Genomic DNA, 57,671 nt, shown 5'->3' with positions numbered 1-57,671 from the left:
AGTAATGCTAAAGGCAATGGAATGGGACGAAATTCGGGTCGCGGTAAAGCACGTGGTTTTAAGTGGTTTAATTCGGGTAAGGACTAACACTCTGTCTTTTACTTTGTCTGAGTATGATAGCGGAGCGTTTGTAAAGTGGCAGGCTCTCCGCTATTTAACTATCTCCATTAATAATTAATAAATGCCTGTAAAGATTGCAATAGCCAGCGGAAAAGGTGGCACTGGAAAGACAACAGTTACCGTCAATTTGTATCATTTTATGAGTAAAATTCTCAATTCAAAAGTACAAATTGCAGATTGTGACGTGGAAGAGCCCAATGCTTCCATTTTTTTTGAAGAACTGGAATCTGCCAAATCAAAGCAGGTAACTCAATTAATTCCATTCATCAATACTGACACCTGCACATTTTGCAGGAAATGTGTTGATTATTGTGAATTCAACGCAATTATTGTTATTCCACCTGCCCAGTTTGCTGAGGTCAGTCCATCCCTATGTCATTCATGCGGTGCTTGTCTTTATGCTTGTCCGGAGAAAGCAATTATTGAACAGCCAAACGAAATCGGACAGATTAACACTTTTAATCATGGTGTTGACGAGTCATTTCTGATTGAGGGAAGACTAAAAATTGGTTCATCCATGCAAACCATGGTTATCAAAGACTTGGTAAAAGACGATTGGATAAACAAAGAAGTAATTCTTTATGATGCCCCACCTGGAACAAGTTGCTCGGTGGTCGCAACAATTACCCAGGCTAACTATATTATATTAGTTACAGAACCAACTCCTTTTGGTTTACACGACCTGAAGTTAATGATTGATTTGGTTCGGAAGCTGAATAAACCTTTTGGTGTTATCATTAATAAAGCTGACGAATATAGCGACACTTATACTTATTTAAAGGAAGAAGGAATTGAGATCCTGGCAGAGATACCTTTTAATATCGACTATGTCAAATCATATGCCCAAGGCTCTATTTTAAAGAACATACCATCAGATATTGAATCTGTTTACACAGGTATAACTCAAAAATTAAAAAATAAACTGATCCACCATGCTTGAAATTACTGTATTAAGTGGCAAAGGAGGCACTGGTAAAACAACCATTACAGCAGCATTAGCAAGTATGGTTTCACCTGCAATAATTTGCGACAATGATGTTGATGCAGCCGATTTATTTCTGATCCTAAATCCGGAGATCAAGCAAGAAGGTACTTTTCTCAGTGGTCAGACAGCGACAATAAATACTGACTTGTGCTCCAACTGTGGAATATGTCACTCGCTATGCCAATTTGACGCAATAGAATTAACTAATAATGAATACCAAATAAATCCGTTCAATTGCGAAGGCTGTCGTCTTTGCGAAAGAGCATGTCCGGAAAGTGCGATAGAAACTAAACCTGACAATGGACATAAATGGTACGAATCGGTAACACGATTCGGATCATTTGTCCATGCTCAAATGGAACCTGGCGAAGAGAATTCGGGCAAGCTGGTTACATTTATCAGAAAGAAAGCGAAAGCACTGGCTCAAGCTCAAAATATTAAAATCATTCTTAATGATGGACCTCCCGGAATAGGATGTCCGGTAATTGCATCTCTCACCGGAACAAATATTGTATTGCTGGTAATTGAACCTACTTTAACTGGCAGACACGACAGTCTGCGTGTAATTGATTTAATAAAGAACTTTGGTATCCCGGCCTATGCAATATTAAACAAGTCAGGCATTAATAATGATATGGAAAAAATTATAATGTCTGATTTAAAAGATCAAGGGATTCCATTACTTGGTAAAGTGCCCTATTCAATATTATTCAGGGATGCTATGAAAGAACAGCTTAATATTCTCGAGCATGCTCCTGAATCAGAATCTGCAAAAGCCATTCAACTAATATGGAATCGTTTGAATAAAATTAAATCTGAAAGTCAGTTATTAACTCATCAATAAAGAAATCATGACTGAATATAAAATGCTAACACCTCTCGATAAAAAGCCAGAACTCCTGAATACAGTAAAAAATATAATTCTGATAGCCTCAGGGAAAGGTGGTGTAGGTAAATCAACGGTTGCAGCTAATCTGGCTATAAGTCTATCCAGAGAAGGTTATAAAACAGGATTATTAGATGCTGATGTATATGGCCCATCAGTTCCGATTTTATTTGATATCAAAAACGAACATCCTGTCATTGAAAGAGAAAATGACAAAGCAAAAATAATACCCATTGAAAAGTACGGTGTCAGAATAATGTCAATTGGGTTATTGGTCAAAGATGAGGATGCTATGATTTGGCGCGGTCCCATGGCATCAAAAACACTCAAACAGGTAATTGAAGACACAAAATGGGGTGAACTTGATTTCCTGTTGATTGATATGCCTCCCGGAACGGGTGATATTGCTATTACAATGGCACAGGACTTTAAAAAAGCGAAAGCATTAATTGTTATTACACCTCAACAGTTAGCTGTGGCTGATGGCAGAAAAGCAGGCTATATGTTCAATAACCAACATGTACAAACACCCATATTGGGCATCATAGAAAATATGGCGTGGTTTACTCCTGCTAATCATCCTGATGAACGTTATTACATCTTTGGTAAAGGAGGAGGTCAACAGTTGGCAGATGAATTCAATGCCCCTCTTATTGGTCAGATACCTCTGGTAATGGAAATTGAAGAATCATCAGACCAAGGAAAAAATATTTTCCTAACAGATAATCCATCTGTCCATAAGGCATTTCAGGATCTGACCAATAAAATACTCGATAAAGTCAATTGAAAACAAACTAAATCCATGTCAAAATGAAAAATAAACGCATTGTTATTATTGGCGGATCTGCTGCAGGACCCAAAGCAGCGGCCCGGGCACGAAGATTAGATGAATCTGCTGAGATTACAATCTTTCAGAAAGCACCTGATTTATCAATGGCATCCTGTGGTTATCCATATTATGTAGGTGGCTTTTTTGACGACAGAAACAAACTACTTTGCACGCCAACAGGAGTTGTTCGGGACCCAAAGTATTACATCAACGCCAAAGGAATAGAAGCTAAAGTTAATACCGAGGTTACTCGTATCGACAGAAAAAAGATGCAGATAGAATTTAAAGATCTGATATCAGGTGAAACAGGAACTCATCAATATGATAAGCTAATTATTGCAACCGGTACAACTCCTAAAATGCCTCCTATACCCGGAATTGATCTGGATGGAATAACACCTCTTCAATCAATGCAAAATGCTGATTATTTGCGTAAAATTCGTGATGATAAAAGCATTAAAAAAGCCGTTGTTATTGGTGGAGGGCTAATTGGAATTGAAACAACCGAAGCTCTAAATCTGGCAGGTATTGAATTAACACTTATTGAGTTATTACCTCAATTACTAACCTTCCTCGACTGGAAAATGGCAAAGCTGGTTGAGAATTATCTTAAATCGAAAGCCAATGTTATTACCAAAAATGGAGTTGCTGAGTTTATTGGAGAAAATGGCAAATTGAAAGCTGTAAAACTGGCTAATGGAACAGAAATTCCATGCGAGCTGGCTGTTGTTGCTATTGGTGTAACACCTCGAGTTGATTTAGCAAGAGATGCCGGACTGAAAATTGGTGAATTGGGAGGAATAACGGTTAATGATTTCATGCAAACTTCAGACAAAGATATTTACGCTGTTGGAGACTGTATAGAGGTTACAAATAAGATAACGGGCAATAAGGTTCTGGCTCCTTACGGAGACCTTGCTAATCTGGAAGGTCGTGTGGCTGGTGAAAATGTAATATTAAATGATACAGCCACCTTTAAAGGAACAATCCAAACGGGTATTTGCAAAATATTTGATTATGGTGTAGGTATTACAGGGTTATCAGAGGCTGCAGCTGAAAAAGAAGGGCTGGATTTCATTAAAGTTGTCAATGCTAGTCCTGACAAACCAGGCTTCATGAATGGAAAGTTATTGATAACCAAATTAGTTGCTGAACAAAAAACGGGACGCATCCTTGGAGCCCAATGCATAGGACCGGGTGATGTTAGTAAACAGATAGCTATTTGGGCTACAGCCATTATGGGAAAACTAACAGTTGATGACCTAGTGAATAATGACTTACCATACGCTCCACCTTTCTCATTGGCTATCGACCATAGTATTGCAACAGCACATATCATGCAAAATAAAATGCGTGGTTTATTCGACGGAATATCTGCTTTAGAAGTAAAAGAAAAAGTTGATAAAGGTGAATTTCTTTATTTGCTTGATACAAGAGGTCCGGATGAATACGAACAGACAAGACTCGGCTTAGGCGAAACATTGATACCAATAGGTCAATTACGCACTCGTATACAGGAATTACCTAAAGATAAAGACACACCAATAGTTACCTATTGTAAAATATCACTACGTGGTTATGAGGCTTCCCGTGTACTAAAAGCTAACGGATATACTAATGTTAAAGTAATGGAAGGAGGTATAATGGGCTGGCCTTTCGAAAAAGAAAAATAATAAAGAACTGGTTTTTTCCTATGTCCCGGTATCATGCTCCTGCTTATAATGATACCGGGATTTTTGTTTTCAAATTGCTTTCTGCACATCAAATTCTCAAACATTATTATCTTTAACCAATCGCAGACTATTGTAATCTTTGATTTTCAATATTGATCAAGGTTAATGACAATCCAATATGAAAAGAACCTTTTTATACATTCTTATTTGTGTGAGCATTAATATTAGTGCACAAGACAATACTATTGACTCACTTTTTAAGGTTCTGGATCAGTCAATCAGCAATAAAAATCTTTTTATTGAAAACAAGCTCAATATTATTGACAGCTTAAAAGCAAAGGTTTCGAATGCAGATAATAAGCATCAACAATTCTCTCTCTTCAAAGAATTATACGACGAGTATAAAACCTTTCAATATGATTCTGCTTATCATTACGCCATTTCGAATTACAACGATTCAAAAAATACAAATAACATTTATTGGTTCAACCAAAGCAGCCTTGATTTATCCTTTATCATGACCTCATCAGGGTTATACAGCGATTCGTTTCGTTTTATCGAAAATATAGTTAATGACTCTTTAACCAATCAACAGAAACTTGAATATTACAATCATTATGGTCGATTGTATCACGATCTTACTTTATTTAATGGACGAAATTTATATTCCGATGAATATTGGTACAAAGCACGTGGTTACTGGGATTCATTAATTATTCTTTCGGATCAGTTACAGGTTCCCAACCATATATCCAAAGGTTTACTCGAGCTGATTGATGGCAATATTGAAAGGGCAAAAAATATTTATCTTGGTTACCTTCAGAGCCAGGATTCTTATAGTCAGGATTATTCCATTACAGCCTCTACCCTTTCATTTATCTACAGCATCTCGGATAATAAAAAAATGCAGAAGCAATATGCAATTCTGGCAGCTATTTCTGATATTAATTGTGCTATAACTGAAAATGCCTCGTTTCATCAACTGGCTTTGATCTTATATGATGAAGGTGATACTGAAAGGGCATACCAATTGATCAAGCTTTCACTCAACGATGCCAATTATTACAATGCACGGTTACGTAGAGTAGAGATTGCCAAATCGTTACCTATAATCGAGAAAGCCTTTCATGATAAACTTAACAAAGAAAAAAGACGACTTTCGATAGCACTAACTGCAATAAGCTTACTGGCTCTTATTATTTTATTTGCCACCTTCTACATTCTTAAGCAATTAAAAGAGCTACGACAAAACCGAAAAGTAATCCAATTGACCAATGATCAGTTGAATCAATTAAATCTTGATTTACTTGAATCAAATAAAATTAAAGAGGAATACATCGGACACTTCCTAAACCTTTGTTCTCAATACATCGATAAAATTGAACAGTTTCACCAACTGGTTCAACGTAAAATAACTGTTGGTCAAATTGATTCGTTGCTGGCAATGACCAAATCAAAAAAGTTGATTGATGAAGAAATGCAGGAGCTTTTAATGAGCTTCGACCGTATCTTTCTGAAATTATTCCCTGATTTTAAAGACGAATTCAATGCGCTTTTCGAACCCGAAAATCAATTCTCATTAAAAAAAGATGAACTACTGAATACCGAACTTAGGATTTTTGCTTTGATTCGTTTAGGTGTTAGCGACAGTTCAAAGATAGCTCAGTTTTTACGCTACTCAGTTAACACGGTTTATACGTATCGTACCAAAGTTAAAAACCGGGCAAAAATTGACAGAGATAAGTTCGAAGATGAAATAATGAAAATCGACAGTTTCACATCGTAACTAAACCTTTATTAAGAGCTCAAAAAGATCATTTTTCCCTCTATATTCTTCTAAAAAAGATTTAACTAATCTATATTTTTTGAATCCTAAAAATATCACATTCGTTTGTATTACTGAATATTAGCAAATACATAATTCAATAAAAGTCTATATTTCATTTTATATACTCCAAGAGCCATGGCAATTCACAAATAGTTTTGTATTCGGAATAATCCGAGTTCAAAATTAAACGATTTGTTATGAAAAAAATCCATTCGAACTCAAAGGCTTCGAAAACACGTTCGTGGTTTTTAAAAGTCTTTGCTCTTCTGTTATTATTAACTTCTACAATTCCCGGGTTCGCTCAGGAATCAACTTCAGTCTCCGGTATTGTTAAAGATCAATCTGGCGAGACATTAATTGGGGTAAACGTTATTGTTAAAAATAAAACTATTGGAACGGTAACTGATACCAACGGGCAGTTCTCATTTAATCAAATTTCTGCCAGCGATACTTTAGTCTTCTCATTTATTGGATTTGATGATCAGGAAGTTGCCATTGTAGGGCGTCAATCTATCAATGTGGTGATGACTTCATCGGAGGAATTGGTTGGTGAAGTTGTGATCATTGGTTATGGATCGGTAAAGAAAGATGACCTGACTGGTTCGGTTGCAGTGCTAAAACCTGATTTGGAAAACCGAGGTTCTGCACCTAATCCACAAGATATGCTTATTGGTAAAATACCCGGTGTACAAATTACTACAGCCGGTGGTTCTCCAAGTGCAGGGGCAACCATTCGAATTCGTGGAGGCTCTTCACTTTCGGCTAATAACGATCCTTTAATTGTTGTGGACGGGATACCATTAGGTGGCGGTCCGGGTGGTGTTGGTAATATGCTTAGTACGATCAACCCAACCGATATTGAGACATTTACCGTATTAAAAGATGCATCAGCAACAGCCATTTACGGTTCAAGAGCTTCCAACGGAGTAATTCTGATCACTACTAAAAAAGGAAAAACAGGTAAGCTTCGCATCAGTTATGATGGAAATGTATCGGTTAGTCAGCGCAAAGAAGGAATTGATGTTCTTAACGGAGATGAATTCCGCACATTTATACAAGACACCTTCACTGGTTTATCAAACGAAGCAGAAGTACTTGGAAAACTGGGTAGTGAAAACACTGACTGGCAGGATGCTATTTTCCGCACATCATTAAGTACGGAGCACAACTTAAGTGCATACGGATCTTATAAGGATATTATGCCATACCGGGCTTCGGTTGGTTATACTAATCAGAACGGTATTCTGAAAACTTCCAACATGGAACGTTTTACCGGTAGTTTCTCTGTTACTCCGCAAATGTTAGATAAACATCTGTCAGTGAACCTGAATGGACGAGGTATGTATATTAAAAACCGTTTTGCCGATCAGGGTGCCATAGGTTCTGCTATTTCAATGGATCCAACACAGCCTATTTACGACGAAAACAGCCCATATGGAGGTTATTGGTCATGGACAGGTAATGATGGAAACATATTAAACGTTGCTACAAAAAACCCTGTTTCATTGCTTGAAATGCGTGATGATACGTCAGAAGGTTACCAGTTTATTGGAAATGCACAGGCTGATTATAAACTGCACTTTTTCCCTAAAATTAATTTCAACTTAAATATGGGAATTGATTATTCCGAAACAACCGGACATAATGCAACTCCACACACAGCTCCTGCACAAGCTAATGCAGGTGGTTATCAGAATGATTGGAAAAATACACGTAACAATTCATTACTCGATTTCTATGGTCAGTACAAGACTGATATGAACTTTATGCAAAGTAATTTCGATGTTATGGCAGGTTATTCATGGCAGCACTTCTGGTGGGAAAACAGTAATCTTGCTATTCGCACGGCCCCAGATCGTTATGGCGAAGTGATCGAAGATAATGTACCTTACGCTGAAGAATATTATCTGGTATCCTTTTTCGGAAGAATGAATTGGAACATGTATAACAAATACCTGCTTACCTTTACGGTTCGTCAGGATGGATCTTCAAGATTTAACAGCGACAATCGCTGGGGTGTATTTCCGGCAGCTGCATTTGCCTGGCGTATCAACGAGGAGAATTTTCTGAAAGGTTCTGATATTCTATCCAATCTTAAACTTCGTTTAGGCTGGGGGCTAACAGGCCAGCAGGATATTGGCTACACCTACCCTTCCGTTAGAGTTTACCAGAACAGCGTGGGAGAAGCAGCCAACTATTATCGCAATGGAGTTTGGGAAACACTCATTAAGCCCCTTTCATACAATGCCAATCTAAAGTGGGAAACTACTCGTACCTGGAACGTTGGAGTTGATTATGGTTTCTTCAACAATCGCTTAAACGGAACCATCGACTTTTATAACCGCGAAACCAGTGATCTGCTGAATCAGGAGGTAAAAGTTGCAGCAGGTAGTAACTTCAGCGAATATGTAGTAGCCAATATTGGTACACTTGAAAACATCGGTACTGAATTTTCGGTAAATGTGGTACCAATCGTTAAAAACGACTGGGAATGGGAATTTGGATTCAACTTTGCCTATAATAAAAATGAAATTACTGCACTTACCTTCAATAACGATGCAGCGATGAACCGTTTTGGAAATACAGGTGGTGATGGTGGTTTTAACCTTCTTGCCCACTCTGTAGGCCATCCACATTCGATGTACTATGTGTACGAACAAATTTACGACGAAGCGGGAAATCCGATTGAAGGAATGTATGTGGATAGAAATAACGACGGAACGATAAACGAAGAAGATCTTTATCTATATCACAAATTTACTCCCGACTGGAACCTTGGTTTTAATACTAAACTAAGTTACAAAAACTGGGATTTATCAATTGCTTCACACGGTAGCCTGGGTAATTATAACTATAATGCAATTGCTGCTAATAATGCAGAACTTGCACCTGCACGTGTTTATGCCAATGAGTTTTTAAGCAACCGTCATGCTACTGCATTCGAAACAAATTTCCAGTACAAAAGGGTTTTATCTGATTACTACGTTCAAGACGCTTCTTTCTTTAGAATCGACAACATCACACTGGGATATTCGATTGACAAAATACTGGGATTTGATACTAAAACAAGATTATCACTTGCAGTTCAGAATCCAGTAGTATTTACTAACTACAAAGGACTTGATCCGGAAGTTTTCGGAGGAGTGGATAGTAATTTTTATCCTCGCCCGATCATATATGTATTTGGTGTGAGTGTAAACTTTTAAAAGAAATTGGAAATGAAAATATATAATAAAATCACAATACTCTTTGCAATAGCATTGACACTTAACTTAGTTTCCTGTACCGACGATTTAAATACGGTTCCTCCCGGAGGAAAAGAAACTACAGCTGAAGAGGCATGGAATGACGAATCAACTTATAATAAATTCGTTGCAAAAATATATGCCAGTTTTGCACTTTCGGGCAACCAGGGACCTAATGGCTACGATGATATTGTAGGCGCTGATCAGGGAGAAGCAACGTTTCTTCGCTCATACTGGAACTTACAGGAATTGACCACCGACGAAGCTGTTTGTGCATGGTCAGACGATGGTTTGAACGGACTTACTTTTTGCAACTGGACCTCCAGTAACCGATTCTGTGAACTTACTTATAACCGTATATTGGTTACCATCGCTTTCTGTAATGAATTTCTGCGTGAAACAGAAGAAAGTTTATTAAATGAGCGAAATGTAGATGAGGCACTTAAGGCTCAAATACAGGAATACAGAACGGAAGTAAAAGCCATCAGAGCTATTAAGTACTATTTACTGATGGATCTATATGCCAATGTTCCTTTCTTAGAAGAAGAAAGCGGTGTTGGTGCCTATATGCCGGAACAAAAAGGACGCGATTTCTTATTTCCATGGATTGAAAGTGAATTACTTGCCTGTGAAGACAATCTTCCTGCAAAAAGTGAACTAAACTACGGTAAAGTAACCAATGGTGTTATCTGGATGGTTTTGGCAAAAATGTACCTCAACGCCGAAGTTTATATTGGTGAAAGCAAATACACCGAAAGTTTAACTTATCTCAATAAAATAATGAACGAAGGCTATTTATTGGACACCAGGTACAGCTATATGTTTGGTGCCGATAATGACCTTTCTCCGGAGATCATTTTCCCTATTATTTTTGATGGAAAAAAAGCAACTACTTATGGAGGAACAACCTACCTGATGGCGGCTTCATGGGGATCGGATATGGAACCAGGGAGTAACTTCGGATTGGGTCAGTCATGGTCAGGTCTTCGAGCTAAAGAAACGCTTAGCAATTTATTTGATGATAATGATGCAAGAGCAATGTTCTGGACTGATAAGAGAACGCTGGAAACCTCAGTTTTAAATGATTTTAATTTTGGATATTCAGTAATAAAATATACAAACATCAAACGAAGCGATCCGTTGAATGTATCGGTTGAAAATCGTGAATTTGGTTCCGATAACCAGTTCCCTGATACCGACTTCCCAATGTATCGATTGGCTGATGCTTACCTGATGTATGCCGAAGCTGTTTTACGAGGTGGAACAGGTGGTGAAAGAAGCACTGCGCTGGGTTATATCAACGAAATACGTTCCCGAGCTAATGCTTCAACCATTTCGGATAGCGACCTGACACTCGATTTTATTTTACAGGAACGCTCAAGAGAACTCTATTGGGAAGGACACCGCCGTACCGACCTGATTCGTTTTAACCAATTTACAGCAAATTATGCCTGGCCTTGGAAGAATGGAGTATACAGCGGAACTGCAAATATCAACGAGATTTATAAAGTTTTTCCGATTCCGGCAGCAGAGTTAGTGGCTAACTCAAACATCGAACAAAATCCGGGTTACTAATTGGTGAAACATAAATCAAAAAACTGAATTAACATGAAAAAACAAATAATATATCTGAGTTTGTTACTCTTATCTGTTACACTTTTTAGTTGTAACGATGACGAAAACAATCCGATACTGACTCATATAGAAGCCAGTCAATTAAACTATCTGCCTTCAAATATGATTGTTCTTGAAACAGTAGAAACAGGAACTAACCCTTTACTATTTACTATCACATGGACCGAGACATTCTTTTATCTTGATGGTTCGGATAAATCAATGCCGGCTGGTCCTGTTAGCTACCAGTTGCAAATCGATCTGGAAGGAAATAATTTTGCCAATGCCAAAACACTTGCTTCCACAATGCAATTATATACTGATGTATTTGTTGCCGATTTGAATACATTCTTACTAAACGAATTTGAAGTTCAACCGGCAGAAGCCGTAAATTACGAAATGAGAGTAGTTGCAACCTATGGCGAAGGAAATACCAACAATGTTGTTAATTCAGCCAACACACTACCTGTAACCATCACTACCTACATTCCTCCAACGGATATCGAACCAATTTATATTATTGGTGATATGCAAGGTTGGAATAATACAAGTACTGAGTTTATGATGTATCGTAATAGTAGTTCCTCTGATGATTATACATATACCTACACAGGTTTTATAGCCGGCAACACTTACTTTAAGCTTTGTGCCGAAAGTAATCTGGGCACCTGGGATAAGATGTATTGCGCAGGTGCTGGTGGTGTTTTGGAATTTGGTGATTTTGGTGCATTCTTCATAGAGACAGATGGCTACTATACAATTACTATTGATTTAGGTGCCATGACATGGTTAATTGAAACATATGATGCAAGTGGAGCAACCGAATGGCCGGTAATGAATTTTGTTGGAGCCTTCTCAGAGTGGGGAGCTACCAATGAACCCAACATGGTTGTTTCAAGTTACGACCCTCATCAATGGAGTTTGGATATTACGCTTGACAACATTGAGTATGGTGTTAAATTCCGAGCAAACAATAGCTGGGATAATCGCTGGTGTCCAAAAGTAACAACAGATACTCCGTGGGGTGTTGCAGAATTAAACCCAACTACTCACGACAATAACATCAGTCTGGATGAATACGGTTTGGGTACTTACAATATCCGTTTCAACGACCTTACAGGACATTATGTGGTAATGTTTCAGGAATAAAACTTAAAAAAGAAATTATCATGAGTACAATAAAATATATCATTGGTTTCATATTTCTTGCAGTTATTATGTATTCCTGCGAGGAAAACTACGAACGTTCTGCAGGAGGAGATATTGTAATAACAAATCCGGTTTTGAATGCATTAACTGAAAATGAATTTATATTGGATGCACCGGAAGAAGGTGACGATGGTGACTTTTTGTTCCGTACAACCTGGTCTCGTCCGCGTATCTCTTACGAAAATGGTTTGCCAGTTGACACTAAAAACATGAGCTATGCAGTGGAAGCCGGAATTCTAAGCCAGAATTTCGAATCAAAAGTTATAGTGGATGAAACTGACGGGCTTTTCTCTGATATTTATTCTGCAACACTTTATAAAATAGCTGAAAGTCTGGCAGGTGAAGATTTTGAAGGCACACAAAACATTGAATTAAGGATAGTGGCTACCTATGAAGGAAGTTCCGATTCTATTATTTCCAATTCGATACCTGTGGTTGTTTCAAAAGTAGCTCAATGGGAACCAGAAGAGCTAACCATCAGATTTAAACAAGCTGCAGGTAGCTGGAGTGAGTTTGCAGTTTATGCCTGGGGCGAATCAGAAGTTTATGGTGGCTGGCCGGGTCAGGTATTAACTGCTAATGCCGAAGGATGGTACTCATTTACAGTACCAACAAATCGCCCTGTTAATTTGATTATAAATAATAATGGAGCCGGTCAGCAATTCGATTTCTTAAACGATCCGATGGAAAGTGCATGTTACGAATTTGATACTGACAATAACACTTTTACAGCTGTTGATTGTCCTTCATTACCTATTACCATACGTTGGAAATATGTAGGCTCAGACTGGACATCATTTGGAATTTACGCCTGGGGAGGAGATCCTGTAGGTGAAACTTTTGGTGCATGGCCAGGTCAAATGCCAACACCCGATGCTGAAGGCTGGTGCACTGTAACCGTTCCAGCAGGTCAATCAGCCGGTAATGTAATCTTTAATAACGGAGTTGGTGGTGATGGAGGTCAATTTGATCTTTCCATGTCAATTACTGAAGATATATGTTTTGAAATAACTTCAGATTCCTATACAGTAGTGGATTGTAACTAAAAGTACCCCAGACACACTATGTGATATTTTGCAAGTGTGTCCGGATTCAAATTAACTTGGGAAAATAACAGTGATTTTATGAAGAAGATATTTTTTTTAACAGGCTTATTTATGACCTTGTCATTGTTCGCGGCTTGCAACGACAATGACATACCTACACCTGTAGAACAAACAGAGACCGAACAATTTTATGGCGAACCTTTTGATAAAGTACCTTCCATTGAAAACATCGTCATGTACGAAGCTAACCAGCGAGTATTTGCACAGAACAATTCTTTCAATGCTATTACTGAACGATTAGATGAGATAAAATCATTAGGAGTAAATGTACTTTGGTTAATGCCTGTTAACGAACAAGGTGTTGAAAATGCCATTGGATCGCCCTATTGTATTAAAAACTATACAGCAACAGAACCTGAATACGGAACACTGGACGATTTAAGAGAACTGGTTAAACAAGCCCATGACAGAGAAATGGCTGTTATTATTGATTGGGTGGGTAATCATACTTCATGGGATAACGAGTGGGTTAAAAATCATAAAGATTGGTATACTCAAGATGCAAACGGCAATATAATTCCTCCGGTTGGAACCAATTGGTCTGATGTGGCTGATCTTAATTTCAATAACCATGAGATGAGAGCCGAAATGATATCATCCATGAAGTTTTGGGTGCGCGAAGCCAATGTGGATGGTTTTCGTTGTGATGCTGCAGACTGGATTCCTGCCGGCTTCTGGCGCGATGCAGTTTACCAGCTAAAAAACATGCAAGAGGGACGTACTGTTTTAATGCTTGCCGAAGGAACAGATCCTATTAATCTTCAGGCTGGTTTTGATTTGGATTACGGATGGAATTTCTGTGATGTTCTGGAAGGTATTTACAATGGAACAAAACAAACTTCTGAATTGTATACATCTCACCAAAACGAGTATAACCAGATACCGGTTGGAAAACAGAAACTGCGTTTCACCACCAATCACGACCGTGCCTCTGAAAACAGCCCTATCACGAAGTACAAGAGTCAGCAAGGTGCTCTGTCGGCTTATGTTATTTCAACAACTTTAGGAGGTGTGCCGCTAATGTATAGTTCTCAAGAAGTTGGCTATAGTTCAACCATTAACTTCTTCAATTTTGTAAATGTTAACTGGGACAACAATCAGGATATTAATTTGTCCTATCAAAAAATAATGGCCATATACAATTCTTCGGATGTCTTTAAAACAGGCTCACTGGAAACATTTGCTGATGAAAATGTGATTTGTTTCAACCGCTTTCTTGATGATGAAAGTGTATTAGTAATTGCAAATGTTAGAAACACTAACACTACATTAACAATACCTGATATTTTCATATCTGATATCAGATCAAACCTGATGGATAACACATCCATTACACTAGATGAAACAATTAGTCTGTCGCCTTATGAATTCTTAATCCTAAAAAAATAATAAATTATAGAAATTAAGTGCGAAAGACATATATTATTATATAATTGAGATAAATAATAGTCTCAATGAAAACTTTTCAAAATGAAACAATACTTTATAAATATACTAATGGTTAGTCTTGTTTTACTGACTTCCTGTAAGGATGACAGTAAAAATACGATCCATTCACCTGATCAGAATATTCAGGTGAATGTGGAAGTCAACAAGGCAGGACAACCTATTTACTCAGTAATCTTTAATGGTGAAAAATTAATTACCAATGCAGCTCTTGGGCTGAAAATAAACGGAATTGACTTAAGTTCCGGAGTACAAATGAAAAAGGTGTCAATCAGTACTGTTAAAGACAAATGGGAACCTGTATGGGGGCAATATGCTGAGATTAACAACTATTACAATCAGGGAATTATAAGTCTGGAAAAAGATAATCTACAAATTGATGTTACTTTTAGAGTTTATAATGATGGTTTGGGGTTCAGATACACCATTCAGGGCGAGGGTGAAGCAATTGTGAACAGTGAAGCTACTCAGTTTAATATGGCTTCAGACAATAAAACATGGTGGATTGCTCCTTGCTGGGAAAATGATGAATACATCTATCAGACTACTTTATTAAGTGAGATAACTGAAGAACTGCGCAATCAGTCAGCGCCTGAGGGACATGCTCAATACTTCCCATGCGCAACAGGTTTTAACACTCCGGTAACCATGAAAACACCGGCTGGTAATTACCTGAGCATCCATGAAGCGGCATTGGTAAACTATCCGGGCTCATCATTATGCCTTAATCCTGAAAATCTGGAAATTAATATGGCAGCAGCCGGAAAACCTGGTGAGATAGCAAAAGTGAATCTGCCTTTCAGTACTCCATGGCGAACCATTACTGTTGGTAAAAAAGCAGGCGACCTGATTGAATCATCTCTGATACTTAACCTGAATGAACCCAATAAGCTGGAAGATGTAAGCTTTATCAAACCAATGAAATATGTGGGTATCTGGTGGGAGATGCACGTAAAAAAATCGACATGGGAACTCGAAGGAAGTAAAAATCATGGTGCCAATACTGCTAACGTTAAACGGTATATTGATTTTGCTGCAGAAAACGGTTTTGGTGGAGTTTTGGTTGAAGGATGGAACAAAGGCTGGAATGGCTGGGTTAATTTTGATTATACCCAACCTTACGCCGACTTCGATATGGATGAATTAAGTGCTTATGCTCAATCAAAAGGCATTGAAATAATTGGTCATCACGAAACAGGTGGTCAGGTAGAGAACTACGAACGTCAACTGGAAGATGCCTATCAATATTATCAGGATCACGGTGTACATGCGGTTAAAACAGGATACGTAGGTAAAATAGAAAATCACTATCACTACGATCAATGGATGGTGAATCATTACAACCATACGGTAAAACTGGCTGCCCAACATCAAATAGCTGTTAACACTCATGAGCCAATTAAACCAAGCGGACTTAGTCGTACGTACCCTAACCTGTTAAGTGGTGAAGGTATGCGAGGACAGGAATTTAACGCATGGAGCGATGGAACAACACTGAACCATCATACCATTTTACCTTTTACCCGTAATTTGGCCGGACCCATGGATTATACTCCGGGTATATTTGATTTGCAACTGGTTAACTCAGTAAACAAAGATTATAAGAAGCTGAAGACTGATGAAGAACGCAAAAACTACCCGTTCAAACATCGTGTAAAAAGTACGCTGGCTCATCAATTGGGTCTATATGTGGTGTTCTACAGTCCTATTCAGATGGCTGCTGACTTACCAGAAAACTATGCTGGTATAGATGCCTTACAATTCATTAAAGATGTGCCGGTTGATTGGTCAGACACAAAGGTGCTTGATGCTGAAATAGGTGAATTCTGTACCATTGCACGTAAAGACAAACAATCTGATAATTGGTTTGTAGGCGGAATAACCAATCAGGATGCACGTGAAGAAACCATATCATTTGATTTTCTTGATGATGATGCTTCATATGAATGCACTCTTTACTCTGATGATGCCAAGGCAGACTGGGATTTGAACCCAACATTATATAACATTACTAAAAAAGAAATAAAAAAAGGAGATAGCATTCAAATTAAATTGGCTCCGGGAGGAGGTTTTGCTATCTCACTAATAAAAAAATAGCTGTAAAGTTATTTAAACATAGATTTTCTTGATAGTCGGCCAACGGGCCGACTTTTTTTATGCATTTAAAGTTAAAATATCAGAAAGATCAACAAAAAGGAAACATGTGTAATTATCTTAACTGGGTTAAACGACTTAAAGCCAACTTCCTGATTTCACTGTCTTCATCATTTATTGAAACATGTGTTAAAGTGGATCGGGATGTTAATTTTCGAATAGCCAAAACTCTTAATTCTTTCTCACTTTCATTTAAAGCAATATGTGATAGTGTTGATTGAGAGTATAACTTTTCAATGGCTAATCGTCTTACATTAGTGTCGCTATCATTTAAGGCTACATGGGATAAGGTAGACTGAGAATTTAATTTCTCAATTGCCAACATTCGCAATTCCCTATCGTTATCATTCAACGCAATGTGCGACAAAGTTGACTGAGAGTTTAACTTTTCAATGGCTAATCGCCTTACTTTACTGTCGCTATCATTTAAGGCAACATGGGATAAGGTAGACTGGGATTCTAGTTTTTCGATTGCCAACATTCGCAATTCCCTATCGTTATCATTCAATGCAATGTGCGACAGAGTTGATTGAGAATATAACTTTTCAATGGCTAATCGCCTTACTTTACTGTCGCTATCATTTAAAGCCACATGTGATAAAGTTGATTGAGAATTTACCTTCTCAATGGCCATCATTCTTAATTCTTTGTCACTTTCATTTAAAGCAATATTTGAAAGCGTAGATTGGGAAAAAAGATGTTGGATAGCCATTCTCCTCATTTCCTTGTCGGAATCATTTAAAGCTATGTGTGAAAGAGTTGACTGACTTACACTTGACAAGGATTCCAATGTTATTTCTTCATCAGGATAAGTAGTTACAGTAATAACCTGACGTTCGTGATAACACGACACAAAAACAACAAGAACGGATAATAGAATTAGGATCTTTTTCATTAGGTTTGATTAAGTAGATTTAAACGCGTGAATAAATATATAAATAATATATACCTTATCATAATATCTAGCTAAACTACATTATTATGATAGCTTATTCGTTCTTTATAAAAGATTATTAAGCAATTAAATAATAATTTAATCATACAAACAAATATCAAACAAGCAGTTGAAGTATATCGATGTGTAATCTACCCTCCTAACCCATCTTGCATTTGATCCCTATCAAGATTTACATTTAAAGGCAACAAAATGCTGAATTGAACCCCATCATCAAGATTACAAACTGTAATTTCTCCATTATGTTCTTCAATAATGGAATAACAAATTGATAAACCCAATCCTTTCCCCTTATCCGGATCCTTAGTGGTAAAAAACGGATCAAAAATTTGATTGATATATATCTCAGGAATGGCAGGACCGGAATTAAAAATTTCTATCACTGCAGTATTACCTTTCTCAAATGTTCTGATTACTATCCTTTTTTCTTTAAGCTCTTCTGTATTTAGAATAAAAATTGCGTTATTTAAAATATTAATCATCACCTGATGCATCTTGTCGGCATAAACAGGCACCAAGGTATGTAACTCATATTTTTTTTCTACTAAGGTCTCTCCGGGCATTTTGGTCCTAAGAAAAAGCAATGTATTATCTATTATTGTATGGATATCATTCTTTTCCAATCTGGATTGAGGATTTTTAGAAAAAGCCATTAGAGCTTTCACTACATCTACGGAGCGATTAAAACCCTCATTAATAAAATTAGTAGCTAAATTAAAAGATTCATTTACCTCCGGAGTTACACTTTTTTCTATTTCAGGTTTCAAACTTTTTATGATCTCAATTCCTCCGGAAATAAAATTCAGCGGATTATTTATTTCATGAGCCACACCAGATGTAAGTGTACCTAAAGAGGCCATTTTTTCTGATTGAACTAAATAGTTTTGAGTGGTTTTAATTTCTTCAATTGCCTCGTGTAAATGGTAGGTACGATCTTCCACTGTTTTTTCGAGTTGCAATTGATGATGTTGAAGCTCAAGTCTTAATTTATATTGCACATAATAGAACATGATAGCTATTGCTGTATAGGTCATTTCAAAGCTGGCACCATCAAATAGTTTTGCGTAGCCAGATAAAAAGTTCTCAAACCCAAAATGACTTATATCGTTCGGAAGCACAAAAGCCAATGTAAATGACATCATATAATAGACGATAACAAGAAATAAACTGGCTATGGCATTCTTAATATTATTGAATTTTTGTTTTTCCAGAGAATGAAATAAATACCAAAGGATAAACAACGGAATAACATGTCCTCCAAAAGTATACAAGTTAATCGTTATGATATTTTTAAAATAAATAGAAGATATTGCACTCAGACCAATTGAAAAATAAGGTTTAGACAGATGTATGATAGCTATAATCAGTGGTAATTCCCGCAGATCGCTTTGTATATTCTCAATTCCCGGAATAGCAAAATTTATATATCGAAAAGCAATGGAAAGCACACCAAAAAGCAAGGTAATTGAGACATCCTTATTCAGATATTTGCGAACTATTTTCAAAATCTGATGTAAATTCATAAGTCTCAATTAAGAAGTAAAAGCTAACTTAAAATACAAAAGATTTATGATACAAACAGACGAATCGATATTAAATCTCTTCCAGTCAAGAATTTTGGATTAGTAAACTATCAAAAATTCAAGGAATTATTACTTCAGGAATTCTAATTAGCAGATAACCTAATCTAGTACTATTAAAGACTTTCAAGTATCAATTTTTCAAATTTTACCCAATTTTCATAACCATCCTCGTTCAAATGAACACCATCTTTTGTGAGCTCTTTCATCATATCTCCATTATCATCGACAAACTGATGATAGAGATCAATAAGTGTATAATATCCTCTCGACTCATTTTTTCGAATCAGTTCATTGAGGGATACAATATCATCTTTTAAAAAGTCTCTTCGGGTTGGTAATACCGTACGTACAAAAATTTTTGTATTTGGTGATTTACGTTGTATGATTCTGGCAATTTTAACGATGTTATTAGCAACATACTTGGTTGACGGAACCAACTTTTTGTAACTAAAACGTTTGTCACCATCCTCATAATGCAAACTAAACAGATCATTGATTCCAATAAGAATAAAAACAGCTTTGGGTTGGAAAAATACAACCTCATCAAGACGCATCAAAACACCATCGGTAACATCTCCGGCAATTCCACGGTTACGAATATGGGCAATTCCAAATTTTTCACTCCAGTCAGCTCCTTGCTGAGTTATGCTGTTACCAATAAAAACAATATCACCTTTCTCCAGTGGATTATCTCGGAATAAATCAATCCGTTTAGGATAATTATTTTGAGTCCAGTCGTTATGAAAAGGTGAAACTTTTTCTTTGTCGGGATATAACTTTAACTTTTCCTTATCGGTTAATTCGTTTGATTGCCCGTAGGATAACACACTAAATAGAAGAGAAATAAATAGAGTAAGAGTCTTTTTCATTCTGTCTTTTGTTTGATGTATCATTCCTACAAGCATCAGATAAAAAGCAGGCTAATCTATTCTTCAAATATTAATATCTGGTCTATTACTACTCCTTCATCCACAGCTTTTATCGTCACTGTTTGTATTCCTTTACCTTTCAATGAATGAACAGTCTGTCTAATGGCTTGATTGCGGAGAACATTTAATTTCCATTCCTCACTGCGACCTTTCGTACGATAGTCGATAATTTGCTCTTCTTCATCGTTAACTGATATAGAATATCTTAGTTTCTCACCTTCTACCGGATGATACGGAGCCAATGTAACCTGAATTTTAATCGTATCCAAGTCAGTTGCCTCAAAATTAAACATCACTGAACTGGCTTTTGCCAAACTTATTGCACCATTTTCATAGCCCAAACCAACTTCAACAGGCTTATCGCCTTTAAATGAGTCAAAGTCAATACCATTAAATTTAGCGAGTACAGATTTTTCTTCAACCATCGGTTTGGTTGCTTCGCTACGTGGAACTTTATTAAACACTGGTAAATTACGAGGATTATATGTCATCATCCTGTTCCATTTACCGTTATTCAGGCTGTTATACTCCTGAGTTAATGATACAATTTCTTCAAATGCATTATCGCTCAATTGCCAATCTGCTTTACCATGACGGGCTAATTGACCGTAAAGCTGTTTTTTGTTCATTTCAGCTGCACCTGATACCGGATACTTAACCAGTTGAAACCAGGAGAATGTTTTTTCGGCAGGTATCTTTGCGCCCAAATCATTTACCTTTTCTTCAATGGTTTCATATTGATCAATTCGGGTTCGGATATATGATTCACTCCATAGCAGATCAGAAATAACCTGATATTTAAGATCCCGTTCTTCCACACGTGTATTTCCCATATATTCTGGTTTTCGAATATATGCCAGGCGGTAATATTCAGCAATTACAGGAACCAATTCCCGGGCTACTTCATCACCAAATTCACGTGAGTAAAAATTATACAAATGCTTTTTAATACCTTCTACATTATTTTCTATATTGTCGATATTCCAGGCCATATCAAGGAAAAACTCAATTAGATACTCAGCGGGTTTGATATCGCCTACATTCACCACCCACATTTCTCTAACTCCCTTATCATAGGCAAGTTTCATCTGGTTATATATTTGAGCAGGATGGTTGGTTGAAATCCATAAATAATCGTGCGGACGCCCCCAGTATGAAACATGGTAATAGATTCCATTACCACCTGAACGAGCTCTTTCAATACTATCCGGGAAATGCTTTATGTAGCCATAATTATCATCTGTCCACATCAATGTCACATCATCTGGTATCTTAAGTCCTAATTTATAGGCTTCCAGTACTTCTTTATAAGGAATGAAGACCTGTGATATCTTCGTCATGTCCTGGTTAACAATACGAGCCAGCATATCTCGTTGGTCTTTAATCACATGAACCAGTGCTTCTTTTTGTTCTTCAGCTGTTTTAGCTCCTTCCATTGGTCCATCATGAACACCCCTCATACCTAGGGTATAAATATTATCAGAACCGGCTAACTCAGTAACGCGTTCCTCCCAAAAGCTCAGAACCTTCTCTTTATTGGTTAGGTAATTATATCTTCCTTCACCTCGTTCATGCCATTCGGCATTGGCATTACAAACCATTGGTTCACAGTGAGAAGTACCTACAAATATTCCATATTTATCCGCTACTTCTTTATTTCCGGGAGTTAAATAAAACGCCTCAGAACAGCTGTGCATAGCAGGCCAATAAGTATTGGCACGAAGGCGCAATAATAATTCAAATATACGGGAGTGGGTTTCCGGACCTATTCTTCCTTTTACATCTGAAGGTTCATAGGTCTGATTAGCCCATGGAGTAAGTCCCCAGTCTTCGTCGTTGATGAAGATTCCTCTTCGTGCAACAGAAGGAAATTGGAAATCACGAAATCCATCCGGCAAAGTAAATTGATCTTTTTTCTCAATTGGAGAATCGGCCCACCACACCCAAGGTGAAACACCCATCATTCTTGACAGTTCAAGAATGCCATATGCAGTACCTCTTTTATCACTACCTGCAATAATCAGTTTATTTTTCTCAACCTTTAACAAAAACGCCTCTTCGTGACCAGATAATTGCTTTACATCTTCATCTGACAAATATTTATTGAGTAAGGTATTAACCCCGTATGTACCCAAAATAACACTACCTTTTTTTGTCGACAGTTCAATATCAGAACCAAAGACTTGTGCATAATCATGTTGAAACATCTCCACGGCAGAATGAACCACCTTTTCTTCACTACAATTAAATACAATTCCTGCCCGTTTCCCTTGTTCAAAAGTGATATCTGCCCATGAATTTAATGGCAGCATCAACATAACCAGATATGCAACTATCTTCTTCATCTTATTTTTGCTTTTTGGGGGATTCAATAAAAACTTGTGAATAAACCAACATAAAGGTAAGTATGTAATAACACTTTATCAAAAACATCCTATTGGCCGACATGACAAACATCAAAAATCAATGCATCATGTAACTAGATATTAAAATTCATTATAACCTTTTTAAAACCTCAATTGGAAAGTTCTTATCAAAGATAAAATCAGATAAAAAGGGACTCACTCTGCTTTCAAATTTATGTTAATATTTGTTTATTTATTATTTGAGCAAAAATATAATTCATTTCCTATATCCAAAATTCATATGTAATTATATCGTACATACTAGTTAAAATGAATTATTATTGATATATCTATATCTACAATATAATGAAATATAATATTCCATTCTTATATCAAAAATTCCATATTTGAATAGGCCATAATCATTTATATTGCTGTCGCTAAATCCAGTAATAAAAACTTCTACTTTATGAAAAAACAGGCTATCCTATTTATTCTAATAATAACTGTATTTTTCAGCTGTCATCGCAACCTGCTAACTACTATTGATCTATCTGGTGAATGGAAATACAGATTAGACGAACAGGAGATTGGCAAAGATAATCGTTGGTTTAGTGATGAATTTACGGAAACGATAATGCTACCTGGAGCACTTCGCGATTACGGTATAGGTCATGAACCTGATTTACATACCAACTGGACAGGAAGTATTTATGACAGCTCGTGGTATTTCAATCCGGCAATGGAGAAATACCGACAAGCCGGTAATGTAAAGTTTCCGTTCTGGTTAACACCCAATAAACATTATGTAGGAATGGTATGGTATCAGAAAGAAGTAGATATACCTTCAATCTGGAAAGGCAAAGATGTGGTTGTTTATCTCGAACGCCCTCACTGGCAAACAACAGTCTGGTTTGAAGATGAAATGATTGGGACAAATAACAGTTTATCAGTACCTCATCAGTTTGTAATTCCTGCAGAGATTATTACGGAAGGAAAGCATCGTATTACTGTGTTGGTTGATAATGCCATTCGGGATATTGATCCGGGTATAAATTCTCACAGTATCTCTGATCATACTCAGGGCAACTGGAACGGAATGGTCGGAGACATGAAAATGTTTCCAAAATCAGATGTTCGAATTCAGCAATTGAAGATCACTCCCGATCTAAAAGGAAAATCAGTAAAAGCAGAGGTAATCCTATCCTCTACTCTACCAGATGGCAAACTTACCTTTGAGGTGAAAGGATTGAATCACAATCATAACTTACCTGCAATAATTAAAGATTTTAAGGATTCAAAAGATACGTTGATTTACAACATTCCAATGGGTGATGATTTCAAAACATGGAGCGAATTCTCTCCAAATATCTATGAACTAACTGTACAATTATCAGATGCATCCAGATTGGTTGATTCATATAACTCATCATTCGGAATGAGGGAATTCAATGTAAATGATAAGCATTTTGAGATAAATGGTATTCCACTGTTTTTAAGAGGAACCACTGAGTGCTGCGTGTTTCCGCTAACAGGTTATCCACCAACAGATGAAGCTGAATGGGATCGAATCTTCGAAATCTGTCTGTCGTTTGGTTTGAATCATATGCGTTTCCATTCCTATTGCCCACCCGAAGCAGCTTTTAAGTCGGCTGACAGAGCCGGCTTTTACTTGCAAGTGGAAGGTCCGAGCTGGGCAAAATATTCCACTTCGCTGGGCTATGGCAAACCCGTTGATCAATACCTGATGGACGAAACTAAACGCATCATCGACACTTACGGTAACCATCCGTCATTTTGTATGATGGCATACGGCAACGAGCCATCGGGTAAATATGTGCCTTATCTCGAAAACTGGGTTGATCATTTTCGCAAATACGATCCTCAAAGGGTATTTACAGGAGCTTCAACCGGTCGAAGCTGGGCAATTATAGATAACAGTGATTTTATTGTTCGTTCTCCTCCACGAGGTTTGGAGTGGACAACCAAGCAACCCGAATCGGAATTTGATTACCGCGATAAAACCGAAAATCAGGAACGCCCCTATGTTACATTTGAAATGGGACAATGGTGTGTATTCCCCAATTTTAGTGAGATTGAAAAATACACTGGTTCACTGAAAGCCAAAAACTTTGAGCTGTTTCAGGAAGATCTGGCCGATCATCATATGGCTGATTTAGCTGACGATTTTCTGATGGCATCGGGTAAGATGCAGGCATCGTGCTACAAACAGGAGATTGAAGCAACCATGCGAACACCCAATCTGGCAGGTTTCCAGTTATTATCATTAAACGATTTCAGCGGACAGGGAACAGCGTTGGTAGGTGTTTTGGATGCTTTCTGGGATGAGAAGGGTTATATCACAGACAAAGAGTTTTCGGCCTTCTGTAACAAGGTGGTTCCACTGGCCCGACTACCGAAATTCACTTTCGAATCAAACGAAAACCTGAAAGCAGCTATCGAGATTGCAAATTTCAGTGGTAATATCATCAAGAATGAGTCTGTAAAATGGAAATTACTAAGAGATTCAGTTACTGTAGTAAAAGAAGGAAGCTTTAATACCTCAACTATAGCAATTGGTCATAACAATCCGGTTGGTAACATTGAAGTTCCTCTAACTTTTGCTAAAAAAGCCGAACAGCTGACGCTGGCTGTATCTGTCGGCGAATATGAAAACCAATGGAATATATGGGTTTATCCGGAATCTCAACCTGAAATTAAAACGGATGGTCTGATTATTACAGATCAGATTAACGCAATAACAAAACAGGCTTTGGATGAAGGCAAATCGGTGCTTCTTCTGGTTGCAGGTAAAGTTGAAAACGGTAAAGATGTGGTTCAGCATCACACTCCTGTTTTCTGGAATACATCGTGGTTTCGGATGCGTCCGCCACATACAACAGGAATATTAATTCAAAATGAACATCCTGTGTTTAACGATTTCCCGACGGATTATTACAGCGATATGCAGTGGTGGGAAATTGATAACCTGCAACAGACCATAAATCTGGAATATTTCCCTGAAGATTTTCGTCCGTTGATTCAACCCATCGATACATGGTTTATGAATCGCAGATTGGCCATGCTTTTTGAAGCGAAAGTCAGCAAAGGAAAGTTGATGGTTTGCAGCATTGATCTGTCAGATAATATGGATGAAAGACCTGTGGCTCGTCAGTTGAAGCAAAGCATACTCTACTATATGACATCCGATCAGTTTTCTCCTGCTTCTGATATTAAATATGAAGTTGTGGAAGAGCTTTTTGAGAAGAAAGAACGGGAAGGGTGGAAATCATATGTACGGGAAGATCCATAATTAATCTTTATGAAGATAAATTGGATATGTGTTATGAAATTGCATAAGTTAATTTATCTCAAGCCGATGGGCTTTTCATTTGTTCATCCATTGTTTGTTTTTCAATGGAATTCACGATTTTCAATTCTTACCTTGATGCAAGAAACGAAACAAAGAAAATCAAGGCTGCAAAAAGAATGATTCCTGATTATTGTAGAACTTAAATGCGGCCGGGTGATCTTCGAACAAGTTCTCAGCTTCCCGGTCTTATTAAAGTTATACGGCATCTCAATAATCATTTTTTTTGAGGCCGGGAGACACGAGCATATCAACACCAAGAACTATAAAATATGAAAAAGATAACAACATTTATACTGGGAGTTTTTCTGATATCAGGCATAGAAGCTCAAACCACTTATACCATCAATATTGATCAGCCAGAGCAGGAAATTATCCGAGACCATCTCGATCTGGGTGGTTCTAATCCTGCCGGAGAAGAAATTACTGTTAACAGTTATTATATCGAGAAAAACGGTAAACCTTTCTTCCCGATTATTGGAGAGTTTCACTATGCCCGTTTTGATGAGAAATACTGGGAAGATGAAATACTAAAGATGAAAGCCGGAGGCATTAACACCATAGCCACTTATGTATTCTGGAATCTTCACGAACGTGAAGAAGGCATTTTTGACTGGAGCGGTGACCTGAACCTGAAAAAGTTTCTTGAGCTTATTGAAAAACATCAGCTGTATGCCATTGTTCGTGTGGGTCCGTTCTGTCACGGTGAAATGCGTAACGGAGGATTGCCCGACTGGCTCTACGGAAGAACATTTGAAGTAAGAAGCAACGCTCCTGAGTATCTGGGATACGTAGACCGTTTGTATGGAGAGATTGGCAATCAAACAGCCGGTCTTTTGTATAAAGACGGCGGTCCGGTAATTGGCATTCAGCTCGAAAACGAATATCAGCACTCATCGGCACCGTGGGAATTTATGTATCCGGGAAGCAAAAAAGACGGTACGGTTCCTGATCGTGAAGCTGCTTTTTCGCACACTCAAATCACCGTTACCGATGGCGTTAATCCATGGTCGGAATGCGGTAAACAACATATGGCGAAACTGAAAGAACTGGCTAAGAAAAATGGGCTGGATACACCTATTTATACTGCAACAGGCTGGGGCAATGCCACCATTGTTGAAAAAGGTAGCTTACCGGTTACGGCAGGTTATGCCTATCCTTTCTGGTCTGATCCTCGTCCGTCAGGCTTTTATCTTTTTAAAGACATCAGAAAAAATCCGGATTACAGCCCGGTAAGCTACGATACCGACCTCTACCCTTCCATCTCAGCTGAGATAGGTCCTGGTATTCAGGTTAAATATTCTCGCCGCCCTGTGGTTGATTACCGAAGTGTGAATCCATTGATGACCCGCATTATTGGAAGCGGCTCCAACGGTATTGGATATTACATGTATCACGGTGGGTCGACTCCGGTGTTTGATGGCAAATATTATAATGAAGAAGCAAACGGAATACCCCGGATCAACTACGATTTTCAGGCTCCTATCGGGCAATACGGACAACTGCGCTACCATTTTAAACATCTACGCATGCTGCATATGTTTCTAGATGCTTACAGCGATGTTCTGGCTCCGATGAAAACGGTTTTACCCGAAACAAACGCTAGTATCAAGGCTGATAACACAGAAACATTACGATATGCAGTTCGCTCATACGGTAATTCAGGATTCCTGTTTATCATCAATTTCCAGGATCACATCGATATGCAGAATATTGAAGATGTACACATCAATATTCAAGCTAAAAATGAGACCATCTCGTTCCCTTCGAAAGGAACCTTTGACGTTGCAGAAACAACCAGTGCCATATTACCTTTTAATCTACAGATTGAAAAAACACTGATTAAATCAGCCACTGTTCAGCCGCTTACAATCCTGAAAAAACAGAAGATGAATTATTATATTTTTCATAGTATTACCGGAATAGATGCTGAGATTAATTTCCCGGCCGAAACTAAAATATCGAAACTGAATAATGCAAGTGTTGCTCAAGTTAGTGGAATGAAAAAAGTGTATACGAAAAATTCGGCTCCTTTTTCATTTACTGCCAATGAAACTAGCATTCTGGTTCTTCCTGAAGATATGGCTGTAAACGCAACCAAAATAAAAGAGAGCTTATATATTTCAGAGGCTTTAATTCTGGAAGATACAGATGAATTTCAATTCATTACACGAGAAACGGAAAATGAAATTCACATCTTCCCTAATCAAAAGAGTGATTTAGCATCTTCATCAGCAAACATTAAAAAAGGTAAAACTATTTATAAAGGATTTGACTCATACACCATTAAATTTATTGAAGTTAAGCCCAAAGTAGTTATTGAAAAAGCAACTTCGCGAAAATATACATTACAACTACAATCCGACATCTCTAACCTTAATGATGTTTTTGTTGATATAGATTATATTGGTGACCGAGGTCTTGCTTTTATCAACGGCAAGATGATAACCGATCATTTCTACCACAACCGTACATGGGAACTCAGCTTAAAAAGCTTTGCTTCGGAATTGAAAGATGATCAGATGGTATTTGTCTTTCATCCTATGTACTCCGATTACAGCTACCTGAAAGATCTGAATAAGGTACCGGAGTTTACAAAAGGAAAATATTTAGAAATAAAGGAATTTAAAATTATACCAGAGTATAAGACGATATTAAAATTGTGATCCGAATCTTACATTAAAACATTTCATTAATTAATTATTATAGATTATAACTGAATTTTTCATCTTCAATGCTTTATGAATCAAATCTTCTTTTCTAAACCTGTCAAATAAGAGCCTTGCCATTTCTTTACTTCCCTCCGGGTTGGGATGAAGTTTATCTGTAAAGTATTGTGATTTGCCAATAAAAGTAGTGTAAAAATCAACAACCAAAAGATCATTTGTTACAGCAATTGAATCGATTAATGGGATGGTATACTTTACTAACAATGTATCGTTATGAGGATCTTTTGGAGAATACGGATGACCTTCCCAGATCGGTGGTGGTAAGCAAACAATAAATACAATGTCTGGATTAACACTCTTGAAAGTATCAATCATATTCTGGTAATCGTTATAAAACTCTTTCTGAACCATATCAAAAAGCGAAGGCTTAGAATCGTTTGTACCCAGAGCAATCAAACAAATATCTGGTTGATATTTCAAAGCCTTTTCAAATACATCTTCATTCCAGATGGGAGCTGGTCCGTGTTTTGTTAGTGTCCGGCCTGAAACTCCGGCATTAAAGGTCTCTAAAGTATCACCATAAACCTCCTGCATTAACTTAGCAAACTTAGTAGCATAGGATTCGTTTATATCTGATTTTTTGTAATCATAAACCCCGGCAGTAATGCTATTGCCAATAAAAGCCATCTTGACTTTATTCGTTTGAGAACTAACTGAGTTAAGAGCAGTAATGAAGATTGTAGCAGCAATAACAAATTTCATTCGAACAGATATCATAGATTTTAATTTTTAGATCAAAGAAAAACCTAAAGGTAGAATTTATTCAGCTTAAAAAACGTAAATCTCATTCGTACTGCCTTAATAACCAAGTATCATATTGATTCTGCAACTCTTTTACAATTTCCGGATGTGTTTGAACTAGATTATTTGTTTCACCAGGATCAACTCTTAGATTTACGAGAAACAAAGAATCAGATTCCGCAATTTTAACTCCTTGCTCAAACGGATAACCAAGTAATTTCCAGTCTCCTTTTCTAGCTGCCCAACTTCTGCCTGATTTCCAGCAAAAGGTTTGATGTTTTGTAGAATCATCAATATTTTGGATAAGCGAAACTAAGCTCTTTCCATCTAACCCTGATCTATCAAGCTCTATATTACAAAGATCAGCAAGTGTTGGCATCCAATCAGCATTTACAGCCAACTGATTTCTGGTTTCTCCACTTTTAATATTCTTAGGCCAACTTATAGCAGCCGGAACACGAATACCTCCTTCAAACAAACTAAACTTTGATCCTCTGTAAACACCCGCATTTCCTCCTCCACGATGAGCTCTTTCTTCTCTTGAAAATCCGTTATCGGCCTGCAACACAACAATGGTATTTTCTTTTAAACCTAACTCTTCCAGTTTATTCATTAACTTACCTATTTCGTCGTCCTGGGTTGATAAAAAGGCAGCATATAAATCTCTTGGATAAGCAACACCTTTCTCCTGATAATACTTCAACCATTCTGGTGATCCCTGATAGGGATAATGAGGCATATTAATGGCAAAATACATAAAGAATGGCTTTGATTTATTATCTTCCATAAAAGAGGAAGCTTCCTCTACCATTAAATCGGGAAAATACTCACCAGCATAGAATACTTCTTCCCCATTTCTATACAAATCGTGACGATTAGGTCCTGACCAATAAAAGAAATGAGAATAATTGTCAATACATCCAACCAAATGACCAAAAGAATAATCAAATCCCTGAGCATTGGGCTGTTTATCTTTCCCTTGACCTAAATGCCATTTACCAATATGAGCTGTTTTATAACCGGCATCTTTAAACATTTCCGCTATAGTATATTGTTCTGTGGGTATTCCGGCCTCATCACTTAAATCGCTCACATTACCGGGAACTCCTGCTCGCTGAGGTGTTTTGCCGGTTAGCAGTCCAGCCCGGGAAGGCGAACAAATAGGAGCACCATAAAACTGGGTAAATTTAACTCCACTATTAACCAGCTTATCCATATTCGGCGTTACCAGGTCATGCGCTCCAAAACTGTTTAAGTCAATCGCCCCCTGGTCATCAGTGTAAATGATAATAACATTGGGTTTTACATTCTTTGTTTTTTCTGCATTGCAACCCCAAAGAGTAACTAAGGCAAATAGAAAATAAAAGTATCTTCTTAAACAGTTCATAGCTATTGAATTAAATAAAAAGAGACCTGCTATCATAAACAGGTCTCTAAAAGAGTTAAATTTTATGATTCTTCTGTATTTTGACTGTCAACTTTTAATAATTACATTATTCCTGTTTAAACAGCTTTAATCGTTACTAAAGTTTTCTGCAAATTGCAGCCCATCCTCCACCTGAGACCATTGGAATTTCAAGTTCTGAGCTTTTATTTACATTCTTTTTGAGATGGACATAATCAACAGCAGCCTTACCTGCATTCAATCCATCCTGCATAATCTCAATCTCATATTCACCATCTTCTAAAAAGGAAAGATCAATTTTTAAAGTCCTTGCATCATAATCTGTCATGGCTCCAATATACCAGTCAGAACCACTTTTACGAGCAGTAACAATATAATCACCAACCTTTGCATCAAGCACTTTGGTATCATCCCAAACAGTTTTAAACTGGCTGATGAATTGAGTACATTCCTTTTCTTTGTAATAATTAGAAGGACTATCACTCAACATTTGCAGTGGAGCATCATATACTGCATACATGGCAATCTGATGGCATCTTGTTCCCAAGCTCATAGGATTAGAAAAACTTGCAGTAAAATCCTTTTTATGAGCATTGTGCATTGCACCTGGGGTAAAATCCATCGGACCAGCCAACATTCTTGTAAAAGGTAATGTTACATCATGTTCCGGTGTGATAATATCTGTCCATTTGGTATTTTCAAGTCCTTTCACTCCTTCATAATTCACAATATTTGGATACGCCCTGCGAAGTCCTGAAGGCTTATAAGCTCCATGATAATCAACCAACAAGTTGCGTTCGGCACAGGCTTTGGCAACCCTTTCATAGTAATTTACCATTTCCTGTCCTGCCTGAGCCATAAAGTCAACTTTAATACCTTTCGCTCCCCATTCTTTAAAACGATCCAGTATTCTATCCATATCTTTATCGATTGGTCCCCATAATGACCAAAGGATAATATCCACATTTTTTTCTTTTCCGTAAGCTACCAGCTCAGGAATATCAATCTCAGGATTTGGCTCCAATACATTAGTTGTGGTCTTCGACCATCCTTCATCCAGAATGATATAAGGAATACCATATTTCGATGCAAAATCGATGTAATATTTGTAAGTCTGATTATTGATTCCGGCCTTAAAATCAACCCCGTGCAGATTATTGTCATTCCACCAGTCCCAGGCAACCAAACCCGGTTTTATCCATGAAACATCGTCCAGTTCACAAGGTCTCGATAATAAATATACCATTTGGTTTTCAACCAGCTCTTTATCTTCACGGCTAATCATAAATACCCTCCATGGAAATGTTCTGGTTCCATTCGTCTTTGCTATATAATCTGCACTCTTTTTAATTTCAATACCTCGGTCACCTTTTTCGACAGACTCCAGAATAACTTTTGGAAACTTACTTTTCAAAACTGTTTTGCCGGTAGCTTCTAAAAATAAACCGGGATAATCATATAAATCTGCTTCTGTTATACCAATTTTAATATTATCGCCACCTTTTACAACGGTTGGCAACGAACAAAATTTACCTTCTTCAAAAGATGATAATTTATCCTCGATGTATAAACGTTCATAATGAGAAAGTAATGATTGTTCTTCAGGAAATAAAATAGGAAAATCATTTGCAAAATTAAGATCAACCTGCTCATTATTAACAATCACCTCTCCATCTTTAGACGTTTCAAATCGGTAAGCAATACCATTATTAAAGACTCTGAAACTGATTGAAAAATCATTATTAAATAATAATCTAAGCTCGTTATACTCATTCTTTATTGTTGAAGTTTTTACCGGTACAGGTACCTTCACCACATTGGATACAGAGCTTGTCTTTTTCTTTAAAACCTTTGGCGATGTTACAAGGTTTTTTCCATTTAATTCTAACCCTAATTTATTATGATCAAATAACATTTGACCATTTACACTAGCCGACCAGGCAATATCTTCGCCAACGGTTACTGATGTTATTATGCTACCATCAGGGGAACTTATTTTATAATCCTTTGCTTGTGTTGGAACTATGAACAAATTTAAAATTCCAATCATAAAGAATGCTAAAACATTATTTTTCATCAATCAATAATTTAAATTTCAATGAACATATTCATTACTATCTAATCAAAGTTAATGATTTTATTAGATCTAAGGTTCTTTTATTCACATCTGAAATAGATCATTTAACGGAACTAACAAAAGTATATTCGCCCGGACTCACCTTAAAATTAACATAAGATTCATCTGCACTATCAAATTCTACCCCTTTTACTTTAGAAACTAACCTATTATTACGCCAAACAGTAACAGAATTAACGGTGATTTTTGCTTTTTTACTGCTGGCAAGAACCTCTTTGGGAATACAAACAAGGCACATTGTATTATCTGGTGACAAAATCTTTTGGGTTAAACTTCGAGCTTTTTTATCAAGACTAACCGAAGCTGATATAGTTCCATGCAAAGTTGGAACGGTACCTGAAATAGTAGTAAGGTCACCAAGTATTGGCGAAAACTCATATAAAGAGTATGCAGGTTTTATAGGTTTAACTCCCAGATAAAATGCACTCAAATTATAAAGAGGTCCGGCCGACCATGCATGATTAGTACTTCCCTTTGCAGGAAACTCCTCCCATAATGTTGATGACCAGCTGTCAACCATTGCTTTGTAGCGACTTCTGATCCGATTTAAGGTAGCAACAGGATCAAGTTGTAACATGGCCATATCGATATACATCTCCTGATATGGACTGGCAACATACCGGGTCTTTAATATTTCCAGGACTTTCTCTTTTTTATCTTCATCAGCAAACCCGGCAAGCACCGCCCAAGCATTTGTACGATCTTCAACTACTTTTGATTGTTCACCTTCTTTATTATGGAAAGCATACGCGTCACCGTTCCAGAAATATTCGTTGAAATGACTTTGAACATTGTCTTTTAACCCTTTATAATAGGCTATATCATCAGTCATATCAATAGTGCCTGCAATTTTTATGACATTGGTTAACAAAACACTATAAATAGCATTGCTGATTGCATTTGCACTTCCTGTCTGAATGTCCATATTTCCACCCCAATCCATCCAATTCCAAACCTTATCCTGAAGAATTAACATACCTTCTTCATTTGAAGTTGAGACCAGGTATCCAATATATTTTTTGATATATGGATAAAGCTCCTCCAGCAATTCTTTATCACCAGTATACAAATAATAATTCCAAAGCATTGAGACTGCAGCCAGGTTCTGATCCGGCAAATGAAACTCGGTGCCCGGAGCCGTGGTATAAAGCGATCCATCCTCTTTTTGGGTATACATTAGTTCGCGATAGGCTTTTTTAGAAAGCAAGGCACTTTGCTGGTCATAAATATAAAAGGCATAAAGAATCTGTTCTGATACATCACCCCACCATTGGCCACGTTCGCGATCAGGACAATCGAAAAAGTAATCGCGCATACATACCAGTGAAGTATTTTTACACTTCTCCCATAATTTATTCAAAAGGGTATCATTCGAGTCAAAAGAACCCAAAATCTGAGTATTATATGCTGTCTGATGAAACTTTAGATCCATTATTTCAATCAATCCGCTTACATTACTAAACTGAAATTGCACTTTATGACTACTTGAATTTTGCCATGCAAAACATTCGAAATCCTGAACTCCTTCTTTAGTGATATAATCCTGATAGTAATATTCGTTTAATACCATACGAACATGAACACCTGCAGGCGCTTTAATTTTAAAATATGGCATTCCTTGAATATTATTATCAAGCATTGCATCGATGTTCTGATTATTAGAGATCGTTGTTGGTAATTCTGACTGGTTGGTAAACTCTAAATAGCCATAATCTTTCCACATTGGAATGGTACGATTAACCAGCTTATTCCAGGGTCCCATTGGAGGTATACCTTTCTCTGTTGCCTGTTCCCAGGTTGAATCATCATAACTATATGCATGCCAGCCTTTAGTTTCAAGCCGGGCATCGTACGTTACCGGATGAGCCAACCATTTAAAGGAGTTCCAGATTCGTAAAGGAGATTCTGTATTGCCATAAGCAACTTCACATCTCCCGGGTAAATCGAATGATTCGTTTTCTTCGGCACATTTTATAAAGGGCATTGAGCTACCAGCTGGCCTGTAATATCCATATTTTACAACTCCTTCAAGCGGATCACCACCAAAGTTATCATTACTAAAAGTTACCTTTCCGGTAACATCATATTTATATCTTAATACACCCCTTGCAAAAGCTGAATCAACTTTAATCTTCCATGTTTTGTCTGATAGAATTTTATTTGCTGTTGTGCCGGTAAGATTTGATTCGAAAAGAAATCCTCCATTTTCAATTGTTCGCTGGGTATAGCAATTGGGTCCTCCTTTATGCCAAACCAAGGCACATATTATATTGTCACCACTATTTAAATAAGGCGCCAAATCAATCTCGTCGTAGTAGGTATTTTGCAAATCCGGTCGGGTATCCAGTCCACCGTCATTGATTACCAGTGAATCATTTATATACAACCAGTATTTATTTTCCGCGGCTATTCGGGTTACAGCTGTGATTGGTTTTGAATTGAGTGTTACCTTCTTTCTGATATTGACCCATGTATTATTTGGACCCATATCACTCGTCCATATCCAGTTAGCATTCCAGGTTTCTGATTGGGCAAAAGACGTTTGAGAATAAGCCGACAATATTATAATCAGAAATAAAACCGTTCTTTTTATAATTAAATTCATTGGAGGAGGATTATTAGGTTAGTTATATATTATTAATACTCTAAATTACAACACTTAAGCTTCGTTACAACATCCAGAAGGAACCTTAAATATTGAAATTAGTTTTCAGCTTTAATTTCTCAACAAACAGCACCTACACATTCTACAACAGCAATTTCTCTTATTTATTCTTTTTTTGTCTGAATCGTATGTTAATACAAAGTCCACACAAAATTTCATTGACTAATTTAAAACAGAATAAGGGATCAGCTTTTATACCAATCCCTTTTTAACTTAGCTATAGTTACATTCTAATTATAAATATTACTTTATAATGTTTTATGAAAATTTATACTATAATTTATTCTCCTAATGTTAATGATTTTATCAAATCAACTTCCTCCTGACTATAAGGTGTTCCATCAGGATGAAAAATCTCATGAAACCAAAGAGCAGGTTCAGAACCATCAGGTATTGGCTCATCCCAGGCATATTTTGTGTTTGATTTTCCTGCGACCAAACCCCAGTTAATAGCGCCCACATTCTCATTTTTCAGAATAGGCATGATATTTTGAAAATAACTATTATTTCTTCTGGCCATATATTCAGTACATACCATTGGACGGTCGTATTTTTTCAAGCTATCAATTGCAGCCTGATGTTTTTCCGGTCCCTGATAGTTATGATAGGTAATGATATCAGAATTTTCAATCTGGAATTTATTCAAATCTGTCAATCTTACATTCCAAACACCTGCAGACAATGGTTGTGACGGACGAACTTCCCAACCCCATCTAAATACATTGCGCAACAAAGGCATTGAACTGTTTTTTAAACCATTGTTTCCTGGCTCGTTGTATAAATCCCAGATAGCTATTCGTTTATCATCCTTATAAGTTGTCAATACATCTTTTACGTATTCTTCTAAAAGAGGCATTAAATTTTCATCAAGAAAAATCAAATCACCCGGATCGCGTACCCAACCTGAATTATGAACTCCCGGTTTTGGATCAGGTTGCTTACCTGCTTTATACGTCACATTCCAACAATCATCAAAAAAAACAAAAATTGTTTTAATACCGTGACTGTCTGCAATGCTTAGATATTGATTCATGCGATATTTAAAACCCTCTTTATCAACTTCCCAGGCCACATGATGAAGATAAACACGCATACAGTTCATTCCGATCTCTTCGGCCCAGCCCAACTCACGATTTATGGTTGCTGTATCAAATGATTCTGCCTGCCAGGTTTCTAATTGGTTGATAGCAGTACTTGGGTTAAAGTTACTTCCTCTCAACCATCCATTCTCTTCGCCCCAATTTTTGGCTTGTTCTTTAGTCCATCTGGTATTTATTACCTGACTTTTAGTATCACAAGTTTCTGTTTGCGGGCAATTACATGCTCCCAAAAAGAAAACAACTAGTAACCCAATTAAATTATTTAGTTTCATATACTTAGTTTTATTTAGCTTTTTATTCATTTCAATTAACATACTTTCATCAGGTTTAATGAACCATAAAACAAATGGCTTATCCTACCTTTAAAAGATTAAATAATCACAAGTCTTTGTTTGTCGTCACCCACTTCTGTAATGACCCAGATAACATATACTCCTTTTGTATAATCAGTACAACTCACACTATAGGCATTGAGATTTTCCACTAAATATTGTTGAATAAAAATCCCGTTCACATCAAAAACCTTTATGGATTGAATTGGCTGTTCGGAGGTTATCTCAAAAAAATTTCTGGCCGGATTAGGTGATACAACAATTGAGGAAGATGAAATACTGGGCTGATTGATTGCAGTCGATACATCATCGCGGAACAAATAGTTGAATTTCCACTTTTGTTCTTCCAAACCCGAATATGCCCCTTGCAAAATGGAAGTTCCGGCATTTGACTCCCCTTCTGCCAACATTAAACTCTCTCCGCTATCCAAATTTACAATACTGTACTTTCCCACTTCAACCTCATTAACATTCCAAAAAAATTGCTTTTGCTGTGCATACGATGAAGTGATAACAGCATCCAGATCATTAATTGTCAAATATTTTCCTGAACCTTTATTGATGATAGACCAGTAAGAACTGGCTTTTTTAAACTTCCATTGTTGATAAGGATCATTTTCATCAAGAACAGCCTGTGTAATCTCATTTGAGTTTGTTGGATTTACAGCAATTACATTATCAGAATAACAGGAAATGATTGAGTAACAAACATCCTCATTTAACACCGAAGATTCAGAGTTAATATCATAGATAGTGAAATTGTCAAAATTAGCATTGGTATAATAGGAACGTAAACCCACTTTCCCGGTTATAAAAGGATCAGCATCGGTATAATCAATCACCGGATGATCCATATCATCAATGTAAATCTTGATATTAGCCCCTCTTACTTCAGCTTTGAGGTGATACCATTGACCGATATTATGTGTTGTACCCGAATAGTTTGCCAAACCTTGCCAGTTGTAATTATGCTTACCCAAAGAAGCTCCCGTGGATGTAATATTAACATAGTAACCTTGTAGAAAATCGGCCCCAAGCTGAGGATCGTCACCAATTCCACCTTGAGCCGGATTTTTAACCCTGAAGATTAGACCGGCATTTGTACCATTATTATATTTTACATCAACCTCAACGGCATAGTCACTCAAGTTTATGCTTCCTACCGTGCGCTTACCTGTACCATCAACTAAAGCTGTTTTATCTTCAATAAGCCAGGTGCCATCTTCGTAGTTCCAATTATTATAAACAGAAGTAAAACTATCAGAATAACTTTCAACACTTTCCTGTTGCTCATATTTGAAATGATAAAAGGCGGCTTGTCCCGCTTCAATTGTCAACTTAACAGTGTTGAATCCCTGACCTAAGGAAATGGGTTCTGTTACTACTGTTTTAAAACCTCCACCAGTAGCAGGAAGAATAATATCATCGCATAATTTACCTTCTGACGTTGATAAACTCACCGTGCATTCAGCAACAGCGGCATATTTTATTCCAATAACGTACTTACCGGCATATTCAGCATTTAAATTATAATCATACCAATTACCGACACTTGCCATACCTAAAGCATATCTCCCTTGTCCTATGGCTGTAACCTTGGCATTATCATGTCTGAAATTAACAGTACCGGTTGGGTTTACCTCATTATATCCATTTGTTTGATTATAATGAATGGCTTCCACTCTTCCAGGAACAGGTTTATAGGCATCGTAAACTCCGCTTCCGTTTATTTTATTTGAAAAAGCACAAAAATCATAGTGCGTTTCTGATGCGTAGCTAATTAATCCCAGCTTGCCTTCAGTAGAAGTACTAGCAACCTCGGCTTTTAACATGTTATTCATGAAGACTTTTACCTGGTCAAGATTCTTTTCAATCCTGATGGTATTCCATTTACTAATATCCACTACATTGGCAATACTTTGCACTATTGGTGATCCCCACACTCCACTTACCTTCGTATTTATTTCAATTGTATTGGCATTAGCATTGAGTATAACTCTGCCGTAATTATTATCATCAATGTAATTAAATACAACTCCATTGTAAGAATCACTGCCGTTTGAATTGATTGTTTGAAGATTAAACTCAGCCGTATAACTAGCTGCCGGTTCATCTGAAATTAGCAGTAAATCATCTGTTGTACCACTTAAATTATCCTGAATCAGAACTCCATCCATTATTTGCCAGCTTCCTGCAATAGTTTGCCAGGTATCTCCAATACTATTTGCATCAAAATAATCGTAAAAGTCAGGCATCTCCGGAACGGGTTTACTAAAAGTTGTTGGGCCCATAGCTAAAATCAGTTCTCCATTCCAGGCAATCCTGTCGAAATTAACATGTCGCAATGGACCGGTGCTGTATGATCTTACTTTATTATGGTAGGTGATATAGTATGAGTCGAGATCGGGACCTATAAACAGACTTCCATGCCCCAAAGACTGTACATCTCCTTCAGAACAAACAATATACGGATTTAACTCATCTATTGGCGAAAACCCTTCTAAAGGACCCGTACTTGAGCGACCATGATTAATACGATACCCGGGTGATATAACATGATTACCTGTGTATTGCATATAATAGATACCATTGCGTTTAATCACACAAGGTGCTTCTGTCCAACCATTCATATAAGCATTAATCTGAACCGGGCTGCCAATATTTGTTGGCGATGACATACTGTGACCAAAGATACCTGATGAGCCGGCCCGATAGAAATACATTGAACCATCATCCTCAATAAATACAGATCCATCGATAGAATTCCCAACATTACCTGTTGCCAGAGTAAAAGGACCAGTTGGAGCATCTGCCTTAAGAACATAATGTCCATTTCCGGCTGGCGAAGTATACATGTAGAACTTACCGTCGTAATAAATAACCTCAGGTGCATAGGCTCCTTTAGTTACAGATTCTGTTGTGGCTAATCCCTGATAATTCCAGTTTACCAAATCGCGACTCGACCAACATTTAACTCCAGTCATATCATCACGGGTACTGCAATACAGGTAGTATTCTCCCTTGTATTTTAAAAGGTACGGATCCCCAATTCCATAAAGGTTCCACTCTTCCGGAAGTACTAAAGGATTGTTCCAGGTTTGTGCCTGTACCAAACATGTTGATAAAAACACAATACCCAAAATCAATAATATCTTTATTTTACTCATCTTATTTCTGTTATTTCAGAATCTTCGCATACATTCTATACAAGAAAGTATTGAAATTCACTTACATTAAATCGCAATTTGTTCTATTCAGCAGCAACATTTATTTTAACTTTTGTCTCTGCAACCATTTCCGGCTTATTCTCTAAGGAATATTGAATTGTATATGTAACCTCTGAACTAAAATCAATCACTGATAAGCCTGATGTTTGCTCTATTGAATTGACATACACCTTCTCGTCTACAGCCGTAGTTGTAAATTCAGGAGTAAGATTAGTCAGGTCTGTACCTGCAGGTAATACTACATTGACTTCAAAACTACCATACACATAATCATCTCTGACAATAGTACCGGAAACACCATTTATTTTAAATGAAGAAAATTCGGGATAATAGGCTGTATATAAAGCATAACTACGATTCGTTCCTTCATTCGATTGAACACTGATATCAAGAACTTCGCTTAAATCATACTTAGTTGTTTGGTTATATTCTTCATCATTGATAAACAACTTCATTGAGTCCGATTCGGTATAGAACTTTAGACGCTGCGATAAAGAAACCGGAACCTGATAATTTTTAAATTTCACTTTACGCGGAAGTACCATCAACCATTCATCATTCAGTCGATTGGCAAAAACCTCATCATATACAATCTGGTTGCATGAGATATTATCAATATTGGTATTGTCATCGATAACAGTAACCATAACTGAGGTCGTATCACGCTTCAGATCTTCAGCTAAATCATTATAGGTAGAAGCAACACAAACCACTTTATATTTACCTGGAGTGGCAAATGCATACGTGAAGTAGTTTTTATTTACAACAAATCCGGTATTACTCTCTGTAATCAGATCGTAATTATGCGATATATCTCCGGTATAAATAACTACCTGATCGGCTTGACCGGTGAAATTAATTTCCATTGATTCATTAACTTCCAAATCACTACTACTGATTGAAAACATTGCCAACGGATCAGAAGGAGTTTCATTTTTCTCACAAGAGGCCAATACTAATACAGTAATGACTATCAGAAAAGAATATAATCTATTTTTCATTTTCATATCAATTACAAATTAATATCCAGGGTTTTGAGTGATGACACCATTTGAAATATCAATTTCCTTTTGAGGAATTGGAAACAATTCATTCACCCCTTTTCTAAAATAATACCCCCTCTTATTAGCCCTGTTGGCTCCATATTCTTTGATTACTTCAGCTGCTCTTCGTTGACGAACCAAGTCGAAGAATCGATCCCATTCGAAACAAAGTTCTTTTCTTCTTTCGCTCCAAATCTGGTCTCTCATATAACCGTAGCCACCAGCAATATATAAAGTGGATGTACCATTAATTGTATTCGCTTCTGTTTTAACTCTATTTAAATGAATAAGGGCTGCTTCTCTATTCCCCGTTTCATTTAGGGCTTCAGCATAAGTCAAAACCACTTCCTGGAAACGAATCAAACGCCTGTTCTTACCATTATCACCACCATATTGAGGTCTCTCTTTGACAGGAGTATACCATTTAAGGGTTACATATTTTCCTGGCCCGCAAAAACAAACACCACCATCAGGAGCATAATCATTATGAGTCAGACACAATGTTCTGCGAGGGTCGTTTCCAAAAATATCATCAATCAGGCTGGCATTGGTAAACACAACGGGTGGACTATACCACATGCTTCCGTATACCCCACTTCCCTCATTCACATCACCACCGGAACCATCAGCTGATTCTTTAAACACGATTTCAAACACTGACCCGCCGTTAAACTCACCAGTCTGATAAAACATTTCATCATATGTGATACTGGCTCCCATGTAATCAACATATTCTAATGTGTAAGCATTGTTTAACTGAGGTAGTAAAGTGGCTGTTGTCTCATAAGGATCTGTTGCTCCGTTTACTTCCTCCGGTTTAAACCACAACCGTTTTCTCAATGTCTCCCAATCTTCTCCTCCATCATAATTTAGGATTGATCCATAGGTCATATCATCACCATCAACAAAGTAACCTCCCAGTTTCACTATTTCATCCCATTCATCAGATGGTTCTCCAGGTGTAGTTTGATAAAGTAATGTCTTCATCAATAAAGCTACTGCAGATGCTGCACTTGCTTTACCAGCATTTGATTCCGTAAAACGAGCCGGTAACATAATTGCAGCCTCTCTTAGGTCTTTTTCTATATAAGCATATACCTCTTCTGCGGTACTTCGTGGAACTATCAGACTATCAATGGACTCTTTCTCTGGTCGAATAGGAACTCCACCATAGGTTTTTACCAGATTAAAATAAAACAATGCTCTTAAAAATTTAGCTTGTCCCAGAATCTGACGAACTTCCTTGTATTCAGAGTAATCATCATTTGACAGTTGAACCCGATGGGCATTCGCAATTACCTGATTGGCTTTATTTACACCTTCATAATTAATCTCATACCTACTTAAAATCCAGTCATTGGAAGTATTAAACAAGAAATGAGACAACTGCCCCTGCTGGCTGGTCAGACTTTCATCTCCTCCCCAAACATCATCACCACATGCTTCTCCAAATCTCCAGTCACAAGAATTAAACTGATCTGTCTGCAGCACATTGTAAGTAGCATCCAAAGCAGCCTGTAACTTAAATTTAGTATTATAGAAATTCTCATCCGTTGCATGTCCTAACACTTCTTTCTCAAGAAAATCCTGACACCCTGAAAATGTTAATGCAAAAACGGATAATATGAATAATTGAAATAAACTTATTTTCTTCATTGCAACTATTTTATAAACTGATTTTAAATCCAATAGTAAATGTTCTGGATTGAGGATAATTACCATGATCCACTCCCAATGCCAGGTTATTGCCGTCGGTACCAACAACCTTACCCACCTCAGGGTCAAACCCTTTGTATTTAGTCCAGGTAAACAAGTTATTGGCTCCAATAAACACTGATAAACCAGTTAATGATAAACGATTTAAAACAGCTTCATTAAAATTATAATTGAGTCGAACATCCTGTAATCGGATATATGAACCATCCTGTACCAGAAAATCTGACGATCTGAAATTTCTGTTTCTATCTGATGTTCTCAAATCAGGTACCGTTGCGCCAGTAGTATTTAAAGGAAAATAAGCACGATCTTCACGAAGTTGCCCCGACCATTGATTATCTCTTAAATCGGCGTAAACATTTCCGTTAGCCGCATTGCTCAGATAATAATCCATTACATTAAATATCTTATTGCCATATTGTCCATAAAAGAAAATATTCAGGTCGAAATTTTTATAGCTTAGAGCAATCGGCACTCCAAACATAAAATCAGGATGTGGTGATCCGAGAAATGTTCGATCTTCTGAATCAATAACATTATCGCCATTTAAATCCTTGAATTTAAAATCACCTGGTTGCGCTATTTGCTCAAAACTATTCTTATCGGCTTCATATTGAGCACTTGCTTCTATTTCTTCGTAAGTGTTAAAGATTCCATCGGTAACATATCCATAAAAACTACCAATAGGTCGCCCCACTTCTGTTTTGGTAACAAAATCCAGAATGCTTGATTCTGACAAATAGGATCCATAAATTGGTTCATTTCCTGTACCCAAACTAACTACTTCATTTTTGATATGTGAGATATTGAAACCTAAATCATACTTAAGTTTTCTGATCGATCCTTTATAATTCACATTGAATTCTATTCCTCGGTTACTTACAGATCCGGCATTAGTCATTGGGGCATTACTTACTCCGGCCGAAACGCTAATTGGTACCCGTAATAACATATCTGAAGTCAGTTTATCAAACACTTCGATGGTTGTGGTAAGTCTGTTGCGAAACATGCTTAAATCCAATCCGGCATTAAAAGTCTCGGTTTTTTCCCAAACAATATCCGAATTACCTAGTGAAGACGACGCCATCCCTGCATAAATCACATGGTTTCCAACGCCAAACGGATAGCCATATGATCCATTGGTACCGGTGTCGATCAATGTATATCGTGATAATTCATCAATACGATTATTTCCTAATTGTCCCCAACCTAATCTGATTTTACCAATGGTTAGCCAATCGACATTTTCTAAAAATGATTCAGAACTAAATTTCCATCCTAACGAAACAGATGGAAAAAGCCCCCACCGTTGAGACTTAGCAAATATGGAAGATGCATCCGCTCTAAAGTTTGCCTGAAGAAGGTAACGATCGTATAAGCTATAATTAATACGACTTACAAAGCCCATTGACGACCAGTTGCGAGCATATCCATCATTTACAAATCCTGCAAATGCACTTGACGGATATCGCGATGCTTCCTGATTATCTGCCGTTCCATAACTGGTTGAACTCGTATACTCATTGCTAAATCCTTCTAATGTTTGTCCAATCAAGAAATTGATATCATGAACCTCATTATTATAAAACAGGTTAATCAGGTTATTGACCTCCCATTTATTTGTCAGGTTACTGTATTTATAAACTGCTGATATGTCGGATGGCATATAAAAATCTTCTTCCAACTTACCTACCTCAGAAAAGTTACTCTCTTTACGTGTGGTCACATAATCAGATACTTTGAATTGATAACTTGCCCAGTCACCCATTTTTGCTGTTAAACTAAAGTTTAAATCAACCCTGTAATTCTCATTGCTATTATGCGAACGTTCTATCATTGCAATAGGATGATTTTCGGAATAATAGCCACGTGAGTTGTAAGTATAAACCATTGGACTTTGATATAATGCACGTTTCAATACACCCGAACTTCCCTGTGGAACAACCTGTTGATTATTATTGGTTAGAATCACATTGGTATTGGCTGTTAACCATGGACTGATCTTATTATTCAGATTTAACCGAACATTGATTCTTGAAAAATCGGATGTTTTAACAATCCCCTTTTCGTTATAATAGCTGGTACTTAATAAGTACTTGTTTTTTTCGTTACCTCCTGAGATAGAAAGGTTATATTGCTGTTTAATACCGGTTTGTGTAATTGCATCCCACCAGCTATCCGGCGAATTACGTGCAATGGTGTCTATTCTTTGAAATTTCTGATCATCGAAATATAAAGATCCGGCATCATCTTTTGAATAATACAACTGACCATCGGCAGAATAGTCGCTGGTCCCGTTAATATAATCAAGCATCAAAGCATAATCCTGAGTATTCATAACAGGTATGGTACGCCATGGACTCGAAAATCCCATATAACTATCGAACGTGATTCGTGTTTTGCCACTCTCACCCGATTTGGTTGTAACTAACACAACACCATTGGCACTTCGGGATCCATATACAGCACATGATGCTGCATCCTTTAGAATTTCAATATTGGCAATATCAGCAGGATTTATATGATTAATATTATCCGTTATAAACCCATCCACAACATAGAGCGGATCAGAATCATTAACCGTTCCTGTACCCCTGATTTTAATCATGGTACTGGCTCCTGGTGCACCCGTATTCTGAACAATCTGAACACCTGATGCTTTACCCTGCAAAGCTTGCACTGCAGATGCTACCGGAACAGAACTGATATCTTCTCCTTTTACTGAGGCAATTGCCCCTGTAACATCACTCTTTTTCTGAACACCATATCCAACCACAACTAAGTCATCCAACAACCGACTTTCATCCTGTAATAATATCTTAGCAGGCACCTTGTTGATTACAACAAACTCCTGATTCTCATAACCAAGAAAACTAATTACAAGAGTATCTCCTACACTTATTTTTATCTGATAATTACCATCTATATCTGTTATGGTTCCATTATAGGTTCCTTTTTCTACAACGTTGGCGCCTACTAATGGTTGCTGTGTATTTGCATCCAAAACACCTCCTGTTGCTACAAAACTTTCTTGTCCATGACTCAGAAATGGAAAACAAAAAAGTAATACGCCTATGATTGATTTGTAGTTTATTAATCGCTTCATTATTTCACTAATAGTTGAAGAATTATTCAAATGAAAAAGTGTTTACGGTGATAGTAAACCACCGTAAACACTCCTATTCTATTTAATAATAATGGTAGCCTTATTACTACTTGCAGATGTTGTAACTTCAACAATATACATTCCTGCAGTAATATTCGATACATTTACCTGATTCGATGAAGGCTCAGTAACAACTTTAACCAAGGCTCCTGCCATATCGTAAATACGAACTTTAAGAATTGATTCCACTGTTTGTATGGTAATCATATCTGATGCAGGATTTGGATAGATAGTAACGCTTGCGTACTCTACATCGTCAACAGCAGTTGCATTATCATCTTCAATTTCCTGACGGGTTCTGAATTCGATTTCCAGATTATCTTTATCAGCTACAGGATCAAAACTTGCTTTGCGATATGAGTAACTGTAAACCTGATTATTGAACGATGCAGCAAATACTAAATCTCCGCCCAGATTTCTTAAGTTATGAATCTGATCTCCTGAAGCATTTAAATTACATACTCTTACTGGTGTTTCATCTTTACTGTCTATTCTAAACAGTTTTTGTTTGTATTCATCAATATCACCCGATACATTAACAAAATACATACTTCCTGATACCACTGTAAATTCTTTGGCCCAGTTACTCTGAACTCCCGGTGCCAAATCAGATTGACGAGTTACAGTAGTTCCATCGGTATAATGAATTTCTCCTCCAAAGTTGTTCTCCAGACTGGAATCAAAACCTGTTGCTGCACAGAACATGTAAACACCATCAAATTCAATACCTTCATCTGTATAACTGTTGGATGTAGCTGTTGGAGCATTCTGATTGATATCAAAAACAGTATAATCTCCTTGATCCAGGTTTGTACAACCTAATTCATAACCTGTTTCAGGGCTGTAACCTCTGAAGTAGATTTTTCCATTGTATGGATATTGACAAACCTGACCGGCTCCACCACTATTTGGAAAATTACTTTCATTATAGGTAGGGTTACAATCATAAATTTCATAAGTTCCTTCCGGTGTTCCATCACTTGCCCATGGCTCATTCCCATTTTCAATGGTAAAGGCTTTAAAGAATAACTTCTCATTATAAAAGTTCTTGAACCAATCAAGTGCTGAGTTAGCTGTACCTGTTGCAATTTCCTCAACATTTATATCCATTAGAAAGTTAGTTCCTGCAGCAGTTCCATCGGTTACCCATAATTCTTCGCCAACAGTACCTTCTTTATTATCTGCTTTAAAGAACACCTTTCTACCAACACGAACATAAGGAGCATATAAACTGCTATTATCCTGCCCCGGATACCTCAAATCACACTGATAGATCATTTCTGTTCCATCTGTTGTACCATCACTAACCCACAACCAATATTGATTTCCAAATTGCTCACTATCGAAATCCATAGCTGCAAATACAAATTGCGTTTCATTTACCTGAACAAAACCTTTAGGATTAGAACTATCCAGAAAATGAATATCCTTAACCATATAAGTACCTGCTTCAGTACCATCTGAGATCCATAATTCTGTACCATTTGTTCCATCATTGGCACTAAAAACTACTTTATCATTAAATGGTGTAAGGTAAACTACTTCAGAACCTGAAGTTCCCGGGAAAATATCTTTAACCAAATGAGTTCCTTCTGCAGTACCATCTGTTACCCACAATTCTTCACCATTTGTATCATCAGATGCAGCAAAAAAAGCTTTATAACCGACTTCATCTGTTCCAGCAACAACCAAACTTTTATATTGAGCCCATTTGTAATCAGCATCGACATTAGCCGTTACACCATCAGGCAATAAAGCCACCATTCCGTCAGGTAAAGTTTGAGCATACATACCTTTTGCAAATAGACAAAAGGTTAAAACAAAAGAGAATAAAATTTTTTTCATAATACTTAGTTTAAATTAGTTGAGTCATTTGAGTAATTCCCGGAACTTACCAGAGAAATTACTTTGAATTGGATTAATTAAACTGTCTTAAAAATCAAGACATTAAAGGATTAGATATAAATAGGTATATTAATCATTGTCAGAGGATGACATCACAGGGATGATCACATTTTTTTCATCAACCGTAAAATCATAAACCTCAGTTTCTTCATTCCACTTCATTATCAATGGAACAATACGCGTTCTTCGGGGGCTCACTTTATCATAAGCATTATGCACATGATATACATAATAAAGTTGCTGATCCTTGCCCATAAAAATATCTCCATGGCCAGAACCGTTCTCTTTTACAATTGAACGATGAATAATTGGATTGTCTGTATTTTTTACCCAGGGCCCATAAGGCGAATCTGAGACAGCATAACCAACAGCATAATCAATATTCATGAAATGATTAGCAGAATAAAAAAGATAGTATTTGTCCTTTAGCTTCAAAACTGTCGGTCCCTCCATAATTGGATCGGAAGGATAATTATCTGTAGCTTCCCAGTCTTGAGTTTTACCAAAACATTGTTTTAACGTTTCAGGCAGCATTTTATCACTATCCATATCAAATTCAGCAACCCACAAGAAGTTACCTCTGTTAAATCGAACATGATATAAGTAATATTTACCGTCATTATCCTGAAACAGAAATGGATCAATATTCTTTTCTGAACCATCAACCGGACCCATAATTTTTTGAGTATATGGCCCCAATAGTTTTTTAGATTTTGCCAACGCAACCTGCTCATTGGCTGTATAAGCAAATAAATACTCCTTGTTATATTTTAGAATTTGTGGAGCCCAAAAACCATTCTCTCCAAAAGCTTTATGATCTTTTTGAAGAATCATGTGAAGATCCTTCTTTGAAGGAGAACTCCATACTTTTAAATCAGTTGACTTCAGGATGGCAAAACCCAGTGGTTGAATATTACGTGTACCGGTCAGATAGTAAATACCATCACTATAGTATATGGTAGGATCGGCATAAAATATTTCTTTCTGCTTTACTTTATTTGAACTACCTACTTTTGCAATCGGTTTGGATCCTTTTTTCTCTGTTTGTTGATTTCCCTCAGCAAAAACAATTAAGTGACTAAGACATAAAATGGCTAGTACTAACTTTAGACTTTTCATTATTTACCTGGTTAATTTTTGATAACACAAACATAGATTTGTTAACATCAACCGGGTAGCAGAAATGTTCTGAATTCGTATATTCTCGTTCTGATTCAGCCGAACAAAATTTACAAATACTGCTAATAAGAACACACAAAAATCTATATATCTTAACTTTACACTATAACTATTGTTCGTACATTATAAATGAATACATATTAACAATGCTGATAAGCATCGGAAGGTTGACCATTCAAATTGCTCTTTTTTCACATTATATTACATTCAATTAAATAGCAGTAAAAACTTTTCGAAGGGCAGAATTAAAAAATTAGCTATTATAAGAATTAAACTAGATGGATAGTGAATAGCAACTGATCAATCGCAAATGGATTGATGTTATTTCATGGCATTTGTTTAAGCAAAAGCAAGGATGTGCTACCTTTTTATAAACTTTTTGGATAGTAACTTACTATTTGCAGTAGTTAGATTGATGATATAAATCCCGTTTAATAGTTCAGAAGTGTCTATATCCAATTCAGTATTAACACCATCAATACTTGCATTATAAATAATCTGTCCATAAACATTAAAAATCTTCACACCAGAAATCATATCCGAACTTAAGACTTTAAGGTTATTATCAACCGGATTTGGATAAATCTCAAAATCATTAATTCTGTTTCCATCAACTGAATTGGCAACAGACTCCACTGGTGCTGTATAAATAGAAACAGGAGAATACAACCTGGATTTAGGTACTATTTCGTTTTCCTGAGATACACTTGACCATTCTACGGCACAGTTTGCTGCCCCATCAATATCACAATAATCAACCTGTATCCGGCTTTTTATTCCGGCTTTTAAATTGATGCTTCCAGAATATTCGCCCTGATCATTACCCCATGCATTTATGATTAATTTATCGTTTATCCATAACCGACATCCATTATCCGACAGTATTTTGAATGTATAATTTTCAGTATATTGTGGTAAAACAAATCCATTCCATCTTACTGAAAATAAATCATTATTAACTCCCGAAACTGGAGATGTATCTCCCCAGTCGAAATTTATTTCACTGTCCACTCTGGAAGTAATGAAATCCTCAAAATCTTTTCCATTATAATAATTACCGGCAAGTCCGTTTCCCAAAGGCACATATGCAAACAATTTATTTTGAGGAATAACCTGTCGGTATTGTTGAGAACTTGACCATTCGAGTTTACAATTTGCACCTCCATTATATTCAAAATACTCAACTCTTATATCGTATTTCTGACCTGCATTTAAATCCATAGTGCCAGAATACTCTATATCCCAGTCATTATACAAAGCATCAATAACCAACTTGTTATCGATCCAAAGCCTTCTGCCATTATCAGAAGTTAAATAAAATGTATAAGTTCCACTATAGGATGGTTTTACCTGGCCACTCCAATTAATGGAGAAATTATCATTATTAACATTAACCATAGGAGATCCTGTTCCCCAATTGAAATTTATATTTGCATCTTTTCGAGCACCAATAGGTGTTTCAAATTTCAAACCATTATAATAATAGCCGTTTAATCCGTTTCCAGCACTTACAGAGTTAGAAACCTCAACGGTACAAGCAGATGAGTATCCACCTTCCAGTGTAGTAACAGTAATATTAGCCGACCCCTCGGAATGAGCAGTCACAATACCATCTTCACTTACTGTTGCAACAAGGCTATTATCGCTACTCCACGAAACCATTCTGTTTTGTGAATTATTGGGAGTAACAATTGCTGTTAATTGTTCCGTTTCTCCCGTGCTTAGCAAAATGGAACCTGGGGTAATAGTAACACCCGAAACTTCAAGATTAGCTCCCGGATCAATATCTAATCCATTTGATTCTCTTAATAGCTGAAATAAATGGTCGGGACGAACAACTTCATAATTTGCATCCAGCGAATTGGCAACATTTTTAAAGGTAGTAGGCGTTGCCCCCTGCCATGGTTGACATTGTATTAGAATAAACCGTGGAGAATTTCCATCCCATCCCTCCGAACCATATCCTATATGGGCCAGCATATTTTCTTCATTCCAACAATAATTACAAGTCAAAGGTTTTCCGGGTAGTGAGTTGTTATAAATAGCCAGTTTGGCTCCTGTATCCTGCCCCGTCAATCCTAAGGTAGTAGGCGCATATTCAGCAAAAGCCTGACCAACGTCAAGATCAATTCCCCCGGTTATTGTATTCCATATTGTAATAACTCTCAAACCTGCAAGCTTGTTATATTCTTCTGTTTTAGTAACAAAACGATTCAATGCATCCTGATTTGGGAAATAGTTGGGATACGAATAACCAAAACCAGATGGCCCGGATACCAGATTATCATTTTCGGTTGAAGATTGCCAGTAATAATTCAGTGCTCCTGGCATAGCATCCACCATTGCAGGTGAAACAGTCCATCCAAGAGGTACGGAACCCCTATCCGGATTATTCCAAAGTTTTCGCATCAAATGCTCGACATACTGCAGATTATCACCATCGCTGAGAATAAATGCAACATATAGCTTATTTTCCAATTCGGGTTTCTGAGGTATCGGCTTTTTACTGATGCACCTTGGCATACCACTATGCATAGTTAAGTTTGTTGACCAATCACTGGCAATGGTAGCTACACCAAAGATTGAAGCTACTTTAACACCTGCAGCTTCTTCGGGCCACCATCCCATAAAACTGGCTCCCTCTGTCATACTTTGTAAAAAATCTCTTAGCAACAATAATTCTTCATAAACATCTGGATCCAACCAAATCACTGCCACTCCCAGAGCTACAGCATATTCTCTTAAAGCAGCTTTGTGAACAGCCGGATTTAAACCTATCAACAAACGATGTTCAAGCCCCGACCAATAATTATCATAAAGATCCTGGTATACCTCCATCTTTGAAGCATACTTCCCTCTTAGATCGGTTAATATTGGGAGGTTATAAGGTGCAGAGGTTAATTTCGAAACTAATGCAGGAGATGCAACTAATGCTTTTTGGTCATGAGCCAACATGGTGGCCAAATTAACAGTGTGTAATTGATCTGCATCATAGACAATAATACCACTAATTTCGTCTATATATTTAGATATCAAAATCCACGGATCGTTATATTCAGTCCAGCTCAGATTCAGCGATTCCAGCCACGTGTAAGGCCCCTCTCCAAAAGCATCACCTTCGTAAGAAAAGATCCTGGGTTGAGTCATATTTACAACTCCTTTCAATGATGCAAACAAATACATTTCATCACTGCTCAAATTATTTTCATTCAGATATATTAAGTCCTGATTTTGTTGTGGAGCAGGAAAAGAGGGTAACAACTGTCCGGAAGGCCAGACGATCTGCGCAATTGCAGGTTTAATCAACACTAACATTAAGGTAAGTATCAATATTTTCCGAATGCAAGTGGACTTTCTATTCATTGATAATTTCATTTTTATTCAGGATTCAGTTTTTTGAGTGCATCAACTATTTTAATACAATTAACATATCCAATACACTCAAAAACTTGTAAGTTTTTATTCATGAGATGATATTTTGAAATAAGTAAAGAGTGAAAGATTTCAAAGCTCATTAAGTTGATATAGTTACCATATCCAAACGACTTTTCAGATTAAACCGTTTAGTAATATTGTTCTGATTTCATATAATTTTGTTCTAAAACATCTGAAAAAGTTAAGAAACCAAAATCATTAGTCGGTTTAAGAAGTTGATATTATTACATTTACACAAACATCATTTCCATCTATTTGTATAAATTGATAAAACATTAAAAATGACTGATTGTAGTGAATCCACATTCTTTTTATATTTGAGTTTCACACTGTATTACATTTCATTCTTTAATCTGATAAGCTAACTGCCAATAGTTATGCTTATTGCTAAGAATTAGTAATTTCTTTAACATGCTGAATCAAATTTTAAAACACTTCATCCTTTCAATTCTGATTGTTTCTTCGATTATTGAAATGTCGGCAGAAAACAATCGCTTTGTACATCTTACAGACAGGGATGGATTGCCTCATCAGCAAATTGAAGCTTTGTTTCAGGATCAAAACGGTTATTTATGGATCGGTACCAAATGCGGACTATGCAAATACGACGGATATAATTTTGTTTCATTTTTTAATGTACAGAATGATTCAACCAGCTTAATGCATAACTTCATTAAAGAAATTTATGAAGATCATAAACACAGATTATGGATTGGACATTCAATTGGTATATCAAGATATATTCCAGAAACGAATAGCTTTAAAAATTACAATCTCAACAAATCATTAATACATACCATCAAAAGCACATCCAAGGGTGAAATATATGCAAGTGGTGCTTTTTTATTTAAGTACAATGAGTTGAAAGATGAGTTCGAACAAATAAAAGACAATGCAAACACATTATACTATTCAATGGTGATAAATGCCGATGATGAAATTTTTTTAACTACAAGCAATGGAATTGTAAACTATAATGACACAACAAATGCCTATACCTACTTAAATCCAACCATTTATAAAGATTTTTTAAATGTTTCAGATAGAAATATCATAACTCCTATGTTTTTTGATTCTCACCAAAACCTCTGGATAAGTAGAAATCACAAGGGAATTCAGCGTGTAAATCTTAAAACTCAGAAAATAAAAATCTGGGATGAGCAATCTATTTCAGACGGGGTTGTTCGTGTTATTTCAGAAGATAACAAAGGTAATATCTGGTTAGGTACCGAGAAAGGTATTACAATTATCAACACTCAGGGTCAAGTGGAAATAATCCAACAGGACTTCTCGAATAATAATACATTAAACGATAATCCCATCTACTCCATTTTACATGATAAAAAAGGTAATACATGGATTGGAACTTATTTTGGAGGGATTAACATAGTCTTAAGCAGTTCAGAATTATTCAATATTATTGAACCTGGAATAAGTAATTTTGACCTTAAAGGGAAAGCAGTCAGAAGGCTTGTTGAGATAAACGATGACTTATGGATTGCTACTGAAGATGGTGGCTTGAATGTTTACAATAAACAAACAAAGAAAATTAAGTCACTACCTCAATTTGGTAATAATGTACATGAGTTATTATACGATTCATTGACGAACGAACTTTGGGTCGGCACCTTTTTATCAGGACTTTATAACTACAACATAAAGACAAAGAAAACACAAAGATTTCGTGCTAATGACCACAAAGGATTGGAGTCTGACGCAATTTTTTCTTTGGTAAAAGATTCAAATCAAACAATATGGATTGGTTCAACAATCGGACTTCGCTATTACGATAAAACTTCCAACTCCTTTAAATCAATTAACAACCGTTTAGTTTCCTCTGAATTCATTTATACAATGCTGATTGACAAAGAGGATAACCTATGGCTAGGAACTGTCAACCTTGGCCTTTTCAAATACAATATTGCCAGTGGAGAAATCACCCATCTTCAAAGCAATGAAAATAACCCTACCCTCCTGGATAATTACATCACCTATTTGTATCAGGACAAAAAGGGAATCATCTGGATTGGAACCAACAACAAAGGATTACATCAGTTAAATCCGGAAAACAACAGAATTACTCATTTGGAAATTTCGAATTACAATAATGACAAATCAATTTGTGGTATTCTGGAAGATGACAATCACAAACTCTGGGTTAGTACCCATGCCGGATTAATTTGTTTAAATAAGGAAAGGAATTCAGTTACAAAATACACCACAGATGAAGGTCTTCCCATTAATCAGTTCAACTATTCGTCCTGTCTTAGAAGTAATAACGGACAATTTTATTTCGGTAGTATCTATGGCTTAATTGGTTTTTATCCCAACAAATTAGAATTACCAAAAGAAGAGTTAAAGGTTAATTTGGTTAATTTATTCATTGATAATAAAGTTGTTTTGGCCGATAATCCCAATAGTCCTTTGAAAAAAAGTTTGAACAAGACAAAACAAATAGAGTTGACTTATGCTCAATCAAAAAACTTTTACATTGACTATTCTGCCATTCTGCCCGGACACACAAGCACCATTAATTATGCTGTTAAATTAATTGGGAGAGATACTAACTGGATAAATGTTGGTAATCAACGAAGAATAGTCTGTTCCAACATTCCTAACGGTAAATATACATTGATGGTGCGAGCTAATAACTCATCTATCAATTGGGATGATGCTCCAATAACCCAGATTGACATCATCATAAATCCACCTTTTTATCGTTCTAAATATGCCTTTATACTTTATTTTCTGTTTCTAATTGGACTTTCATACATCGTAATAAAAATATCCAGTTCTCGCCTACAACAAAAAAATCTGATACGAATTGCATTGATGGAAAAAGAGAAATTAAAAGAAATCAATAAAATAAAAATTGACTTCTTCACCTCTATCTCTCACGAATTAAAAACTCCTTTATCTTTAATCGCTGCACCATTAAAATCAATTATTAGCAACACTAACTTAACAGGAGATATTAAGAAACGTCTTCAACTGGCACACCGAAATGCCATTAAGATGGTAAGTCTTATTGATGAATTAACCACCTTTAATAAAGTTGAAAACGGGCTTTTGAGACTTCATCTTGTCAATGGCAATCCATTACATTTCATTAAAAACCAAGTTGAATTGTATTATGAGAACATATATGCCAAAGAGTTAACTTTAACCCTTAACATTGAAGACCATGGTGAAGATGTCTGGTTCTCTCCCTCTCATCTTGAAAAGATTGTAAATAATTTACTTTCCAATGCCATTAAATTTACCCCACAAGGCAAAGAAATCAGAATATCAGGTTCATTGACTGATAATTTAGAAGGTGATATCTTCTTAAAATTAAAAATTGAGGACAGTGGAATTGGTATTCCTCAAAATGAACTATCTCATATTTTTGATGAGTATTACCAAATAAAATCTGAGAACTCTGAAGATTTTAATGGTTGGGGTATTGGGTTATCTCTCACCAAAAAATTAGTTAAACTGCATAAAGGAAAGATTGAGGTCTCCAGTGAATTAAACGTTGGATCTGAATTTGGATTGGAAATAAATGTAACTAAAAGTACATTCGAAAACGATGAGCTGGTGACCATTGAAAAAGAAGAAAGCTTTCTTAAGAACTACCGGTATTCTGAAATAGCTATGCCTGTTGATGAAAGGAGTTTTGACAAGCAGAAAATTGAATCTATTAAGGTAAATAAACAAGTAATATTGATTGTTGATGACAATAAGGAACTGGTAAATTTTACTGCTGATTTATTTTCGAATAAATACAGAATATTAACTGCTGACAATGGTTTAAATGCACTAAATATTATCCAGAAAGATGTTCCCGATTTAATTATTAGTGATGTTATGATGCCTCAAATGAACGGCTATGAGTTCTGTAAAAAAATTAAGAATGACATCTTAACCTCTCACATTCCGGTTTTTCTGTTAACAGCTAAAAACGATCAACAAAATCATATTGAAGGTTTTCAATGTGGAGCTAATGCATATATCACCAAACCATTCGATCCTAATGAATTGGCATTACAGGTTAACAACATGCTGGAATTAAAACATCAGCAACAGAAAGAAATGCAGGATTTTATTTATTCCAATAAAGAGATAGATTCTATCAGTAACCCGGATAACGAATTTATTCTGAAACTTAACAATTTGATTGACGAAAATATAGATAATACACTCTTCCAGGTTTCTGATATCACCGGTAAATTAGGGATCAGCAGAACCGTATTGCATGTAAAAATGAAAAACCTTTTGGATATGCCAATTAGTGAATACATCAGAAAAAAACGATTACATTATGCAAAAAGGTTATTAAGTGCAGGAATTAACATAGCTGAAACATCCTTTAAATGTGGTTTCTCAAGTCCAAGTTATTTTAGCAAATGTTTCAAAACCGAATTTGATATTTCACCTTCTGATTTCTTAAAAACTGAAAAACCAATGTAATATCAAGGTTTGCATAAATATTTAAGATTAGCCAATGCGCTGATTAACTATTGGATATAACCTTAACTAGGGATATTCAGAAGTTGATTTATTTCTTTGATAATTAAGTAATTATCACTATCTTAAAAGTGTAACAAAACCCCGAAAACAGGCACTTTTGCC

31 protein-coding genes (1 of these 31 running past the window's edge) are annotated in these 57,671 nt (G+C 36.6%); 15 read left to right on the top strand and 16 right to left on the bottom strand.

What is annotated here, in order from left to right:
* The 12 genes from ACRD62_RS08355 to ACRD62_RS08300 form a co-directional block, all read left to right on the top strand.
* On the top strand, nucleotides 1-87 hold the 3' end of the coding sequence (locus ACRD62_RS08355) for a DUF5320 domain-containing protein (protein ID WP_430819682.1). Its footprint begins 102 nt before the window's first position; 87 of the gene's 189 nt are visible here — the last part of the coding sequence; its start codon lies beyond the left edge, outside the window; the stop codon is at nucleotides 85-87.
* Between the two features lie 94 nt (nucleotides 88-181).
* Entirely contained in the window at nucleotides 182-1,060 is an 879-nt protein-coding gene (locus ACRD62_RS08350) for a P-loop NTPase (protein WP_430819681.1), read from the top strand.
* Nucleotides 1,053-1,949, top strand: coding sequence for an ATP-binding protein (locus tag ACRD62_RS08345; RefSeq protein ID WP_430819680.1), 897 nt, complete (start codon nucleotides 1,053-1,055; stop codon nucleotides 1,947-1,949). The genes ACRD62_RS08350 and ACRD62_RS08345 overlap by 8 nt, the downstream gene beginning before the upstream one ends.
* Nucleotides 1,950-1,956: 7 nt before the next feature.
* Nucleotides 1,957-2,778 (top strand): Mrp/NBP35 family ATP-binding protein, encoded by an 822-nt coding sequence (locus ACRD62_RS08340; RefSeq protein ID WP_430819679.1) that lies wholly within the window; start codon nucleotides 1,957-1,959, stop codon nucleotides 2,776-2,778.
* A 23-nt stretch (nucleotides 2,779-2,801) separates the two neighbouring features.
* Nucleotides 2,802-4,493 carry an FAD-dependent oxidoreductase gene (locus ACRD62_RS08335; protein ID WP_430819678.1) on the top strand — a complete coding sequence of 564 codons (1,692 nt, stop codon included), beginning with the start codon at nucleotides 2,802-2,804 and terminating at the stop codon, nucleotides 4,491-4,493.
* Between the two features lie 178 nt (nucleotides 4,494-4,671).
* Nucleotides 4,672-6,279 carry a SusR family glycan utilization regulator gene (susR, locus tag ACRD62_RS08330; RefSeq protein ID WP_430819677.1) on the top strand — a complete coding sequence of 536 codons (1,608 nt, stop codon included), beginning with the start codon at nucleotides 4,672-4,674 and terminating at the stop codon, nucleotides 6,277-6,279.
* Between the two features lie 239 nt (nucleotides 6,280-6,518).
* On the top strand, nucleotides 6,519-9,527 hold the full coding sequence (locus tag ACRD62_RS08325; protein ID WP_430819676.1) for a SusC/RagA family TonB-linked outer membrane protein: 3,009 nt from the start codon (nucleotides 6,519-6,521) through the stop codon (nucleotides 9,525-9,527).
* Nucleotides 9,528-9,539: 12 nt separating this feature from the next.
* Nucleotides 9,540-11,141 carry a RagB/SusD family nutrient uptake outer membrane protein gene (locus tag ACRD62_RS08320; RefSeq protein WP_430819675.1) on the top strand — a complete coding sequence of 534 codons (1,602 nt, stop codon included), beginning with the start codon at nucleotides 9,540-9,542 and terminating at the stop codon, nucleotides 11,139-11,141.
* A 33-nt stretch (nucleotides 11,142-11,174) separates the two neighbouring features.
* Nucleotides 11,175-12,329 (top strand): SusE domain-containing protein, encoded by a 1,155-nt coding sequence (locus ACRD62_RS08315; protein WP_430819674.1) that lies wholly within the window; start codon nucleotides 11,175-11,177, stop codon nucleotides 12,327-12,329.
* Nucleotides 12,330-12,349: 20 nt separating this feature from the next.
* Nucleotides 12,350-13,435, top strand: a complete 1,086-nt coding sequence (locus ACRD62_RS08310; RefSeq protein WP_430819673.1) for a starch-binding protein — start codon at nucleotides 12,350-12,352, stop codon at nucleotides 13,433-13,435.
* A gap of 78 nt (nucleotides 13,436-13,513) precedes the next feature.
* Complete coding sequence (locus ACRD62_RS08305) at nucleotides 13,514-14,884, top strand: alpha-amylase family glycosyl hydrolase (RefSeq protein ID WP_430819672.1); 1,371 nt, start codon at nucleotides 13,514-13,516, stop codon at nucleotides 14,882-14,884.
* 81 nt (nucleotides 14,885-14,965) lie between these two features.
* Entirely contained in the window at nucleotides 14,966-17,038 is a 2,073-nt protein-coding gene (locus ACRD62_RS08300) for a glycoside hydrolase family 97 protein (RefSeq protein WP_430819671.1), read from the top strand.
* A gap of 112 nt (nucleotides 17,039-17,150) precedes the next feature.
* Here ACRD62_RS08300 and ACRD62_RS08295 read toward each other — a convergent pair whose 3' ends face one another.
* The 4 genes from ACRD62_RS08295 to ACRD62_RS08280 all read right to left on the bottom strand — a co-directional run bounded on the left by ACRD62_RS08295 (nucleotide 17,151) and on the right by ACRD62_RS08280 (nucleotide 22,907).
* The gene (locus tag ACRD62_RS08295) at nucleotides 17,151-17,990 is read right to left on the bottom strand and encodes a HEAT repeat domain-containing protein (RefSeq protein WP_430819669.1); all 840 of its coding nucleotides are present in this window, start codon (nucleotides 17,988-17,990) and stop codon (nucleotides 17,151-17,153) included.
* Between the two features lie 191 nt (nucleotides 17,991-18,181).
* On the bottom strand, nucleotides 18,182-19,573 hold the full coding sequence (locus tag ACRD62_RS08290; RefSeq protein WP_430819668.1) for a sensor histidine kinase: 1,392 nt from the start codon (nucleotides 19,571-19,573) through the stop codon (nucleotides 18,182-18,184).
* A gap of 173 nt (nucleotides 19,574-19,746) precedes the next feature.
* Nucleotides 19,747-20,502 carry a GDSL-type esterase/lipase family protein gene (locus ACRD62_RS08285; protein WP_430819667.1) on the bottom strand — a complete coding sequence of 252 codons (756 nt, stop codon included), beginning with the start codon at nucleotides 20,500-20,502 and terminating at the stop codon, nucleotides 19,747-19,749.
* A 56-nt stretch (nucleotides 20,503-20,558) separates the two neighbouring features.
* Nucleotides 20,559-22,907, bottom strand: coding sequence for a glycosyl hydrolase 115 family protein (locus tag ACRD62_RS08280; protein ID WP_430819665.1), 2,349 nt, complete (start codon nucleotides 22,905-22,907; stop codon nucleotides 20,559-20,561).
* A 469-nt stretch (nucleotides 22,908-23,376) separates the two neighbouring features.
* On the opposite strand from ACRD62_RS08280, the gene ACRD62_RS08275 reads away from it, so the two are divergent.
* On the top strand, nucleotides 23,377-26,220 hold the full coding sequence (locus tag ACRD62_RS08275; protein ID WP_430819664.1) for a DUF8487 domain-containing protein: 2,844 nt from the start codon (nucleotides 23,377-23,379) through the stop codon (nucleotides 26,218-26,220).
* 329 nt (nucleotides 26,221-26,549) lie between these two features.
* Complete coding sequence (locus ACRD62_RS08270) at nucleotides 26,550-28,943, top strand: beta-galactosidase (protein WP_430819663.1); 2,394 nt, start codon at nucleotides 26,550-26,552, stop codon at nucleotides 28,941-28,943.
* A 30-nt stretch (nucleotides 28,944-28,973) separates the two neighbouring features.
* On the opposite strand, the gene ACRD62_RS08265 is transcribed toward ACRD62_RS08270, so the two are convergent.
* From ACRD62_RS08265 to ACRD62_RS08210, 12 genes are all read right to left on the bottom strand, one after another.
* Nucleotides 28,974-29,708, bottom strand: coding sequence for a GDSL-type esterase/lipase family protein (locus tag ACRD62_RS08265; RefSeq protein ID WP_430819662.1), 735 nt, complete (start codon nucleotides 29,706-29,708; stop codon nucleotides 28,974-28,976).
* 82 nt (nucleotides 29,709-29,790) lie between these two features.
* Nucleotides 29,791-31,134, bottom strand: a complete 1,344-nt coding sequence (locus ACRD62_RS08260) for a sulfatase family protein (protein WP_430819661.1) — start codon at nucleotides 31,132-31,134, stop codon at nucleotides 29,791-29,793.
* Between the two features lie 136 nt (nucleotides 31,135-31,270).
* On the bottom strand, nucleotides 31,271-33,229 hold the full coding sequence (locus ACRD62_RS08255) for a glycoside hydrolase family 97 protein (RefSeq protein WP_430819660.1): 1,959 nt from the start codon (nucleotides 33,227-33,229) through the stop codon (nucleotides 31,271-31,273).
* Nucleotides 33,230-33,329: 100 nt separating this feature from the next.
* The gene (locus ACRD62_RS08250) at nucleotides 33,330-35,894 is read right to left on the bottom strand and encodes an alpha-L-rhamnosidase-related protein (protein WP_430819659.1); all 2,565 of its coding nucleotides are present in this window, start codon (nucleotides 35,892-35,894) and stop codon (nucleotides 33,330-33,332) included.
* A 340-nt stretch (nucleotides 35,895-36,234) separates the two neighbouring features.
* Nucleotides 36,235-37,326: a glycoside hydrolase 5 family protein gene (locus ACRD62_RS08245; protein WP_430819657.1), complete on the bottom strand. Its 1,092-nt coding sequence runs from the start codon at nucleotides 37,324-37,326 to the stop codon at nucleotides 36,235-36,237.
* A 98-nt stretch (nucleotides 37,327-37,424) separates the two neighbouring features.
* Nucleotides 37,425-40,553: a family 43 glycosylhydrolase gene (locus ACRD62_RS08240; protein ID WP_430819656.1), complete on the bottom strand. Its 3,129-nt coding sequence runs from the start codon at nucleotides 40,551-40,553 to the stop codon at nucleotides 37,425-37,427.
* An 83-nt stretch (nucleotides 40,554-40,636) separates the two neighbouring features.
* A complete protein-coding gene (locus tag ACRD62_RS08235; protein WP_430819655.1) occupies nucleotides 40,637-41,614 on the bottom strand; it encodes a hypothetical protein in 978 nt (325 codons plus the stop codon).
* Between the two features lie 18 nt (nucleotides 41,615-41,632).
* Nucleotides 41,633-43,312, bottom strand: a complete 1,680-nt coding sequence (locus ACRD62_RS08230) for a RagB/SusD family nutrient uptake outer membrane protein (protein WP_430819654.1) — start codon at nucleotides 43,310-43,312, stop codon at nucleotides 41,633-41,635.
* A 10-nt stretch (nucleotides 43,313-43,322) separates the two neighbouring features.
* Nucleotides 43,323-46,478: a SusC/RagA family TonB-linked outer membrane protein gene (locus tag ACRD62_RS08225; RefSeq protein WP_430819653.1), complete on the bottom strand. Its 3,156-nt coding sequence runs from the start codon at nucleotides 46,476-46,478 to the stop codon at nucleotides 43,323-43,325.
* A 78-nt stretch (nucleotides 46,479-46,556) separates the two neighbouring features.
* Entirely contained in the window at nucleotides 46,557-48,383 is a 1,827-nt protein-coding gene (locus ACRD62_RS08220; RefSeq protein ID WP_430819652.1) for an ELWxxDGT repeat protein, read from the bottom strand.
* Between the two features lie 129 nt (nucleotides 48,384-48,512).
* Complete coding sequence (locus ACRD62_RS08215) at nucleotides 48,513-49,562, bottom strand: glycoside hydrolase family 43 protein (protein ID WP_430819651.1); 1,050 nt, start codon at nucleotides 49,560-49,562, stop codon at nucleotides 48,513-48,515.
* 420 nt (nucleotides 49,563-49,982) lie between these two features.
* Entirely contained in the window at nucleotides 49,983-52,985 is a 3,003-nt protein-coding gene (locus tag ACRD62_RS08210; protein ID WP_430819650.1) for a PA14 domain-containing protein, read from the bottom strand.
* 483 nt (nucleotides 52,986-53,468) lie between these two features.
* Here ACRD62_RS08210 and ACRD62_RS08205 point away from each other — a divergent pair, with 483 nt between their 5' ends.
* On the top strand, nucleotides 53,469-57,509 hold the full coding sequence (locus ACRD62_RS08205; protein ID WP_430819649.1) for a two-component regulator propeller domain-containing protein: 4,041 nt from the start codon (nucleotides 53,469-53,471) through the stop codon (nucleotides 57,507-57,509).
* Nucleotides 57,510-57,671: the final 162 nt, after the last annotated feature.

The organism is Carboxylicivirga caseinilyticus (assembly GCF_050589785.1).
Classification (GTDB): Bacteria; Bacteroidota; Bacteroidia; order Bacteroidales; family Marinilabiliaceae; genus Carboxylicivirga; species Carboxylicivirga caseinilyticus.
Note: the sequence above shows the minus strand (reverse complement) of the source record. Positions and strands in the feature narration are given on the sequence as shown.

What these genes read in the sequence shown, in the direction of transcription:
- ACRD62_RS08320 (WP_430819675.1), top strand. Translation starts at nt 9,540, where the DNA reads ATGAAAATATATAATAAAATCACAATACTCTTTGCAATAGCATTGACA.
- ACRD62_RS08230 (WP_430819654.1), bottom strand. Translation starts at nt 43,312, where the DNA reads ATGAAGAAAATAAGTTTATTTCAATTATTCATATTATCCGTTTTTGCA.
- ACRD62_RS08245 (WP_430819657.1), bottom strand. Translation starts at nt 37,326, where the DNA reads ATGAAACTAAATAATTTAATTGGGTTACTAGTTGTTTTCTTTTTGGGA.
- ACRD62_RS08315 (WP_430819674.1), top strand. Translation starts at nt 11,175, where the DNA reads ATGAAAAAACAAATAATATATCTGAGTTTGTTACTCTTATCTGTTACA.
- ACRD62_RS08305 (WP_430819672.1), top strand. Translation starts at nt 13,514, where the DNA reads ATGAAGAAGATATTTTTTTTAACAGGCTTATTTATGACCTTGTCATTG.
- ACRD62_RS08295 (WP_430819669.1), bottom strand. Translation starts at nt 17,990, where the DNA reads ATGAAAAAGATCCTAATTCTATTATCCGTTCTTGTTGTTTTTGTGTCG.
- ACRD62_RS08260 (WP_430819661.1), bottom strand. Translation starts at nt 31,134, where the DNA reads ATGAACTGTTTAAGAAGATACTTTTATTTTCTATTTGCCTTAGTTACT.
- ACRD62_RS08275 (WP_430819664.1), top strand. Translation starts at nt 23,377, where the DNA reads ATGAAAAAACAGGCTATCCTATTTATTCTAATAATAACTGTATTTTTC.
- ACRD62_RS08270 (WP_430819663.1), top strand. Translation starts at nt 26,550, where the DNA reads ATGAAAAAGATAACAACATTTATACTGGGAGTTTTTCTGATATCAGGC.
- ACRD62_RS08335 (WP_430819678.1), top strand. Translation starts at nt 2,802, where the DNA reads ATGAAAAATAAACGCATTGTTATTATTGGCGGATCTGCTGCAGGACCC.
- ACRD62_RS08240 (WP_430819656.1), bottom strand. Translation starts at nt 40,553, where the DNA reads ATGAGTAAAATAAAGATATTATTGATTTTGGGTATTGTGTTTTTATCA.
- ACRD62_RS08285 (WP_430819667.1), bottom strand. Translation starts at nt 20,502, where the DNA reads ATGAAAAAGACTCTTACTCTATTTATTTCTCTTCTATTTAGTGTGTTA.
- ACRD62_RS08225 (WP_430819653.1), bottom strand. Translation starts at nt 46,478, where the DNA reads ATGAAGCGATTAATAAACTACAAATCAATCATAGGCGTATTACTTTTT.
- ACRD62_RS08255 (WP_430819660.1), bottom strand. Translation starts at nt 33,229, where the DNA reads ATGAAAAATAATGTTTTAGCATTCTTTATGATTGGAATTTTAAATTTG.
- ACRD62_RS08265 (WP_430819662.1), bottom strand. Translation starts at nt 29,708, where the DNA reads ATGAAATTTGTTATTGCTGCTACAATCTTCATTACTGCTCTTAACTCA.
- ACRD62_RS08290 (WP_430819668.1), bottom strand. Translation starts at nt 19,573, where the DNA reads ATGAATTTACATCAGATTTTGAAAATAGTTCGCAAATATCTGAATAAG.
- ACRD62_RS08325 (WP_430819676.1), top strand. Translation starts at nt 6,519, where the DNA reads ATGAAAAAAATCCATTCGAACTCAAAGGCTTCGAAAACACGTTCGTGG.
- ACRD62_RS08210 (WP_430819650.1), bottom strand. Translation starts at nt 52,985, where the DNA reads ATGAATAGAAAGTCCACTTGCATTCGGAAAATATTGATACTTACCTTA.
- ACRD62_RS08215 (WP_430819651.1), bottom strand. Translation starts at nt 49,562, where the DNA reads ATGAAAAGTCTAAAGTTAGTACTAGCCATTTTATGTCTTAGTCACTTA.
- ACRD62_RS08280 (WP_430819665.1), bottom strand. Translation starts at nt 22,907, where the DNA reads ATGAAGAAGATAGTTGCATATCTGGTTATGTTGATGCTGCCATTAAAT.
- ACRD62_RS08345 (WP_430819680.1), top strand. Translation starts at nt 1,053, where the DNA reads ATGCTTGAAATTACTGTATTAAGTGGCAAAGGAGGCACTGGTAAAACA.
- ACRD62_RS08235 (WP_430819655.1), bottom strand. Translation starts at nt 41,614, where the DNA reads ATGAAAAATAGATTATATTCTTTTCTGATAGTCATTACTGTATTAGTA.
- ACRD62_RS08340 (WP_430819679.1), top strand. Translation starts at nt 1,957, where the DNA reads ATGACTGAATATAAAATGCTAACACCTCTCGATAAAAAGCCAGAACTC.
- ACRD62_RS08250 (WP_430819659.1), bottom strand. Translation starts at nt 35,894, where the DNA reads ATGAATTTAATTATAAAAAGAACGGTTTTATTTCTGATTATAATATTG.
- ACRD62_RS08350 (WP_430819681.1), top strand. Translation starts at nt 182, where the DNA reads ATGCCTGTAAAGATTGCAATAGCCAGCGGAAAAGGTGGCACTGGAAAG.
- ACRD62_RS08205 (WP_430819649.1), top strand. Translation starts at nt 53,469, where the DNA reads ATGCTGAATCAAATTTTAAAACACTTCATCCTTTCAATTCTGATTGTT.
- ACRD62_RS08310 (WP_430819673.1), top strand. Translation starts at nt 12,350, where the DNA reads ATGAGTACAATAAAATATATCATTGGTTTCATATTTCTTGCAGTTATT.
- susR (WP_430819677.1), top strand. Translation starts at nt 4,672, where the DNA reads ATGAAAAGAACCTTTTTATACATTCTTATTTGTGTGAGCATTAATATT.
- ACRD62_RS08300 (WP_430819671.1), top strand. Translation starts at nt 14,966, where the DNA reads ATGAAACAATACTTTATAAATATACTAATGGTTAGTCTTGTTTTACTG.
- ACRD62_RS08220 (WP_430819652.1), bottom strand. Translation starts at nt 48,383, where the DNA reads ATGAAAAAAATTTTATTCTCTTTTGTTTTAACCTTTTGTCTATTTGCA.